Here is a 55,758-nt window from a genome sequence, read left to right as displayed (position 1 = left end):
CTCTCCTTGTACTGCCGGCCCGAGGCGTCGAGCTGCAGGTCTCCGGGGCTCTCGTGCGTGCCGGCAAACCAGGAGCCGATCATGACCTGGCTGGCACCGGCGGCAAGGGCCAGGGCGACGTCGCGCGGGTAGCGGACCCCGCCGTCGGCCCATACCCGGCCGCCGGCTTCCCGGGCCGCGGCGGAGCATTCCAGGACGGCGCTGAACTGGGGGCGGCCCACGGCCGTCATCATGCGCGTGGTGCACATGGCGCCGGGGCCCACCCCCACCTTGACGATGTCCGCCCCGGCCTCGATGAGCTCACGCGTGGCGTCGCCGGTGACGACGTTGCCGGCGACCACCGGGACGCCGGGGTTGAGACCCTTCACGGCGGCCAGGGCGTCGAACATTTTCTGCTGGTGGCCGTGTGCGGTGTCGAGGACCAGCACGTTCACGCCGGCCGCCAGCAATTCGGCGGCCCGCCCGGCCACGTCACCGTTGATTCCGACGGCGGCGGCGACCTTCAGCCTGCCGTCGTCGTCCAGGGACGGCCGGTAAAGCGTGGCGCGCAGGGCGCCCTTACGGGTGAGCACGCCGGCCAGGACGCCGTCCTGCTGGACCGGTGCGTAGTCGGTCCCGGCGGCGTCCATCGCCTCAAAGGCGCGGCGGAGGGCCTGTGCAGCATCGGCCGCCGATCCGCCGCCAAACAATCCGCCGGCGAGCGGTCCGGCGTCGAGCACCAGCGGCTGGTGGCGGATGACGGAGGCCAGCGACGCGAAACGGTCCTGGCCCTCGCAGTCGGTGGCGCGGACAACACCGGTGACCGCGCCCGAGTCGTCCACCACCACGACGGCCCCGTGCGGCCGCTTGCCCATCAGGTGGAGGGCATCAATGACGGTGTCCGTGGGCGCGAGCGTGACGGGGGTCTCGAGGACGGGATGGCGTCCCTTGATCCAGGCCGTGACGTCACGGATGACATCGAGCGGGACGTCCTGCGGCAGGACACCAAGGCCGCCGCGGCGGGCCATGGTCTCGGCCATCCGCTTCCCCGTGACCGCCGTCATGTTCGCCGCCACCAGCGGGATCGCCGAGCCGGTCCCGTCGTCGGCCGCGAGGTCGACGTCCAGGCGCGAGGTGACATCGGACCGGGACGGGACCAGGAAGAGGTCCGAGTAGGTCAGATCGGTGGTGGGCTCATTCAGGAAACGCACTGCTGCTCCTTTGCTGGCACCCGCGGCTGGCACCGTCGGCGACATACGGGTTCTCCTTTGATTCTAGGGCGGTTTCCGACGGGGCCGGCACCGCCTCCGGCACCGCGTCCGGCCCCGCGCAGGGCACCGCGTCCGGGCCGAATCCGGGCCGATTCTGCGGCTCTTCTTCTCTGCAATTCAGTGGCTGCCGGGGCGGATCATGATTTGGGTCACGCTTATTGGCGGTTTGGTAAGAATCCTCACTAGACTGGCATGGGTCTGGGTTCACTGGACGCAGAGACTGGCTCAATCGTTGTGCCGAGGCACCGTGGAAGCCAGAGGGAATCAAACTCATGGAAGAGGCGTATTTCAAGTGCCAGAGCAGCCTAGCCACCGTCTACCAGAGGAATTTGGCGGAAACGAGTGGCTCGTTGACGAACTGTATGAGCGTTACCAGCAGGACAAGAACACGGTCGACTCCAAGTGGTGGCCCCTGTTCGAATCCTTCGAAGCTAGTGACGCCTCTCCCGCCAACGGAACGTCCGGCACCGCGACAGCTGTGCATCCTGCCACCCGTGAACTTCCCGTTGTAGCGCCCGCCGCCGCTCCGGCAGCACCTGCGCCGGCAGCGCCCGCGGCCCCCGCAGCTCCCGCCGCCACGGCTGCGCCCGCACCCGCTGCGCCCGCAGCCAAGAAAGCCCCTGCCACCGTCGCCCGGGATGGCTCCAAGACTTCCGACGCCGGCCCCGGCACCGCCCCGATCCCGGCGCAGCTGCCCAAGAACCTCAAGGCCCCGACGGCACCCGAAGAAGACGTMGTCTCGGTCCTGCGCGGCCCGGCCAAGGCCATCGCCTCGAACATGGTAACCAGCCTGGAAGTCCCGACCGCCACGAGCGTCCGCGCCATCCCGGCGAAGCTCCTGATCGACAACCGCGTGGTCATCAACTCCAACTTGGCCCGAGCCCGCGGCGGCAAGGTCTCCTTCACGCACCTGATCGGCTACGCCGTCATCCGTGCCCTGTCCCAGTTCCCTTCGATGAACGTCTACTACGACGAGATTGACGGTAAGCCGGTCGCTGTCCAGCCGGCGCATGTGAACTTCGGCATCGCGATCGACATGCCCAAGCCCGACGGCACCCGCCTGCTCATGGTCCCGAACATCAAGAAGGCGGAGACCCTCAACTTCTCCGAGTTCTGGCACACCTACGAGGACCTGATCAAGCGCGCCCGCAACGGCAAGCTGACCGCGGACGACCACTCGGGCACCACCGTGTCCCTGACCAACCCCGGCGGCATCGGCACCGTCCACTCGGTGCCGCGCCTGTCCAAGGGCCAGGCCGCCATCATCGGCGTCGGCGCGCTGGACTACCCGGCCGAGTTCCAGGGTGCCAGCGAGAAGATCATCGCGCAGAACGCGATCAGCAAGGTCCTCACGCTGACCTCCACCTATGACCACCGCGTCATCCAGGGTGCCGGCAGCGGCGAGTTCCTCAAGCTCGTGCACCAGCTCCTGCTGGGCGCGCAGAACTTCTACGACGAGATCTTCGAGTCCCTGCGTATCCCCTACGAGCCCGTGCGCTGGAGCCCGGACCTGCAGGTGGACCCGGCCGACGAGATCAACAAGGTTGCCCGTATCCAGCAGCTGATCCACGCTTACCGCGTGCGCGGCCACCTCATGGCGGACACCGACCCGCTCGAGTACGTCCAGCGCAAGCACCCGGACCTCGACGTCCTGACCTACGGCCTGACCCTGTGGGACCTGGACCGCGAGTGGCCCACCGGCGGCTTCGGCGGCAGGCCGATGCTCAAGTTCCGCGACATCCTCGGCGTCCTCCGTGATGCCTACTGCCGCACCGCCGGCATCGAATACATGCACATCCAGGACCCGGCCGAGCGCAAGTGGTTCCAGGACCAGCTGGAGCACCCGTACTCGAAGCCGAGCCGCGACGAGCAGCTGCGCATCGTCTCCAAGCTCAACGCCGCCGAGGCCTTCGAGACCTTCCTGCAGACGAAGTTCGTCGGCCAGAAGCGCTTCTCGCTCGAAGGCGGCGAGTCCCTGATCCCGCTGCTGGACGCGATCATCTCCGACGCCGCCGACGACGAACTCGACGAAGTGGCGATCGGCATGGCCCACCGTGGCCGGCTCAACGTGCTGACCAACATCGCGGGCAAGACCTACGCGCAGGTCTTCCGCGAATTCGAGGGCACCCAGGACCCGCGCTCCGTGCAGGGCTCCGGCGACGTCAAGTACCACCTGGGCACCGAGGGCACCTTCACCTCGGACAACGGCAAGGAGACCAAGGTCTATCTCGCCGCCAACCCGTCCCACCTTGAGGCCGTCGACTCCGTCCTCGAAGGCATCGTCCGCGCCAAGCAGGACCGCCTGGACCAGGGCGAGGCGTTTCCCGTGCTGCCGATCATGGTGCACGGCGACGCCGCCTTCGCAGGCCAGGGCGTCGTCGCGGAAACGCTCAACCTCTCCCAGCTGCGCGGCTACCGCACCGGCGGCACCATCCACATCGTGGTCAACAACCAGGTCGGCTTCACCACCGCGCCGTCGTCCTCTCGTTCCTCTACGTACTCCACGGACGTCGCCAAGATGATCCAGGCACCGGTGTTCCACGTGAACGGCGATGACCCGGAGGCCGTGGTCCGCATTGGGCAGCTTGCCTACGAGTTCCGTCAGCGTTTCCACAAGGACGTTGTCATCGACATGGTCTGCTACCGCCGCCGCGGCCACAACGAGGGCGACGACCCCTCGATGACCCAGCCGCTGATGTACAACCTGATCGAGGCCAAGCGCTCGGTCCGCAAGCTGTACACCGAATCGCTGATCGGCCGCGGTGACATCACCGAGGAAGAAGCCGAGCAGCTGCTGCGGGACTACCAGGAACGCTTGGAACGCGTCTTCGCGGAAACCCACGCGGCCCAGACGTCCCCGATCCCGATCATCACGGCCGATTCGGCCGCGGTATCGGACCTCGAACGCCCCATGGCCCAGCAGTCCGATTCCGGCGTCAGCGCGCCGGTCTCCACCGCGATCTCCGCGGAGACCCTGGCCCGCATCGGCAAGGCACACACCGATATCCCGGACGGCTTCACCGTCCACGCCAAGCTCAAGCAGCTGCTGGAGAAGCGTGAGGCGATGTCCCGCGAAGGCGGCATCGACTGGGGCTTTGGTGAACTGGCCGCGTTCGGCTCGCTCATCATGGAAGGCGTCCCCGTCCGGCTCGCCGGCCAGGACTCGCGCCGCGGCACCTTCGTGCAGCGCCACGCCGTCTTCCACGACCGCGCCAACGGCGACGAGTGGCTGCCGCTGTCCCACCTCTCGGATGACCAGGCGAAGCTGTGGATCTATGATTCGCTGCTCTCCGAATACGCCGCCATGGGCTTCGAATACGGTTACTCGGTGGAACGCCCGGATGCTTTGGTGCTCTGGGAAGCGCAGTTCGGTGACTTCGTCAACGGCGCGCAGACCATCATCGATGAGTTCATTTCCTCGGCCGAGCAGAAATGGGGCCAGCGGTCCTCGCTGGTTCTCATGCTGCCGCACGGCTACGAGGGCCAGGGTCCGGACCACTCCTCCGCCCGCATCGAGCGTTTCCTCCAGATGTGCGCCGAAGAGAACATGATCGTGGCCAACCCCACGACGTCGGCCTCGCACTTCCACCTGCTGCGCCGCCAGGCGTACAGCAGGCCGCGCAAGCCGCTCATCATCTTCACGCCCAAGCAGCTGCTCCGCCTCAAGGCCGCCGCGTCCTCCGTGGAGGACTTCACCACCGGCTCGTTCCGCCCGGTCATTCCGGAGCACGCGCAGCTGCAGGCCGACGCCGTCGAACGCGTGCTGCTGGTCTCCGGACGCCTGTACTACGATCTGCTGTCAACCCGGCAGAAGACCGAAAACAAGACCACGGCGATCGTCCGCGTCGAGCAACTGTACCCGTTGCCGGCCGACGAGATCGCCGCCGAGCTGGCAAAGTACCCGAACGCCGAAGTGGTCTGGGCACAGGACGAACCGGCCAACCAGGGTCCGTGGCCGTTCATCGGCCTGAACCTGCCGGATGCCCTGGACCGCCGGGTCCGCCTCATCTCCCGCCCCGCCTCGGCCTCCACCGCGGCAGGGTCGATGAAGCGCCACGCGGCAGAACAGGACGCCCTGCTGAAGCAGGCATTCGCTCGTAAATAGCGGCATTGCTGCCCGGCCGGAGACTGAAACACAACACTCCGGCCGGGCGGTTCTGTTTAATGGACTATTAGTGGTCAGCTTGTTGGACAGCGTTGAAGTGAAGAGGTAGTCGTGGAAGATCGGAAGCTGCGGATCGCAGCCGTTGGGGACGAGCTGTTGGCCGGGCTTGGTGATCCGCGCGCCTTGGGCTGGCTGGGCAGGGTCCTGGCCCGCACGCCGCAGGACAGCGTCGCCCTGGAGTGCTATTCCCTGCCATGCCCGGAAGAGGGCACCGAGGGCATCGCCGCCCGCTGGCTCGAGGAAGCAGGCAGGCGCTTCGGGAACCACCACGAAAACCGCCTGGTGATCGGCCTGTCAGGACGCGACATCGAGTTCGGCCTGTCCACGGCCCGCAGCCGCCTGAACCTGGCCAACATCCTGGACTCCGCCTCCCAGAACAAGATCGAGGTCTTCGTCGTGGGCCCGCCGCCCACACTTGACCCCGCACAGAACCGCAGGCTCGGCGAACTCAACACCGCCTTCGCCGACGTCACGACGCGCCGGAAGCACCTCTATGTCGACACGTTCTCGCCGCTGCTGAACCACGAGCAGTGGCGCCAGGACCTCGCGGCCAACGGCGGCACCCCCGGTCAGGCCGGCTATGGCCTCATGGCCTGGCTCGTGCTGCACCGCGGCTGGTTCCAGTGGCTGGGCCTGGACGCCCCGGAATAGGCAGGCACCCCGGCAACCGGCCGCGCCTGGGGCCACCTTCCACGGAATTTCGCGATATATCTTGACCTGGCGGCAAGCGCGATATATCGTGACTTCATAGTCGCGATATATCGTTAGTTGTCCAACCCCTTTCGCCTTTCCGGAGGAACCATGTCAGAGAACACGTGGACCGTGACCGGCCCGCAGACCATCGACGTCGACGGCGTCCACTCCCTCAAACTCGGGATTGTCCGCGGCCGCTTCGACATCGTCACCCATGACGAGGACGTCGCCAGGATCGAGGTCTCCGAAATCGAAGGCGATCCCCTGTCGGTTTCGGTCGTCAACGGCCGCCTGGAAGTCCGCCACCAGCTGCACGGCCCGCAGGGCTGGTTCAAGAACCTGATGAGCACTGTCAACAACGGCAGCAGCAACTCGGTGGTGATCAGCATCGCCCTGCCGGCCGGCGTCGAGGTCGAGGCCGGGACGGTGAGCGGCGACGGCATGGTTTCCGGGCTCAGCGGCCACACCCGGCTCAACACCGTCTCGGGATCCGTGCTGGCCGACGGCACCTCCGGGAACCTGTCGGTCAACACGGTCAGCGGCGAGGTGATTGCCCGCAACCACCGCGGCGTCCTGACCGCCAAGAGCGTCTCCGGCGAAGTGACGGCCTCGGGGGAATTCAGCAACATCCGGGCGAACACCGTCAGCGGCGACCTGAACTTCGACCTGCACGGCTTCACCCATGACTTTGGCGCCAATTCGGTCTCCGGCGACGTCACCATCCGGCTTCCGCACGACATCGGGGTGGACATCGTTGCCAAGTCCGCCAGCGGCGCGGTGGTCATCGATGACACGAGGTACGTCCAGCCCGGCGGAACCGTGCAGACCATCGCGGGACCGGACGCCAAGCTGATGCTGGTCCGGACCAACTCGGTCTCGGGAAAGACTTCGCTCTTCCACGGCCAGCCCAGCCCGGACACCGAAACGGTCCTCTGATGCCTCCCGTCTTCGCCCACGGGGCGCTGCGGCTGTACCTGCTCGCCCTGCTCGAATCGGGCCCCAAGCACGGCTACGAGCTGATCAAGGCGCTCAGCGAGCGTTTCGGCGGCACGTACTCCCCCAGCGCCGGGACCATCTACCCGCGTCTGGGCAAGCTTGAAGAGGAAGGGCTCGTGGCCACCCGTATCGAGGGCCGTCGCACCAACTACAGCATCACCCCGGCCGGTCTCACGGAACTGAACCGCCGTCGGGACGAACTCGCCGGCGTCGAGAACGACATCTCGGCGTCGGTCCGCCGGCTTGCCGACAACCTGCGCCAGGACATCCGCGTCAACATGCGCGGCCTCCGGGCCGACCTTGCGGCGACGGCGGAGGCGGCCCGGACCTCGGCCCGCGCCGCGGGTTCTGCCGGCGGGACAGGCACTGCCGGCGGCGCGGGCAGCCCGTGGTACTCCCCGGAGGGCGAGCGGCGGCTGAAGGAGGCGGAAATGCTGGTGCAGGCGTTCCGTGACGACATGCGGGTGGAACTGCGGCGTCATGCCGGGAGCCGTCCCGTCACCGCCGTCACGCTCGAAACGGTCCGGACCGTGCTGGACCAGGCCCGGATCTCGATCCGCAATTCGTTGGACGGCTGAGATCGGGCCCAACCCGTCACGGCCCGTAGCGCGGGTTCCCCGGTTCGCGGCGGGTGCCGCGATGTGGGAGACTTGAGGGCAGCTCTTTTGAGTACCAAGATTAAGGAGGCCAGCTATGAGCAAACGTGCACGTAAACGTCGTGACCGTAAGCGTGGCGGCGCGAACCACGGTAAGCGCCCCAACGCCTAAGCAAAGCTTGGAATGACAGCTTTAAACGAATGACCCCGGAATCCGCACGGATTCCGGGGTCATTCGTTTATGCCGGTACAGGCCGGCTCAGGCTTCCACAGTCCGGATCGAGTGAATCCGGTCCAGGATGGAGTTCTTGAGGTTTTCCGGAGCCGCTTCGGTGCACGAACGCTTGACCATCACGCGGATGACACATTCGAGGTCGTACTGTTCCAGGCACTCCGGGCAACTGTCCAGGTGGTCCTTGATCTCTGCGATGTCTTCACGCGTGAGCGCACCATCCAGATATTCGTAGATACGTTGCATCCGGGCGTCATCGCAATCGCCCAGTCCCTGGCAGTCGCTCATTTCCTGTTCTCCTGTTTGTTGCTGTCGGCCGCGGCGCTTGACTCGGTGGCGGCCCTGAATCCTCGTTCGGCGGCATAGTCCGCCAGCATGTCCCGCAGCATCTTCCGGCCGCGGTGCAGCCGGGACATGACGGTCCCGATGGGGGTGTTCATGATGTCTGAAATTTCCTTGTACGCGAAACCCTCGACGTCGGCGAAGTACACGGCCAGCCGGAACTCCTCCGGAATCGACTGGAGGGCGCGCTTCACATCCGAATCGGGCAGGTGGTCGAGGGCCTCGGCCTCCGCCGAACGCAGTCCCGAGGACGTATGCGACTCGGCGCGGGCCAGCTGCCAGTCCTCGATGGTGTCCGAATTCGACTGCAGCGGCTCGCGCTGACGCTTCCGGTACAGGTTGATGTACGTGTTGGTGAGGATGCGGTACAGCCAGGCCTTCAGATTGGTTCCGGGCTTGTACTGGTGAAACGCGGAGAACGCCTTTGTATACGCCTCCTGGACCAGGTCCTCGGCGTCGGAGGGGTTCCGGGCCATCCTCATGGCCGCCGAATACAGCTGGTCCACGTACTGCATCGCGTCACGTTCAAAGCGCACCCGGCGCTCTTCCGCGGACTCGGTGGAGACATCAAGGGGCTTCCCGTCCACCTCGGTCTCCAAGGCGGCGGACGCGCCGGCATCAGGTGTCTTGGTGGGCGTGGCGTCGTTTCCGGCAACCTCGTGCATGGCCGCAACGGCCGGGTCCATGGTGCTCATTGCGTTCAAGTCTACTGTCACCTTCCGCCGGGCACCCGGAACCGCCGGAAGCGCGAGGGTCCATGATTGCCCGGAACCGGCTTCCGGTTCCGTCCTGTCTTTGACCAGAGTCAAATCTCCGCCTTCGTTGGCCTGCTGGGATCTGCCTTTCACAACCACGTCCTGCGGGCAAATATTCCGCAAAAGTGCAAGACTAGAACCGGTTCTCCCGCAGTGAAGCCGCTGTTCGTCCATCCAGGAGGAAATTCATGTCGTTTGTCCGCTTTCTCGCCCGGCCCATGCTCGCTTCCAGTTTCGTCCTCGCCGGCATGGACAAGCTCAAGAATGCGGATGACACTGCGGCCCAGCTGTCCCCCCTGTTGCGCCGTACGGCCGACGCCCTGCCGTTCCAGCCGAATGAAAAAGTCGTGGCACGCGTGATCGGCGGCACCCAGATCGGTGCCGGCGTCTGCTTCGCCCTCGGCAAGTCCGCCCGGCTGGCGGCCACCCTGCTCGCCGTCATTTCGATCCTGAACGGCTACGTCGAATGGCGCAGCGCGGACATCTCCTCGAAGGAAGCCCGCGACGCCCGCCGCAAACAGCTCCTGAAGAACGTCTCCCTCACCGGCGGCGCGCTCCTCGCCGCGGTCGATACCGCCGGCAAGCCCAGCCTGGCCTGGCGCGCCGGGCACCTGGCCGCGGATGCCAAGAAGAGCGCCGGACACCTCGCCGCCGATGCCCGCAAGACCACCAACAAGCAGCTGAAGAAGGCCGACAAGGTCGTCCGCAAGGCCGTAGACCACTCTGCCGGAGCCTAAGACGGTAATGACTGGCACCACCCCCTCAGCAGCTGCCCCGTCCCACCCTGCCAGCGTCGGTCCGCACTGGTCCGCCCCCTTCGCCGCACGGCCGGTCGATGCCACGGTCACCGTTCCGGGATCCAAGTCCCTGACCAACCGGTACCTCGTGCTCGCCGCCCTGGCGGACGGCCCGTCCCGGCTGCGGGCACCACTCCACTCCCGGGATTCCGCGCTGATGATTGAGGCCCTGCGTCAGTTGGGGGCCACCGTTACGGAGGTTCCCGGCGACGGCGCCTTCGGCCCCGACCTGGAAATCGTCCCGATCAGCATGGACGCCGCCGCTGCGGACACGGCGATCGACTGCGGCCTCGCCGGCACGGTCATGCGCTTTGTGCCTCCGGTGGCGGCGCTGCGCCGTGGTGAGTCCCGTTTCGACGGCGACCCGCACGCCCGCAAACGCCCCATGGGCACCATCATCGAGGCCCTGGCCGGCCTGGGTGTGGCAGTGACCGCGCCAGACGGCGGTCGGGCGTCGTCATTGCCGTTCACCGTCCACAGCACGGGCGAGGTGCGCGGCGGCCACCTGATCATCGATGCCAGCGCTTCGTCCCAGTTCGTCTCCGCCCTGCTGCTGGCCGGGGCACGCTTCACCGAGGGACTCCACCTCGAACATCAAAGCCGGGAGCACGCCGGCAAGCCCGTGCCGAGCCTGGACCACATCAACATGACCGTGGCCGTGCTGCGCGGCGTGGGCGTGGCGGTCGATGACTCGGTGCCGAACCACTGGGTTGTCTCCCCCGGCCCGATCCGCGCCTTCGACGTCCGGATCGAGCAGGATCTCTCAAACGCCGGCCCGTTCCTCGCGGCGGCCCTGGCCACCGGCGGCACCGTGCGGATCCCGAACTGGCCCGCGGAAACCACCCAGGTCGGTGATCTGTGGCGCGGCATCCTTACCGCCATGGGCGCCACCGTGACAGTGGACGGCGGCACCCTGACCGTCAGCGGAGGGCCGGAGATCAAGGGCGGCGACTTCGACGAGACCAGCGAGCTCGCCCCCACCGTGGCCGCACTCTGCGCCCTCGCCGCCGGCCCCTCGCGGCTCAGCGGCATCGCCCACCTCCGCGGCCACGAAACGGACCGGCTCGCCGCCCTCGTCGCCGAAATCAACCGCCTCGGCGGCGACGCCGAAGAGACCGCCGACGGCCTCATCATCCGCCCGGCCGCGCTGCACGGCGGTGTGGTGCACAGCTACGCGGACCACCGTATGGCAACCGCCGGCGCCATCCTCGGCCTTGCCGTACCGGGCGTGGAGGTCGAGGACATCGCAACCACGGCCAAGACCATGCCCGATTTCCCGCAACTCTGGGAAGCGATGCTGGCACAGGGACCCGCCGCAGATGAGGACACCGCCGGTGGCACGCAGCACTGATTCCTGGGACGAGTCCGACGTCCGGATCCGGCCGAACAAGAAGGGCACCCGCCCCCGCACCAAGGACCGGCCCAGCTACGACGACGCCGTCACCGGACGCATCATCACCGTTGACCGCGGCCGCTACACCGCCGTCGTCGGCGAAGGGACCCCGGACGAACGCAAGATCATCGCGGCCCGCGCCCGGGAGCTGCGCCGCAACCCCGTGGTTGCCGGCGATTTCGTCTCCCTGGTCGGCGACGTCACCGGCGAGCCCGACACCCTCGCGCGGCTGGTCAAGATCCAGGACCGCAAGACACTGCTGCGCCGCAGCGCCGACGACACGGACCCGATCGAACGCGCCGTCGTGGCCAACGCCGACCAGCTGGTGGTGGTGGTCGCCGCCGCCAACCCCGAGCCGCGGACCGGTTTCATCGACCGCGCACTGGTGGCCGCGTACGACGCCGGCATTGAGCCGCTGCTGCTCGTCACCAAGGCCGACGTCAAGGATCCCGCCGAACTGCTGTCCAACTACCAGCACCTCGATTTTCCCGTCATCATCTCCAAGACCGCGGACTCCGCCGCTTCCGGCATCGACGCCCGCTCCGACGACGGGCTCTCCGCCCGGCTCGACAAGGACGCGGTGTCCCAGCTGCGCGACTACCTCGACGGCAAGGTCACAGTGATGCTGGGCCATTCCGGCGTCGGCAAGTCCACCATGGTCAACGCCCTGACCGGGGCCGAGCGGGCCACGGGAGGCGTAAACGCGGTAACCGGCCGCGGCCGCCACACGTCCTCCTCGGCACTGGCGCTCAAGGTCAACGATGCCCCGGCGGGCAGCTGGATCATCGACACCCCCGGTATCCGGTCCTTCGGCCTGGCCCACGTGGACCCCGACCGGATCCTCCGTTCCTTCCCGGACCTGGAACCGGGAACCGATGACTGCGAACGCGGCTGCAAGCATGACTCCACCGCCGTCAACTGCGGCGTCGACAAATGGGTTGCGGCCGGGCACGCGGGGCCCTCGGGACCGGCCAGGCTCGCGTCCCTGCGCCGGCTGCTGGGCACGGACCCGCGGATGGAAGCACAGGAAACCAAGGAACTGGGCACCGTCTCCTAGCCGGCCCGGCCACCGGGCTGCGGCGCCGTGCCGCGGCCTCCCGCCCGGCAGCCCGGTTTGACGGTAGTTTGGAACCATGAGCCAACCCGCTTCGAGCTACAACGATGACCTGCGCCTTGCCCATGTACTGGCAGATTCGGTCGATTCCCAGACCATGAGCCGCTTCAAGGCGCTCGACCTTCGGATCGAGACGAAGCCCGACCTCACACCCGTCACCGATGCCGACAAGTCCGCGGAAGAGGCCATCCGCGGCCAGCTCTCCCGGTCACGTCCGCGGGACGCGGTCCTGGGCGAAGAATTCGGCAGCTCGGGCCACGGTTCCCGCCGGTGGATCATCGACCCGATCGACGGCACCAAGAACTTTGTCCGCGGCGTCCCGGTCTGGGCCACCCTGATCGCCCTCGTCGATGAGGGCGAACCGGTGGTCGGCGTAGTCAGCGCGCCGGCACTGGGCAAGCGCTGGTGGGCCGCCAAGGGTGCGGGCGCCTACACGGGCCGCTCGCTCGCCGCCGCCACACGGTTGAAGGTATCCAATGTCTCCAATCTCGAGGACGCCTCGCTGTCCTACTCCAGCCTTGGCGGCTGGAAGGAACGCGGGAACCTGGATGAGTTCCTGGGCCTGACCGAGGAAGTGTGGCGGACCCGCGCCTACGGTGACTTCTGGTCCTACTGCCTCGTGGCCGAGGGTGCCGTGGACATCGCCTGCGAGCCCGAGCTGAACCTCTACGACATGGCCGCCCTGGTCCCGATCGTGACCGAGGCCGGCGGCCGCTTCACCTCGCTCGAGGGCGAGGACGGACCCTTCGGCGGCAACGCCCTGGCCACCAATTCGATCCTGCACTCGGAAGTCCTCAAGCGGCTCAACCCCGGACTCGACGACCTCTTCCCGGCCCACCCCAACAACTGAACCGCGCCCGTAATAATCCGCTTCACAATCGGCGGCCGCCTTTTCCCCGGCTGCGCGGATGTCCTACGCTCGATGCAGGTCACGAGTGCCAGCGCTAAACCCCGGTTTGCTGGCCGGCAACCCTCCAGTCGCGGTGGGGTGCCCCGGGTGACGACCTGGCCGGTCCGGAACGGACCCGGCAAGCGCGGATTCCCACGGTGTGGGGTCCTGTTCGAGTGAGGTCCCATGACAACTGCCATTTTCCCCGTTGCCCCCGAATTCCATGCCGCCGGTGCAGAACAGTCTGCAGGGCAGGCTGATGGCCGCCTCGCCCTCGCGGCCCGCCCGCTGGCCGCCGTTACCGGGGCGGAAATCCAGGCGCCGCTGATCACCGGCGGCCACACCCGCTACGCCAACCTCGACTACGGCGCCTCCGCCCCGGCCCTGTCCGTGGTCTCGGCCTACCTGAACGAAATCCTGCCGTACTACGCCAGCGTGCACCGCGGCGCCGGCTACGCATCGCAGATCAGCACGTCCGTCTACGAGAACGCCCGGGACATCGTGCGGGACTTCGTCGGCGGCCGGCCGGACGATTCCGTGATCTTCACCCGCAACACCACCGATTCCCTGAACCTGCTGGCTGGCTGCCTGCCGCTGCGCGACGGACGGCCCGCGGGCGAGGTCGTCTACCTCGACATCGAGCACCACGCCAACCTCCTGCCCTGGCAGAATGTCCCGCACCGCAGCGTCGTGGCCGCCCCTACCCTCGCGGCCACGGTGGACCGCCTGCGCGACGAGCTGGCGCGCGGGGACGTCAGCCTGCTGGCCGTCACCGGCGCTTCCAACGTCACCGGGGAGATCCTGCCGATCCGGGCCCTGGCCGCGCTGGCACACGAGTACGGCGCCAGGATCGTTGTCGACGCCGCGCAGCTGGCCCCGCACCGGCGGATTGACATCGCCGCGGACGGCGTCGACTACCTCGCCTTCTCTGGGCACAAGCTGTACGCCCCGTTCGGCGCGGGCGTGCTGGTGGGGCGGACGGACTGGCTCGACGCCGGCACCCCGCACCTGGCCGGTGGCGGCGCGGTCCGCGACGCCCGGCTCGACTCCGTCAGCTGGACCACGGGACCTGCCCGGCACGAGGGCGGCTCGCCGAACGTCCTTGGCGCGGCGGCCCTCGCCCGTGCCACCCAGGTCATTGCAGCCCTGGACCCGGAGCAGTGGCAGGCCCACGAGGACGCCATCCGGTCCTTCCTCGTCGAAGGCCTCCAGGGCATCGACGGAGTAACCGTGCACCGGATCTTTGCCGATTCGCCTTCCGCTTCTTCCTCCGAAGGCGGTCAGCCGGGCACCGGCACGATCGGCGTCGTGAACTTTTCCGTGGAAGGCTTCGACGCCGGGCTGGTGGCCGCCTACCTGTCGGCTGAACACGGCATTGGCCTGCGCGACGGCCGCTTCTGCGCCCACCCGCTGCTCAAGCGGCTCGGCCTGCCCTCCGGCTCCCTGCGGGCCAGCTTCGGGCTGGGCTCGCGGCTGGAGGATGCCGAACGCCTGCTGGCCGGCCTGCAGCAGCTGCGGCAGAACGGACTCGGCTGGGACTACGTGGTGGACGCCGGCCGCTGGGTGCCGGCCAACGATACCCGCAGCTACCCCCACTGGGCGCCGAACACCCCGGGCACCGCCGGCGCTGCGCCCTGCACCCTCGACTAGCGCAGGATCAGGGCCCGGCGCGGGTGCGGTAAATTCGAAAGGTATCTGAAACAAGCAGGACCTTCCGAAGGAGATCGCACGTGGCAAGCGCCGGCCCCAGGCTGCACAGTGAAGCTAGGCTGCACAGTGGACCTAAGCTGCACAGCGGGCGGCGCCAGGAACTCGGACAAAGCTTCCAGGACGGCGGGGAACACTATGAACGTGTCCGCCCCGGCTATCCGCAGGAGTCGGCCGGCTGGCTGGTCCCGGCGGGGGCCAAGGACGCCGCGGACATTGGCGCCGGTACCGGGAAGTTCACTGCGCTCCTGGCAAAACGCGGACTGGGCACGGTGGCTGTGGACCCCTCGGCCGACATGCTCGAGCAGTTGCGCCGGACCCTGCCGGACGTCATCGCCATCGAGGGCAGCGCCGAGGACACCGGTCTCGAGCCGGAGTCCTTCGACCTCGTCACGGTCGCCCAGGCGTGGCACTGGTGCGACCCTGGCCTGGCCAGCACCGAGATTGCCCGGATCCTCCGGCCGCACGGAGTGCTGGGCCTGATCTGGAACCAGCTGGACACCAGCGTGCCCTGGGTGCACCGCCTCTCCCGGATCATGCACGCCGGGGACGTCCTCAAACCACACTTCCGCCCCGCCGTGGGCCCCGAGTTCACCGGGCTGGAGAGCCACGTGACGCGGTGGGAGGATTCCGTCACCACGGAGGACATCCAGGAGCTGACCAAGTCCCGCAGCTACTACCTCGCGGCATCGGAATCCACCCGGGCCAAGGTCATGGCCAACCTCGCCTGGTACCTGCACGAGCACCTGGGGCACACCCCAGGCGACGTGCTCCGGCTGCCTTACCTCACCCAGACGTGGCGGGCCTTCCGGGCCTGATGCACGCTCCCCCCGGATTCCCGGATTGCACGCAGGGCCGCGCCGGGCTTATTGTTTCGGTATGCCTAATAATTACTTGTAGGCGCATGGAACTTTGACACCGGCTGCTTTCCGGCCGGCGCCGATCATCGGGTCGACGCGGACGCGCCAATCACAGGAGCTGCAGTGCTGGAGGTAAAAGGACACGGGCAACCGGCGCAGGACGCCGCCCCCACCTACAAACACCCGGGTGCCCGCAGGGCGCTGATCGGCCTGTTGGGGCCAGCGTTCGTGGCATCGATCGCCTACGTGGACCCCGGAAACGTGGCCGCCAACCTGACCGCCGGCGCGCAGTACGGCTACCTGCTGGTGTGGGTCCTCGTGGCCGCCAACGTCATGGCCGTCCTCGTCCAGTACCAGTCCGCCAAGCTCGGGATCGTCACGGGCAAGAGCCTTCCGGAGATCCTCGGTGAACGGCTCAAGCCGTTCTGGCGCCGCGCCTTCTGGGTGCAGGCCGAAGTCGTCGCCGCCGCCACCGACCTCGCTGAGGTGGTGGGCGGCGCTATCGCCCTGTACCTGCTTTTCGGCCTCCCGCTCCCCCTTGGCGCCTTGATTGTCGGCGCCGTTTCCATGCTCCTGCTCGCCGTCCAGGCCCGGCAGAAGCAGCGGCCGTTCGAATTCATCATCATGTTCCTGCTCGGCATCATCACTATCGGCTTCCTGGCCGGGCTGTTCATCAGCCCGCCAGATCCGGGGGCCGCCCTGGCCGGGCTCATGCCCGGCTTCCAGGGCCCGGACACCGTCCTGTTGGCCGCCAGCATGCTCGGGGCCACCGTCATGCCGCACGCCATCTACGTCCACTCGGCCCTGTCCCGGGACCGGCACCGGCCGGACGAAAACCTGCACGTTCCCCCGGCGGCCATCGCGCGCCTGGTCCGGGCCACCCGGTTCGACGTCGTGGCCGCACTCGCGATCGCCGGACTGGTCAACATCGGCATGCTGCTCCTGGCCGCCTCCACCCTCGGCGGCGAAGAAGGCACGGACACGATCGAGGGCGCGCACGCCGCCATCACCGCCAACCTCGGCCCGATCGTCGGCGTGGTCTTCGCGGTCGGGCTGCTCGCCTCCGGTCTGGCATCGACCTCGGTGGGCTGCTATGCCGGCGGCACCATCATGCAGGGCCTGCTCAAGATCCGGATTCCCGTCATGGCCCGGCGCGTCGTGACCCTCATTCCCGCCGTCGTGCTGCTGGCGGTGGGCTTCGACCCCACCTGGGCACTGGTCCTGAGCCAGGTCGTCCTAAGCTTCGGGATTCCTTTTGTCCTGGTCCCGCTGGTGGTGCTGACCAGCAACAAGGCCCTCATGGGCCGGTTTGCCGACGGCCCTGCCCTCCGAATCGCAGCCATCATCAGCGTGGTCCTCGTCGTGGCACTCAACCTGGTCCTGCTGTGGCTCACTTTCTCCGGAGGCAGCTGACGGTAGGCTTAGGTCTGTGAAGACCAGTACGCCCTCCTCCTCGATCGAGGACTACGTCAAGGTCATCTATTCGTTCACCGAGTGGCAGCGCAAGCCCATCACCTCCACGCAGCTGGCGCAGCGCCTGGGCGTCGCCAACTCCTCGGTTTCGGAAATGGTCCGCAAACTCAAGGACCAGGGCCTCGTAGACCACAAGCCTTACAGCGCCGTCACGCTCACCAGCGATGGAGTCCAGCTCGCCCTGTCCATGGTCCGGCGGCACCGGCTGATCGAGACTTTCCTCGTCCGCGAGCTGGGATACCGCTGGGACGAGGTCCACGACGAAGCCGAACTCCTGGAACACGCCGTCTCGGACACGTTCATTGAACGCATGGCGGCCAAGCTGGGAAACCCCACCCGGGACCCGCACGGCGATCCCATCCCGGCAGCGGACGGCTCGGTGCTGATGCCCGCCGCCCACCGCCTGAGCGAACTCGACGACGGCCACACCGGCCGGATCACCCGGATCAGCGACGAGAACCCGGAGCTCCTGCGCTATCTCGCCGCCGAGGACATCGACCTCGACGCCGAAGTGGAGGTGGTGGGCCGGCGTCCCTTCGGCGGCCCCATGGTAGTGCGGATCGGTTCCGCCGTGGCACCGCGCGAATTCGATTTCGCCGACGAGGTCGCCTCGGCCCTCTGGGTCCACAGCGAGGCCGCGCACGCCGGCTGCAGCGTCACGGAGAGCTGAGTGAAGGGTGCGCTGGACGAGCGCCGGGCCGTGCCGCGCCCCGGCGTGCCGGGCTGGAAGGCCTGGTCCGCCGTCGCCGTCGGCGGGCTGATCGGAACCGAGCTGCGTTTCGGCGCCGGCCTGGTGTTTCCCGATGGCGCCGGCGCGGTGCCGTGGACCACATTGGCGATCAATGTGTCCGGGAGTTTCATCCTGGCCACCCTGACCACTCTCTGGATCGCGCGGCCGCAGACGGCCTTCTGGCTGCGGGCCGGCATCGGCCCCGGCCTCCTGGGGTCCTTCACCACCTTTTCGGCGCTGGTGATCGCCATTGACCAGCAGATCCGCGGCGGCTTCCACGCCACGTGGCTGGCTTACCTCGGACTCTCGCTCGTCCTGGGCCTGGGGGCGGCGGCCGCTGGATGGAAAACCGGCAAGGCGATTGCCGACCTCCGCGGAGGTGCCCAATGATGACCGCGCTCGTGGTCGGGGTATGCGGGGTGGCGGGAGCACTCCTGCGGTTCGCCGTCGACTCCTGGTTTGCGCACCATCAGGGCTCGCGTCCGCACTGGCCGTGGGCGACGTTCACGGTCAACGTCGCCGGGTCCTTCATCATCGGTTGGTCCGTCGGCCTGACCGGCCATCTGGAGCTGGGCGCCGACTGGCACGCCGCGATCGCAACCGGTCTCGCCGGCGGCCTGACCACCTTCAGCTCATGGACCACCGCGACGGTCCGCCTGGTCAGCGAAGAGCGGTACCGGGCGGCGGCGCTCAATATCGGCGCGAACCTTCTCGCGGGGCTCGCGGCCGCGGCGCTTGGACTGGCCCTCGCCGGCTGAAAGCCTCAGGCCGCCGGCGGTGTGTCGAGCCTAACACCGGGGCGCCCTGGTGGCTTCGGGCCGCCGCCGTTCCCGTATCGTTGAAGGATGGTTACCCGACGTGAAGCAGCCCAGATCCTCGACATCCCCCTGGAAATGGCGCACCGTCACGGCATCCCGCCCCGGCTGTCCGAGGCCGAGCTCGGCGAGCTGCTGGACAACCCGCCGGCGTGGCTGGTCCAGTCCAAGGCAAACCGCACCGGTAAGCGGCCCGTCTGGGTCCAGCTCACCTGCGCCGTCTGCGGATTCTCCGAAGCGGCCCGGCCTAAAAAATGGTGGCCGGACTTCACCTATGTCTGCTGCGCGCACCACGAGGAACGCGACATCCCGGTGCTCGGGCCCGGGCTCGTGCGCAGCGTGTACGACGGGGTCGGCAGCCGTTTCGCAGGGATCGTGGACGCCGCGGTTCCGGAGGCGTAGCCTTAAAAGTCGGGGCTACTCCTGGCCCCTGCCGTGAGGGAGAGCACCATGCCTGACAAGACGCCGCACCAGAGCGTGTCGAAGAAGTCGGTTAAAACCATCAAGGAAAAACGGGCAGAGAAAAAGGCGAAACACATCGTTGATGCCCACACCGACCCGGTGGCACACATCAAGAAGCGCTGAAAAATCGAGAGGCCGGAAGCCGTTGCTTCCGGCCTCTCGTTGTGTGGCCCTGCCACGTGCCGGAGGGACGGGGGCTCACCCGAAATGGATGATGTGACAATCTCCCGTTGGCGCTTTAGTGGGTCTTGGGATCCAACCGAGAGGTCCGATTCCGGGCCCGTGTCCGCGGGCCAGTTCCAACCGTTGAGCGGGTGCGGCCCGCCATCGGAATCATTCGACGCGGGTGGTGACGGCCCGGCGGGCACCGCCCACACTAAGACCAGTGCGCCAGACAGCGTGCTCGACACAGACCGGAGGAATACCAGTGACAACCACACCGGAGACTGAGGCCCACGGGCCGGTCGACTTCGTACTCCTGGAGTTCCCCGTATCGGGGCTAACGGGCCGGGCGAGTGAGGAACTCGTTAAGCTCGTCGAGCAGGGCGTGATCCGCCTCTTCGATCTCCTCGTCGTCATGAAGAATGACGACGGATCTGTCGAGGTGCTCGAACTGACCGACCCAGGCGGTCCCGCGGCGGGGTTCTCCTACTTCGAGGGAGCCCGGACCGGGCTCTTGGGCGACGATGACATCGCCGAGGCATCGGCCGCGCTGCTCCCCGGGACGGTGGCCGCGCTGATCGTCTACGAGAACACCTGGGCCGCCCCGTTCGTGGCGGCTGTTCGGGACAGCGGGGGCGAACTCATCGCGAGCACGCGGATCCCTGCGCCGGACGTGATGGAAGCACTTGATGCCCTTGACGCCGCCGCACCTCCGGTAGCCGACGCCTGAGACCTGACGCAGAACAAGAGATGTGAGAGGAGAAGAATTATGGGACTTCTTAGGGGTGTGGCGCGGACGGCAGTCGTTGCCGGGACGGCCAGTGCAGTCAGCGGCCGGGTCCAGCGCCGCCAGGCCAACAAGTTTGCCGAGAAGGACGCCGCGACCGCGGCCAAGCAACAGGAGGCCTACGATGCGCAGATGGCCCAGCAGGAACCACCGCCGCAGGCCTACCAGCAAGCGCCGCCCCCTCCCCCGCCCCCCAGCGGCGGCATCTCGAACGAAGCCCTCGAGCAGCTCAAGCAGCTCGGGGCGCTGAAGGAGCAGGGGATCCTCACGGAAGAGGAGTTTGTGGCCCAGAAGGCGAAGGTCCTCGGCACCTGACGCTGGTGTATCGCGTACGGGAAGGGAAGTGCCTGCCGGCGCTTCCCTTCCCCCTTAACGCACAAAACTCCCCGCCGACCGAAGCCAGCGGGGAGTCTTGTGAACCCAATACGGGGCGGAGCGCCGTTGCCGGGCCCCTATGTGGAGATGGGGGGAATTGAAAACCCGTCCGACCACCTTTTCTCACATCAGTTGCATCCAAGTTCCGCTAGATTCCGCTGAACTTTTCCAAGTCCAATCTAGGTTGCTCACTGTTTGTTGGCGATTGCCAACAATAAAGAGCCCCACTTTCGATGTGAAAGTGGGGCTCTTCTGCTTTGCGCGCCCTCTTACGCCGCCCGCCGAAGTGCGGCCTCCCTGAGGGCGTCCAGCGGGGACAACGTCAGCAGCCACTTCCTGACCTACGGCCTCCGGATGTACCAAGCTGACATCGCCAACCAGACGGCGGTTTGGCTGGCTAAGGACCATCGAATTGTTTTCGGAACGGACCTGGGCTCTGCTGCCGGGACCTGGGTGACGATCACGGCAGCGGGCCTGTTCGACATCCGCAACGCGAACATCGCACAGAACGGCACCCAAGTGGTCAAGGGCCGGAAAACCGGCTGGGGCACCGCCACCGGAACCGTAGACCGGACAGCGTTCGCCGCCTACACCGCGCCGACCTACACCGCCGTACCGACCATGGCGGACATGCAAGCACTCGCGAACCAGGTGCAGTCGAACTCACGGCACCTCGCCGCACTCATCCAAGACCTTCACGGATCAACCAACGGCCACGGCCTGATCGGAGCGTAACCATGCCCTAGCCTGAAGAAATCGCAGTCACCGCCCAGCAGTTCCTCTCGAGGGCGCAACTGGCGGGCAATGAAGTACCCGCCTACATTGCGGTCATGGACTGGCTGGAGACGTTCACTGCGGAGCAGCCCAAAGAATAGAGTGTGGGAGAATCGGCGTAGACCAAAATGAGGGGAAAAATGCTGCAAGGCTACGTCGATTCAATCTCACCAGACCAGCTCACACTCAAGGGATGGGTGCAGCTCGGGGCCAAAGGCCAGGATCCGCTACTCCAGCTAGACCGGAACGGAACACTCGTCGGGGAGGTCGTCTTCGGCCCGGAACGCGCCGATGTGCGGAATGCCAAGTGCATCGCCAACAAGTCGTTCACGCTCACACTGGACGCGCCGCTCGACAATAAGGGCGCCGTCCTTGGCACGCATCGGGTGACAGCCTTCGCAGACAGCAAAAGCAGTGACATTCCGATGGGCGCCCGGGCGCACCTGGGACTCATGGCTGACTTTGTCAGGGAGTCGGCCGCGATCACACCGGGCGCACGCGAAGCGATGATCGAGGCCCTGGACGTTAAGGACCTGTCTTTGTCGACGCACATCCTCGAAGTGCAGCGGGACGGCGAAGCGGGCAATCTCTCCTATTTGGGCTTTCCGGTGGGGCTCCGCTCCAACAACGACACGGCGCAGATCGGCAAAGACGGGCACCTGTTCCTGACCGGCGGGAACAACGCCCTCCGAGACCAGTACGTCCCTCCCAAGGACCCGGCCGGGCGGGAGGCGCTGGAGGAGACGGCACACCAGTGGGTATCCGGTTTCCAAGTCAACAGTTGGCTCCTCAATGACATGGGCATCCCGTTCGTGCAGGCGATTATTCCGGAGAAACTGACAGCACTCCGACACCTTGCACCTATCCCCATTACCGGGCCGACGCCGCTGTTCGCCAGGATCAACCAGCTGATGTCCAGGGAGCCCTACTACCGGAACCTGCTGGAGACATTCGACGCATGGGACGGCGAGATCAGCGGATGGCAGCGGCACGACACCCATTGCTCCCCCGCCGGGTCGCTCGCCATCGCCCGGGTCATCCTGGAAGCACTGCCCGGCTGCGACGCATCCGTACTTGATGGCGTGCAGCTGACCGGCGAGACGTACTTCAACGGTGACCTCGCGGACAAGTTCTTCGACATCCCACTCTGGGACCGGCACTGCACCCCGGCGCCCGGCACCCTCGGCGATCCGGCGGTTGAACTGGCTTACCACCACTCACCCGGCAACGATGTCGGTTCCCACGCCGTCTGGATGAACAAGAACGCCCCGATCAAGAAGAGGGTGGTTGTGTTCGGCAACTCGTTCTTCGGCTGGGACGTGGAGAATCCGGCCCGACTGAGCTGGTGGTTCGCCCGCCTGTTCAGCGAGTACCACCTCAAGTGGGGTAACACGGTGGATATGAACTACGTGAGCCAGACTCGGCCTGACTATGTCGTCTCGCAAACCATCGAGCAGTTCCTCCCGCGGCCACCGGCGGTCCCTACAGCCTGATCTCCCAATAAAAAAGCACCCCTCACAGGGTGCTTTTTTGTTGCCAAATAGGGGCGGCCAAGAAAGCGCCAGCCCTCTAGCCGGGGCTGATTCCGCGGCTCCAGCCCCGGCTGCCGGCTGGTTCATCCGCGCCGTGCTCGGGTCCGCTAAGGCGCCTACGTATCCGGCAAAGCACGCGGTCTGACTCGCAAATGCCGCCGCCCTCACCTTTCGCGGTGCGGGCGGGGGCATTTTTCGCGTCGTCACTCTCATACCAGAGGTGAACGGACCGATGTCACAGTTGCAACACGGATTCTAAACCGCAGCTTCCGACTCCAACTCAGCCGCCCGATCAGCGGGCTTGCCGTCCACAACGTCAAAGGCGTTCCGAAAAAGGTCCGTCCACGACTCAAAATCGAAACCCAACGCGTCGGCGTAGTTGGCCAGGCGGGAGATATATCCAGTAATCAGGCCACTGTCTCCGATCGGCTCGATCACTCCGACGCTGGACGGGTCTTTGGCCTTTTGGACCCAGAGGAGATTTATCCGGTCGCTTCCGGCCTTCTCTTTGAGGAGATCATGAAATTCTTCTACCTCTTCGAGGGATAGCCCATGGTTTCTTTTGATGACAAACAACACCGATGGGTCGCGTAGCCTCTTCGAGAACTTGTCCGCCATGTATGCGGCCTTGGACTGTTCGCGCTCTTGGATTTCATTCATCTCGTCGGGTGGCGTCGTGAACACCATCGCGCCGAGTTCACCCTCTGCCCGCATGTCGCTGTGATAGGCGATGCCGTTGGCGGTATCCATGACCATGGATGTCGTGTGCGGTTTCAGGTTCTGCAGTTCGTAGACGTTCGCAAAATCCTCTGAGATCACCTGTCGCACGGCCGTGAAAGGACACAGCGTCCAGCGGAAGAATCCGCCGTCTTCGTTCCCTGCTTTTCTGAGAACTCCCCCAATTTCGCAGTTATCACCCAGGCTCTCAACGCGAGCCAGTTGCGACGCAGTTAACATGTTTCCTCCAAGGTCAAAAAGGCTAGGATAGCAGTAGACCCACAGGATGGCCCCGTCTCAGTCGTGGGAGAGGCCATTCGTGCGTCTGGCTACGATGGGGCCAGGCATCGTTTACCCTCGACGGGGAAACCTACGAGTACCTTCGGCCGGGCCCTAGGCACCCACCGGATAAGATTCGCTCATGGGAGTACCGGGACTACCCGAAGATCATGGCCAGCGTCCCGCTGCCCCGCGGCGCCACGATGGACGTCTACGCCGTCGCCGAAGGCTGGAATCCCTCCTACATCCTCGTGTCCTGGGCCGACGACAGCGACCACGCACACTGGGCATGGATACCAGCCGGCAACGTCCGCCGCGTCACCGACTCCGAATGGGACATCGAAGAATACCGACGCTGCCCCGAGAACCTGCGCGCGATCCGGTGGGGTGGCAGACTTCCGGGATTCCTGCCCGCGTAGATCCTGCTGGCGCCATTCCGGCTGGTAGTCCGGGTGATCCGTGTAGGGCTTGGCGATGATAAACGGGAACTTTTCCATGTAGTCATGGTCCCCTGCCGGTTCGTAGTCCCAGTCGATGCGGTTGAAGTGCGCGATGATTTTTTGCTTTACGGCGCACTCGAGCAGGATCCGCGTGGCGATGATATTCGCCCAGCTCTCGGGATAAGGCTCATGCTCCAAAGAATCCAAGGAATCCAAGGACTCGGCCTCGTCCTCGGATAACCGTGCTTCCAGAGCGGAACGACTCTCACTGCTCACCCGCAGGGTCCTTGGCCGCCGCGCGCGCCATACTGGGCGCCCTGCCGGGATGCGGCGAAGGCTTCCTACCGGACGTCCGCTTAACGCACACCGCTTTACACGCCAGGCACTTCGCAATGTCCGCGCCTGCCGCCCAAGGTTTTCCCATGCTGCTCTGCCTAGCATCTCTCTTGTCACCCAAGACCAGTGCGGCTAGGAGGCTCAGATGGATCGTTCTGTAGCACCGATCCTCCTCACGGCGACCCGGCCCCCTGGTATGCACTCGCGTCGTGGACACCAGTGTGGTTCTAACTGGCGGCGCCCAACGACAGTGATTCGATCCCTCATGCAGTTGCCCGCAGCCGGCAGGCACCGGGCTTGTCGCCGCCGACCGCGTGGACCAGTGATCCTGGTGCGGCGGCCCCTTGGATTTTCTCTCTCGTCCGCTTTTCTGGTAGTGCTCCTGGTTATCGTGGCGGAAGTGGTCTCGGCTCCGCGCAATTCCTCGGGTGCTGCCGGGTCACACCTGCACGCGGGAGCAGCTACGTACGACCCCTCGGGTGCTGCCGGATTGCATTTGCACAGCGCGGCCCTCCCGGCCGCCGCGGTGGAGGCGGCTACGGCTCCCTTGCCACGCACCGGGTGGACGGCCTCGGCCAGCGATGAAGAGGTTGCCAGCACGAATCGCCGCGCCGCCAATGTGCTAGACGGCAATGCTGCCACGATCTGGCACAGTAGGTGGTCCCCGGCGCCGGGGGCTCCGCTGCCGCACAGCATCACGATCGACACCAAGGCGACACGCAGCATCTCCGGGTTCAGCTATCTGCCGCGTTCCGACCTCCCGTACGGGCGGGTCGGCGGCTTCGAGATCCGGGTGAGTACCAACGGCACCACCTGGAGTGCCCCGGTGGCTCACGGGACGTGGCCGGACACCGTTGCGGAAAAGACGGTGACTTTCCTTGCGGTCAGCGCCCGCTACGTCCGGCTGACCGCAACTACTGAGGCGGGCAACCGTGGTCCGTGGAGCAGCGCTGCGGAGATCAACCTGCTCGCCGGGCAAACCATGCCCCCTACGCCGTCGCTTGGCTCCTGGGGTCCGACGATCAGCTTCCCCCTTGTTCCGGTCTCCGCGGCACTGTTGCCCGGCAACCGGCTGCTGACCTGGTCCGCCTATTCCGCCACCTCTTACGACGGCAGGGGCTATACCCAGACGTCGATCATGGACCTCTCCACCGGCGTGGTGAGCCCGCTCCAGGTGGTCAACACCGGTCATGGCATGTTCTGCTCCGGGACCTCCGTGCTGGCGGACGGGAGGATCATGATCAGCGGTGGCAGCAACAGCGCGAAAACTACGCTTTACGACCCTTCGACAAACGTCTGGAGCTCGGGGCCGGACATGAACATCCCGCGTGGCTACCAGAGCAACTTGACCATCTCCACCGGCGAGGTTTTCACCCTCGGCGGGTCGTGGTCAGGCGGTGTCGGTAACAAGGACGGCGAGGTGTGGTCCGCCGCCGGCGGCTGGCGGCGGCTGCCCAATGTGTTGTCCGACAACATCCTCACCGACGACCCCAGGGGCGAATACGTTGGCGACAACCACCCCTGGTTGTTTGCTGCGCCCGGTGGCCGGGTGTTCCACGCCGGGCCGAGCCGGCAGATGAACTGGATCTCCACCACCGGCAACGGCAGCATCACCTCGGCCGGTCTGCGGTCAGATAGCCCGGACGCGATGAACGGCGACGCCGTGATGTACGACGTCGGGAAGATTCTGACCGTCGGCGGGGCCACCGCCTACACCGCAGCCCCCGGCACAGCACGGGCATACACGATTGACATCAACAACGGTGTGAAGGTGACCCGCGCTGCAGACTTGGCGTTCGCACGGTCGTTTGCGAACGGCGTTGCGCTGCCAGATGGCCAGGTGTTCGTCGTCGGCGGTCAGGCCACCGCCGCATCGTTTACCGACACCAGCGCCCGGATGGCCCCGGAAATCTGGAACCCGGCAACCGGAAAGTGGACCACGCTGGCTTCAATGGCCATCCCACGGACGTACCACAGCGTCGCCCTGCTGCTCCCTGATGGCAAGGTCTTCGCCGGCGGTGGCGGACTGTGCGGCAGCTGCACGACAAACCATCTGGACGGGGAGATCTTCACGCCGCCCTACCTGCTGAACCCCGACGGTAGCGCGCGTAGCCGGCCGACGATTGTCACCGCACCGGCCGCCGCCGCGGCCGGCAGTACGATTAATGTGACCACCGGAGCGCCGATCACGAAGTTCGCTCTGATGCGTATGAGCACTGTGACTCACACCGTGAACACCGACCAGCGGCGGATCCCCGTGACAGCAACCTCGGTGTCGGGCAACACAGCGTCGCTGAGGCTGCCAGCGGACCGTGGTGTGCTGGTACCGGGCACCTACATGCTCTTCGCGATGGACAGCAAAGGGGTGCCCAGCGTTGCCTCGACGATCAAGGTCAGTTGATGACGACGACCGTCCGCATCAACCGATTGGCTGATGCCGCAGGTCAACGCGCTGTTTGGGCGGGCTGAGCCGGCAGGTTGATGCCGTTGCGGGTTCTACAGGCGACCGTGTGGATCGGGTGACCTTTCGATTTAAGTCGACCGACCTACAGCCCTTCGAGCGCCCTCGCCGCTACCTCGGCCCCTGTGAAGTGAGCGTCTGGCAGAAGGTGCGAGTACAGGCCGATGGTCATCTGGATGCTAATATGCCCCATTCGGCGGGACAGGTCGTAGATCGGCATGCCGCCGTGAAGCATGAGCGCGGCGTGCAAGTGCCTAAGCTGGTGGATGGTCACGTGCTTACCCAGGAGCACCTTATCTGCGCGCTCCTTGTCCGATGCCCGTGCCACCCGAACGGAGTCCGGTGGGGCAAATGACTTACCGTCCTTAATCGAGCGCATCAGCCGCTGCCGCGTCCGATGCCTTCGCTAGGCGCGCGTAGACGCGCAGCGTGGTCTGCGGGTCCTCGTGCCCGAGCCGCGCCTGCACGACGTGAACCGGGACGCCAGCGTCGAGCAGGTGGGTGGTGTGCGCGTGGCGGATCTCGTGGATCCATGGCTTGCGGTCCAGCTCCTTGCCGACGAGCTGGCCCATCAGCGGCTGCCAGACTTCCTTGTGGAAGCGGGAGTTGCGGATGTAGTCGCCGTCTGGGCGCTGGAAAACGAAGTCGTCCAGTTCGACCTCCTTCAAACGTTCGGCGATCGCGGCGGACAGCGCAGCGTTGCAGGTCACGGTGCCGTTGGCCTTCTTGGTCTTGGGCGGTCCGATCTCCTCGCCTTTGCCCTTCGTCTTCCAAGCCCGGCTGACACGCACCGCGGCGCGGCCGTCGCGGATCGTAATGTCGCGCCGGCGGAGTGCAGTGGCCTCCGAGTAGCGAAGGCCCGTGCCGCCGAGGAATTGGATGAACAGGGAGTAGTGCGCGTCGATGCGCTCGGCGAGCATGACGAGGTCTTCGGGTGACAGGTAGACGGCTTCCCGGGCTTCGTTGAGGTCGGCCTCGGCGACTCCCTTGGCTGGGTTGCGCGTCATCGTCCCGGCGTCCATGGCGGTGACGAACGCGGCGGAGAGCAGCGCGTGGATGTTCTGCTTGGACTTGCGGGAGAGCGGGGCTCCTTTGGTCTGGTTGGCGCCGATCTTGACCGTGAGTTGATCCAGCCAGTCGATGACAGCGGCCTTCCTGACATTGTCCACTGGAGTCTTTCCGAGGTCGCTGTCGGCAATGTGCGCGGCAGCCATGTTGCGGTACTTTGCGATCGTCCCAGGCTGGGGCTTCCGCAGCAGATCGATATGCCGGACCACGACTTCGTAGACTGTCGGCGCCGTGGAGTCCTTGCGGACCTTGGCCTTTGCCGCGAGCTTGTAGGTATTTCCGTTGGCATCAAGGAACGCCTTCAGCTCGAGCGCCTTGTTGAGCACTTCCCCGGGCCCGTAGTCCTTGTCGAAGAATGTGCGCGTCTTGAGGCCCGTCTCTGGGTCCCGCCAGGTGATCGTGTGCGAGGACCCGCCCTTCGAGAGATCGCGGTTACGGATGCTAGCCACAGTGCACCGCCTGCATGGCCCTATGCGCGGCATTGCTTGCCCTCTGTGCTGCCTTGAGCTGCGCGCGGTACCCGGTCGCGCCGACAGTCTTATCCGGGTGGTCGATCAGGTAGGACAGCCAGCCGCGGGCGGCCTCGTACCGCTCCCCCGCTAGTTTGATCAGTCCCGTTCTGTCCTCTGTCGCTTATATGCGTGTCCCCCATCGGGGCCGTTTCTCGCCAACAAGATCGGGCTTCTCGCCAACAGGCAAAAAGATAGCCCCTAGATCACAAGCATCTAGGGGCTATCTTATGTGGAGATGGGGGGAATTGAACCCCCGTCCGATGTCGTGTTGTCAGGGCTTCTCCGGGCGCAGTTTGCGTTGGATTTTCTCGGCCCCAGCCATGCTGCAAACAGCTGGCTGATCCGGGCCCAGTCATCTAAGAGTCCCGTTTACCCCGATGACGGAGGTAAACAGCAGTGGCTATCTAAATGACGCCAGGATCCGGGGCAATAGCAACCTCGGGCTGACGGACTGTCTTACTGCTTAGGCAGCGAGAGCGAAGTCAGTGCGTTTTGATTCGGCACTTATTGGTTTGCAGACAGCGTTTACGAGATAATTCTGCATCCTCGGCCCGCTTCACCTGTCGCGACTAACATCGTCGAAACCGATCATCCCCGTATTTTTTTATCAAACCCGGACCGGATACTTTCGAATCCTTCCCGGACTACTAATCATAACGCACCGCCTCCGGGAAACATTCCCGGGGGCGGTGACAGCCTGCGGCGCGCTAGCGGCGGTTGCGTTCGCGCATGACGCGCTGGGCCTCGCGCTTGTCCTGCTGTTCGCGCAGCGTCTGGCGCTTGTCGTATTCCTTCTTGCCGCGGGCGACGCCGATTTCGACCTTCGCGCGGCCGTCCACGAAGTACAGCTGCAGCGGCACGATCGTGAAACCCGACTCGCGGATCTTGTGCGATATCTTCGTGAGCTCTTCGCGGTGCAGCAGCAGCTTGCGGCGGCGGCGTGCGGCGTGGTTCGTCCAGCTCCCCTGGTGGTACTCGGGGATGTGGATGCCCTCCATCCACAGCTCGTCGTTGTAGAACGTGCAGAAGCCGTCCACCATCGAGGCATGGCCCTCGCGCAGGGACTTCACTTCCGTGCCCATCAGCGCGATGCCGGCTTCATAGGTGTCAAGGACGTGGTAGTCGTGCCGGGCCTTGCGGTTGGTGGCCACTACCTTACGGCCACTTTCTTTGGGCACGGTAGGACTCCTCGGTTTGTTGGTGGTTCACTCCGGCCAAGTGGTGCGGAGTCTTTCCAGTTTACGGCAGGGCGCCCGCCTCAGCGGATGGCCCGGGCCGGACTACAGCAGGTTCATCGGGTCCACGGCCCGGCCGTTGAGCCAGGTCTCGAAGTGCGAGTGGCAGCCGGTGGAGTTGCCGGTGGTTCCCGAATAGGCGATCAGCTGTCCCTGCTGAACGTGCTGGCCGACCGAAACCGTCACGGAAGTGTTGTGGTAATAGATCGTGGTCAGCGAGTTGCCTTGGACCACCCCGTGGGAGATCTTCACGTTGTTGCCGCCGCCGTCGTTGGCCCAGCCGGCCGAGAAGACGGTGCCGGCGGCCGCGGCGTAGACGGGCGTGCCGCAGGCGGCACCGAAGTCGATGCCGGTGTGCATGTAGCCGCCCTGGCCGTAGAAGTCGATGGTGCCCGGCGGCGTCGCACGCCAGCCAAACCCGGAGGTGATCGGCACACCATTGAAGGGGTGCCGCAGTCCGAAGGCCGACGGGGGCCCTGGCGGGGCAGGGACGTACGGCGGCTTGGCCTGTCCCTGTGCGCGGGCTGCGGCCGCAGCGGCCTCGGCAATGCGCCGCTGCTCGGCTTCCCATGCCTCACGCAGTTTCCGGTCTCGTTCGACAATTTCAGCCGCGACGGCGTCCTGCTGGGCCTTGACCTTGGCGAGCTGAGTCTGGATCCCTGGCTTGGCGGCCTGGAGTTCGGCGTCGAGCCGGGTGGTGTCGGCGATCAGCTTGTCCACGGCTGCCTTCTTGGCTGCGGCCTCGTCMCGGGCGGCCTTTTCCCGGGCCAGCGCGGCGTCGGCTTTGGCCTTGAGGTCGGTGATTTCAGCCTCGACGGCGGCCAGCCGGGCCTGCGCGTTGACGTTCGTGGCGCTCTGCTGGGTGAGCTTGTCCATCGCGGAGTTCTGGCTGCGCAGGGCCTGGTCCGCGAGGTCGATGGTGTCCGTCAGGCTGCTGCCCTGGTTGGAGCCGAAGAACAAGGACAGGTTGGACGGGACGCCGCCGGACTTGTAGGCCTGCGTGGCGATCTGTCCGATCAGTTTCCGGGTGTCCGCGATCTTCTGCTTGTCCGCTTCCAGCTGCTGCGTGATTTTTGCCTTGTTCTGCTGTGCCAGGTCCACGCGGGCCGCGAGGGCCTGCACTTCCTGGACCGCGCCGGCCACCCGGCCCTGGGCGTCCGTGAGGGCCTGCTGGGCGCCGGGGAGCTGGCCCTGGTACAGGACCAGGTCCGCCGCGGCTTGGGCGATCCGGCCGTCCACGAATTCGAGGGAGTGCTGGACCCGTGCGGCCTCGTCGCGCAGCGCGGCCTGCTGGTCCTCGAGGTCGTCGGCGAATGCCGCCGGACTCGAGGCCCCCATGGTCCCGGCCAGGACCAGCGCCAGGGTGGCGCTGATCATCCGGCTGCGGCGCCCCACCAGGCGGAGCCGGAGGGATTGCCGGAGGGGGCGGCGGGCCATCGGTGTCATAAGCATTCCCTTTTCGTTGCGCAAAGCTAGACCCGCAAGTACCGGCGGAGGGTCAGCAGGGAGGAAATTCCGGCCAGGACAACGCCCAGGCCAATCAGGGCAGGTACCAGGATCAGGGTCTGGCCGGGCGAGATGAACGCGGTGTCCGGATACTGCTTGGACAGGACGCCTTCGAGGAAGAAGCGGGCCACGGCCCACAGGGTGCCGGAGGCCAGGGCCGCACCGATCACCGCGGCGATCACGCCTTCGAGGATGAACGGGAGCTGGATGACCATCTTGGACGCGCCCACCAGGCGCATGATGCCTGTTTCCCGGCGGCGGCTGAACGCGGAGAGCCGGATGGTGGTTGCGATCAGCAGGATGGCGCAGATAATCATGACGCCGGCAATGCTCACGGCTACTAGGGACGCGGCGTTCATGGCCGAGAACAGCCGCTCCAGCAGCTGCCGCTGGTCGATCACGGTCTCCACGCCGGCCTGGGAGGAGAAGGTCTCGCTGATGATCTCGTACTTCTCCGGGTCCTTCATGTTGATCCGGAAGGACGCCGGCAGCTGGTCCGGAGTAACGGAGTCAACGATCGGGGAATTGGAGAACTGTTCCTTGAAGTGCTTGTAGGCGTCGTCCTTGGACTCGTACTGGAAGTCGTTGACGTACTGCGCCACCGCGGGAGACTGCAGCAGCGTGCGCAGGTTGTCCTCCTGCTCCGGCGTCGCGGGCCCGGTGGCGCAGCCGGGCGCCGTCGAACCGTCACTGCAGAGGAAGATGGCTACCTGGACTTTGTCGTACCAGTAGCCCTTCATCTGGTTGATCTGCAGCTGCAGCATGCCGGCGGCACCGACGAAGGTCAGCGACACGAAAGTCACCAGGATCACGGAGATCACCATGGACAGGTTGCGGCGCAGACCGCTGCCGATCTCGCCCAGGACGAATGCAAGCCTCACGCCTGGCCCTCCCCTGCGGTGCGGAGTTCGGCGCGGGCTTCGGCGCGTGACCCGGCCCGGGGCAGGAGAACTTGCGGCTGTTCGTCCCGTCCGCTGGCGTCGCGCAGGCGCCGCGACTGGCCCACGACGGGAATCATGGAGGTGTAGAGGGCCTTGGCCTCGTCGCGGATCACGACCCCGTTCTTCAGTTCCACCACCCGTTTGCGCATTTCGTTGACGATGTCGTCGTCGTGCGTGGCCATCACCACGGTGGTGCCGTTCTGGTTGATCTTGTCCAGCACGCCCATGATGCCCATCGAGGTGGTGGGGTCCAGGTTTCCGGTCGGCTCGTCGGCCAGCAGGATGCCGGGGCGGTTCACGACGGCGCGGGCGATCGCCACGCGCTGCTGCTCGCCGCCGGAGAGCTCGTGCGGGAGACGGTTTTCCTTGCCTTCCAGGCCGACGGTCTTCAGGACCTCGGGGACGGTGTCGCGGATGACGCTGCGGCTCTTGCCGATGACCTGCATGGCGAAGGCGACGTTGGCGAAGACGGTCTTCTGCGGCAGCAGGCGGAAGTCCTGGAAGACGACGCCGATTCCGCGGCGCAGGCGCGGTACCCGCCAGCTGGAGATGTTCGCGACGTTCTGGCCGGCGACGTAGACGGCGCCGGAGGAGGCGCGGTCCTCTTTGAGGACCAGGCGCAGGAAGGTCGACTTGCCGGAGCCGGAAGCTCCGACGAGGAAGGCGAATTCGCCACGGTCGATCTCAAGGTTGATCGAATCCAGCGCCGGCCGCGCCTTCTGGTCATAGACCTTGGTGACATTTTCGAAACGGATCATGGCCCTTAGTACCCTGCAGGACGAGGCCGCGGGGGCCCGGTTCTGCTGCCGGCGCAAGGGCTTTCGTTTGGGGGAAGTAGAGCTCCGGCCCCTCGACTATACGCACGGGTAACGGCGGATCGGCCGGAACGGCGGGGTGTGTCGCGCGATTGTCAGGGACCTCCCAGTGGCGGCTCCCAGCCGGGCTCCGGGCCTACTTCTCGGCGTTGCGGTTGTCCGTCCGCCAGCGGATCCCGGCGTCGATGAAGTCGTCGATTTCGCCGTCGAACACGGCCGAGGTGTTGCCGACCTCATGCTCGGTGCGGAGGTCCTTGACCATCTGGTACGGGTTCAGGACGTAGGAGCGCATCTGGTCGCCCCATGAGGCTTTGACGTCGCCGGCGAACGCCTTCTTCTCGGCGTCCTCCTGTTCCTTCTTCAGCAACAGGAGCCGGGACTGCAGCACCCGCAGGGCGGCGGCGCGGTTCTGCAGCTGCGATTTCTCGTTCTGCATGGACACGACGGTGCCGGTGGGGATGTGGGTCAGGCGCACGGCGGAGTCGGTGGTGTTGACCGACTGGCCGCCGGGGCCGGAGGAGCGGAAGACGTCCACGCGGATTTCGTTGTCCGGGATGTCGATGGAGTCCGTCTGCTCGATCAGCGGGATCACTTCCACGGCCGCGAAGGAGGTCTGGCGGCGGCCCTGGTTGTCGAAGGGGCTGATCCGGACCAGGCGGTGGGTGCCGGCCTCGACGCTGAGCGTGCCGAAGGCGTACGGCGCCTTGACCTCGAACGTGGCGGACTTCAGCCCGGCTTCTTCGGCGTAGGAGGTGTCCATGATGGTGGTCGGGTAGCCGTGGCGTTCGGCCCAGCGCAGGTACATGCGCAGCAGCATTTCGGCGAAGTCCGCCGCGTCCACCCCGCCGGCGCCGGCGCGGATGGTCACCACTGCTTCGCGCTCGTCGAACTCGCCGGAGAGCAGGGTGACGACTTCGAGGTCGGCCAGCGCCTTGCGGACTGATTCGAGTTCCGCGGCGGCCTCGCCCATGGAGTCGGCGTCGTCCTCGTCCTGGCCGAGTTCCACGAGGACCTCGAGGTCGTCGATCCTGGCCACGAGCTTGTTGAGCCGTTCGAGCTCGGTCTGCTTGTGCGAGAGCTTCGAGGTGATGACCTGGGCGGCGGCGGGGTCGTCCCACAGATTGGGTTCACCGGCCCGCTCGCTGAGCTCGGCGATGTCTTCCTTGAGCGCCTCGACGTTCGAGACGTTCTCGATGGACGTGTAGGTGGCCCGCAGCGCGCGGATTTCAGCGGGAAAATCAATGTTTGCCATGGTTTTTTAAGCCTACGCTATGTGTCCTAGCACCCTTGCCCTATAGCCGGTTGACCTATCACTTTGGGTTGCCTGAAGGCCTAGTTGGCAGCATCTAGTGATAGGGCAACCGGAGTGGTGGGCCAGCAGCTCAGCGGCTGAGGCGCGAGCGCGCCGTCGACGTCGCCTCGATCCGGATGCCGTCCGGCACCAAAAAGTTCACCACCGGCGGATGGACGGCTGCGCTCAGCACCACGACGGCGGTAGCACCGTCCGGGCTGCCGGTGGAGGGCGCCACGCTCAGTGCGCTGAAGCGGTCGAACGCTCCGTTGCGGCCCAGATAGTCGACGGCGGCGCTGCGCACCCTCGCCCCGCTGAGGACGGCGGACGGTGTACCGCCGGCGTTGCCCAGCTGGCCGAGCGTGAAACTGTCCGCAGCGGCCACCGAGGCGCCGTCCGCGACGGAGAGCAGTTTCTTGTGTTCGAGGTAGACGCTGGAGGCCGCCATCACGACGGTGGCGACCAGCAGGGCGATCAGCATGAAGCCGATGCTCAGCACCAGCACCTGCCCCTCCTGCCGGCGGGCCCGGGGCCCGACTCTCACCGGAACCTGCCCACCAGCTGGGTTGCCGACGCACTGAGGTGGCTCGCGTTCAGATGCAGTGCGTCGCTGAACGGCACATACGGCAGGGGCACTGAGAGGTGGACGGTGACTGTCACCGCCGAGCCGGGAGCCAGGCAGTCGGCAGGCTCGCAGCGGGTGTCGACGCTGGCGTTTTCCGCCGGCTGGCCGTAGTCGGCGAGCGCCAGCAGCACGGCTTGCTCGGCGGCGGCCCGTCCGCTCGCGGCGTCCGGCTGGGCAACGTAGACCTTGGCGGCCTGGTCAGCGGCGCCGACGACCGCGAACGACCCGCCCTGGATCTGAGCCACTGTGATGATGAAGTACACCAGCGGCACCATCAGCAGCGCGGACAGGAAGACGAACTCGACCACGGCGCTCCCCTCTTCCGCCGAGGCGCCCGGCTCCGGCCATTCAACGCTGGATGGCCGCATGGCCCTTCACCTCCAAGAGCGCCCGGGGACCGATGAAGCCGATGACCGGCAGGGGTGCCCGGACGGTCACCTCCAATGTACGGATGCCCTGGAACGTCGATTCGCTCGTGGCCACGTCCCGGGCGAAATCCGGGTTGAGCGCCGCGGTGATCAGCTGGACAGTCCGGTCCTTGGCGTCCCCGTCGTTGCGGTCGGCCAGCGTGCCGTATCTGGCGCCCGAGGCGGCGGCGTCGATGAGCGTATTCCGGACGTGAAGTACCAGGGTGAGCTGGACGATCGCGAGGAAGAGCAAGGTGAGCGTGGCACCGATCAGCACGAAGTCCACCACGGCGGCGCCGCGCTGAACATCCTTGCGGTGCTGCCGGTTATTGCCGTGGCGTCCGGTCCCCCCGCCCTGGGCTGCCATTGCCTACTGTCCGACCTTGTCCATGGCCTGGTTGAAGAGTCCCTCCAGCGCAGGCCCGGCGAGGGCGAGCAGGGCGGCCACGAGGACAGCCGACATAAGGGTGATCATGACCCAGCCGGGGACGTCGCCGCGCTGGGGATGGGCGACTCCCGCGTCAGAGTGGTCCCCCGCCCGCGGTCGCGACGGAGCAGACCACCAGGTCAACATGCTGAGCGCGCAGGCTGCCAATGCCGTCCGGTTTCCGAAGTTCTTCACCGTGTCCTCTTTCCTGGTTTTGGTTTTTTGGTTTTTCTGTTTTTCTGGAGTCCTGTTTTTGGATCTGATGGTTCGTGATGTGTCGCCGGCGGATCGTGCTGCACGCCAGGCTGGCCGGCGAGCTGCAGGGCGTTCTTCGTATCCTGTTCCCTCCTCGTATGACTTTTCTTGAGTCCTGCCCGTGCCGGCCGGGTGGGCCGCCGCCGGCTGTTGGTCGCCGTCGTGCGCCAGGCGCCTAGAGTCCGAGACTGATGGCGGCCAGACCGGGGAAGACGGCGAAGATGACCGTGAGCGGAAGGACGCCAAAGACAAGCGGCACCACGCACGTGCACAGTAGTGGTTACTTCCAGACATGGAAAAGCCCCGGCAGGCTACCAACCTCCGGGGCGTGACAATCAAGGTTCAGTTGATTGTTAGCCCAGCATACCGGCTGGCCCTGACATTTCACATGGCTGTAGAGCGTCACAGCGCGTTCCAGCCCTCCTAGCGCCAAACCAGAGGGGCGCGGTTACATCTCCACCGAACGCCTAGAACCGCCTAGGCGAGACTCCCGTTAGCTCCGGGCGTCCAGGCCACACCAAAGACACGTCCCGAAACGGGCCGGGTCCACTCGTTGTGGGCGAATGACGCAGAGCGGAGACGGGGGCGGCGGGCTTTTTTGGGGAAGGGGTTACCCACCAAGAAGTAACACTCCCCTAGGGAGGCCTCTATCAGTGAAGCTAAACCAACCAACAAAGCGACGGGCAACAGCATGGTCTCCGTCCTCGCACAACTAACCATGGGGTAACAAGCAATGAGCACAATGACAGACACCCGCACGACTCCCCGCATGGTGAACGTTGGGGAAAGGCCCGTCATCAACCACTACAACCGCCACGAAGACATCACGCGGTCAATCATCACGGGCGAGAGCATCCCGGCCATGTGTGGCTTCGTGGGCCCGGTCCAGGGGCGGGGCAATGGGTCCGTAGCCCAGAAGACACGGGGCGCCTTTATCGTCTGCGAGCCCTGCAAGCGTGCCTTCGAGGCGTTGGGCGCGGCCTGACCGCACGCAGAAAACCCCCGCCAGTCATCACAACTGGCGGGGGTTTCTCTGTGCGTGGTGGTTAGCGGACGATGTACGTCCTGCTGACCTTGAAGATCGTTGGGTCATCCTTGGTGTTGTGGACACGGACGACCCACTTTGTCCCTTTGGGCCCCCATGCTGCGTGGTTGTCGTCCCAACCGCCGGCGACGTAGTGGCCGTTCTGGTACCAGCGGTACCTCAGGTTTGCACCCTTGGGCCAGCCGTACTTGTTTGCGCGCAGAACGGTTCCACCCGACACATACACAGTTGACTTTCCGACCGTGCAGGACTGGCCTGGCGGGCAGACTGCGGCGCTGGCCGGGGCCGCCGCGGTGAGCGTTCCGGCTCCCAGGGCAACGGAAAGGGCAGCAGCGGCTGCTGCTTTACGGAAGATCGATCGTTTCAATGCTGGCACGGTTCCCCGCACCTCCTGTCGGTGGTTGGCAGATAGTTTTTGGCTGCTGAACGCTTCCGACATACACCGTCTAAGGCGCCCCCAAGCCATGAGTATAACCACACGGGTCACACTGGCATCAAGGGCGTATTGCTTACGCCGGCAGGAATCCAGGCAACCTGTCCGCCCATCGGATCCCGCGCAAGTGTTCGGGGCAGCGCCGGTGGATCAGTGGCACGAGCAAGTGCAGCGAGCAACGGGCTCCAGGAACTCATAGTCGGGCTCCAGCTCCTCGAAATGCGAGCGGCTAGGAACCGCCAGCATCTCATCGAGCATCGCTCCCACCGCTTCCACGTCTATCTTCACCACGGAACGGACACTAGCCCGGAGGTCGGACATCTTCATGTAACGGGTGTTCCGTGCCTTAGTTGCTTAGGCTTATTGATGTGCCCGGGCGCCAAATGATCGACTCGGAACGTTCAAAGGGAGACTTATGTCTGTTTCATATGTGGATGCGCAGGGTAAAAAAGGCCAGTTCACGGACAAAGAGGGCGAGCGCTTTGCCTACCATGTTGTGGAGGGCTCGGGCGTGCTCCTTGTAATGAAGAAGGAGGGCAGCGACCTTTGGCAGGTGTTGAAGGAACTGTCACCAATCGGTTGGCGCGAAGTTCAGGGTACCCGGTTCAACCAGTTCCCAACCACCAACCCGGGGCCGGATGGCAGGGTTTACTTTGCGCCCGCCGATAAGTCGAAGACTAATAATCCTGGATAGGCTGGGCGCGTTAGACAGGTCGATAGGCAGCCTGCAATTCGATATTGAGACTATTGCCCAACGTTCCGACGGCGAGCCGAGCAGGAATCCCGGGAACCGGTTCCCCCCTCCCGGATCCCGCGCAAGTGCTACAGGCGGCTAAGTGCCTAGGAATTGCCCCGGCGCCTGCTATAGGTCCGGGGCTTTTCCGTGCCGTCAGGGAGCGACCATTCAGGCAGTAATCCAGGCACACGGTTGCCCCAGCGGATGCCGCGGAGGTTCTCCGGGCAGCGCCTGCACTCCTCAATATCCCAGTCAGAATCGCTCACGCGCTCCACATTGCCGGCGGGATCCAAGCCCAATGCGAGTGCCGCCCGTCGTCAGCCCAGCTCACAAGGATGTGCGAGGGGTTCCAGCGTTCCGCGACCGCGTAGACGGCAACCGTGCCGCCGTCAGCCAGGGGAAGGCTGGCCAGCACCTTCGGGTACTTGCCGTACTCCCACGACTTAGCATCCTCTGGCGAGTGCCCCGGATCAGGTTTCAGATACTCGAAAGTCTCCCCGTCGAGGGTGAACGATGCCATGGTCCGATCCTAGGCGTCGGGCAAGGAAAGTCGCAGGTCGGGCGCGTACGCTGCCGTCGTGGCACAGCAGCCCGCTTAGGGGCACGCCACAGCGTTATCCCTCCCTCGGGGACGACGAGTAGCACCCCAGAGGCCGGCTCCATGAAGACCCCTCGACGCGTGGAGCCGGTCTGGGAGCCTCGTCCCGGGAAAGCAGAACACCCCCGCGCCTGGCCTGGGGGAGGACAGCAGCTCGGGGGTGCTCTGGTTTCCCGCCGCCATTGGGGGTTGCGGCGGAACGGCCTAAACATAGGCCTATGGAGATTGCAAGTCAAAGCCGTGCCGGAGAAAGTTGCGGTGCCTACGATGAGCGGACGGATGTGGCCCGGAGCAATCAGCATTGGGGGGGGTGGGCCAACTACTCCGGACGCACGAAAGCGCCCCGCCCAATGAAGGGTGGGGCGCTTTCGCTTATTCGCGGTGTTCGAGCGTGTCAGGCTGCACCAGGAACGACCAACGGGGGTTCCTCATGCGGCACCCTGCAAGTCGCAAGCGGGCAGCGGGCATGACCGAGTTAACCGAAGTGTCTCGTTTGAGGTTTTCGCGGAATCACTTCCCACTCCAAGCCACTGACACTTTGTGCTGCGGTGGATGGCCTCACGTTTCTCGCTTGCCGAGCCACGACAACGGAGCTGGGGCCACATATAACTTCATTACCTGCTACCTCTGCCACATACGGGCTACTGGCGCCAGGAAGAAGCAGATCGAGCTGCTCCTCCACGCTAAGAGCCTGCATCCGCCACAATTGGTTTACTGTCTCCTCAACCTTCTTGAACCCTGTAGTGGGGCGAAGTACTGTCAAGACTCGTTTGGGGGATTTGTCTGGCAATGCCGGTTCCCAAGTGATGATCCATGCGCGGCGTCCCGCTGTTCTTGTCATATATGGATCCTTCCACGCGCATTCCAGTCGGGCGTCCGTTAAGTCGTTATTTGTTGTGTTTCCCGAAATCATCCGGTCTGAAACTGCCGTCTAGGACAGCCTCCCAAACAGACGGACCCTCACCCCAGCCATACGTCAGGCCTGCTATCCGCACTCGGTAACACTCCCCGCCCTTGAACCAAGCCCGGACAGTGCCGCGCGGCGACTCTAACAGTTGCTGCGTCACCTTGTTTGGGTCCGTGGAAATCTCCACAATCGGGGCGATAGCATCCCTCCGCGCCAGGCGTCGGCTAGTCATGCCGGATCACCCAGCCGAGTGCCAGCATGCCAGCCGGGGTTAAACCTAGCTGGCCTCCAAGGTGCCTCATTTCCTGCGCCTGCCAGGCACTAGCGGATCCCTCATAAACTGCCCTGGCGTGACAGACATAGGCGGCCACGGCAGGCACAAAACTGTCGTCAAATTCATTGGCTTGTGGTGATTTCCAGATGTTTCGCCACAACTTCTTGTCTTCCGGTGACCAATTCCCCGACTTTGGAAGCTGCGGAACGGGCAAATCGCAACCCTCCGCGGGTAGCTCGACGAGTCCGGAACGTGCGCCAGGACTGCGATGCCGCGAGTTCGGTTTGATCGGATTAGCTTTAGGACCGGGCACAGCCGGCCTCCTTTCGGTTGGGTCTAACTGCTGGTGAAACCTCCTGCTGACCTCACCGACGGTTTTTCTAAGGGGAGGGCTTCGAGATTCCCCCCTGGCGTGCCTGAGGGGTGCTGTGTGTCAGTCGTATTGGTGTGCTGCTTTGCCGGCGGCGCTGAGGTTGCAGCGTGCACAGCTTGCGCCGAGGTAGCCTGCGCGGTCGTCTGTGTGATCCAGATGCCAGGGCGCGCCGGGTTTGATGTACTCGCCGCAGCGTGCGCACTTGACTGTGCCTGTTGCGACTGCGGGTGCTAGTGCTTTGCGGGCGTTGATGTGTGCGGTTCCGTACCCTCGTTGTGTTGAGGTGCCGCGGGCCTTGTCTGCTTCGCGTGCGTGCGCTGTGCACAGTGATCCCGCGGTGATGGTCGGGCATCCCGGCTTGGCGCATATCTTCTTGGCTCGTGCCATGAGCTTCGCTTCTCTCGTGTTTGCCATTCGGAAAGTTTTGAACCCTCCGCGGACTTTTTTCATCTACCCGGCGGGTTTTTCAGGAGGCCATGCCGAGCCCCGGTCCCCTGGGTGGCCTGTCTGCCTTCGCTTCTGGGCCATAGACTGCTTGCGGTAGTCGCCATCAACAGCAGGGGGAATGTCGTGAACTACATCGGAAGCGCTAATGAAAAGGCTGTTTCGGCGCGTGAACTAAATCGAACACACGTTGGTCTGACAGTGAGTTTCCAGGGCAACGAGACAACAGCGGTGTTTGGGCGTATTGCTGGCATTGGCCGTACCGACGCGAGCGTTCATATTGCACTGGCCGGAGTTGTTGGCGGCGGGGGCCTTCAGTCGTCCTATCAGCTTGGTCTTGACCAGCACGTGTATTTGCAGCCTGACATGCTGACTAGCACTGAGGCTGCGATCAAGGAGTTCGCTGTCAGGGTTCAAGAGAGCTTTAAGGGAACCAAGACTGACGATAAGTAGTCACGGGTGGTGACGCCCGCGCCGTGATGGTTACGGGCGTCACCTGCCTGTGGTTGGTTAGGCGTTGGCTTTGTCCATCGCCTTGCGGATGGCTACTTCGCTGTGGGTGTCTGCGAGGCGTGCGGCTCGTGCTGCTGCGTCGGCCTGTTCCGTTGCTCGCTGTGCGGTGGTCTTTGCCGTGTTGACCATGCTCTGCGCTTCGGCTGCGGTGTTGAGTCGCAAGGCGAAACCTTCGTGGGTGAGGTGGTGGAGAGCGTCACCTGTGGAGTGCCACAGCGCTTCGGCGAGCTGGATCCTGCCAAGGTCGGCGACGGGTGCGATGTAGTGCAGGTAGCCGGGGGTGTTGTCGCGTTCGGCGTCGGCGATGACGACGCGGGCGTTGCGTACCTGGGTCATTGTATTGCGTGCTGTGGTGAGGTCTTCCCATGCCTGAGCTGCTGCGGGTCCTGCGGCGAGGACTGTTCCGGCGTTGGCGTCGGGTGCGAAGTGCAGGCCTGCTTCTGTGATGGTTTTGGCTGCGGCGTCGAAGGGCTTGCGGAGGGCTTTTACGAGGCTATCGGCGTTGGTGCGGATGCCGGTGAAGAATGCCCGGTTGACGGCGTCTTGGGTGGCGTGTGCGGCGCTGGGGATGCGTTCGGCGGCGAGCATGGCGACGGCGGTTTCGCGGAGTTTGTCAGCGATGTTGTGAATGGTGGTGGATCCGTCGAGGATGCTGGCGTTGAGGTCGGCGCCGGCTGTTTCGTGGGTGGCGTTGAGGATGGCGTGAGCGAGGGCTGCGGCGTCCTGGGATTCTTTGGGCAGTTCGATGCCGAGGTTTCCGAAGACGCGGGTGATGTTGCGGATTTCGTGGAACATGGTCGTTAGTTTCCTTCGATGTTGGTGATGACGTTGGCGCCGAGGGCGGCTGCGATGGTGTTGGTTAATGCGTCGCTGTTCAGCGCATGCGGTTCGTTTGCGACTGCGGGTTCTCGGGTGGTGATGCAGGGGCCGTCGCCGCGGTTCAGTTCGCAGATGATTACGCGTTTCACGTCGGCACATTTACAGGGGGTCATACTGCGGGCCTTTCTATGGCGTCGATGAGTTCATTTGAGAGCCTGGTGGCGTCGTCTGGCGTAAGGACGCCGAGGCAGTGCCGGTCGCGGAAGACCACGACTGCGGGTTCTTCTTTGCCGTCTGGCGTTTCGAAAATCCCGGCTTTGGCGTACGTCCTCTGTGAGCCTTGGACGTTCATTTCGTGCCGGTTTGCGTAGCTGCGGAATGGGCTGTCGTTGAACATTGGGGGTTCCTTAGACGGTGGTGGAGCGGGACAGCCGCCCGTTTGCGTCGGCGTAGTTCATGGCGGGCTCTTTGCCGCTGGGGGTGATGGTCGTTCCGTTGCGGTTGGCTTCCGCGAGGCGCTGCCAGAAGGCGGCGCGTTCTGCCTGGTGTAGGGCGCGTTCACGCCAGAGGGAAACTTGCGCCGGCCACTCCCATGCATCGGTGACCGCGGCTGTGTAGGGGTCATAGGCCATTGGTTCGGTTCCTGTTCTGTCGCTGTCGGTCAGCACGGGCGCTGGCCCTGTTGCCGACGGGATCCTTGTGGAGCCCTCGGCCCGTGTGGGTTTCCGGGCTGTTGGTGAGTGCTTGCAGCCTTTGATTCATCCGTAGGCACATTTCCCTCAAGTACCGGATTTCGCTTTCGTAGCTTTCGGGAGTGCGGGTCACTGCGCGTCTCTCTCGTAGATGGCGAGTCGGGCCTCTGCCTCTAGCGCCCTGTCCCGCCATTTGCGGAACAGTTCGTGCTCTTCGAGGGCCTTCGCCTTGTAGATTTCGCAGAGGTTGAGCAGGTCATCCCGTGAGAGCTTCATGCGGCCTCCCTCATGTCGTAGACGGATAGGCGCGTGTTTGCCGCGTCGAGTGAGACATTGAGCGCGATTACCGCTGCTTCGAGCCGACGGACCTTCTTGTCCAGTTTGTTGATGACGCCCTGGCGGGTGCCTGCTAGCTTGCGCCAATCGGCGGCGGAATAAAGATCAGTCATTTCTAGTCCTTTTGGGTGCACTGACCCGACCACCCCTCCTTACGGGAGGGGGGTGGATCGTGGGCGGTCTGCGCGTGGGCGCCGTGGGCGGTGCCGTGGGGCGAAATGTCGCGGTAGTCCGGGGGTGCGTGGGTGCATATCGGGTGCGTGGAGGGTCCACGCTTTTAGCGGGCCGTGAGTGCTGCGTGGGCGCTAGGCTGCTGCTGTTAGCGGGGCCGGGAGATGATAGACCTTGGATGGGTTGCCGCCGTTTGTGGCCGGAGCTTCAACGGATCCAATAACGCCCGACTTGTCCAGTGCGTTGAGCTTTCGCCGGGCCTTCTCGATCTCATTAGCGGTAGGTTTCTCCTTCTCGAAGAGTGCCGCCGCATAGTCCCTGACTGTGATTCCCTGCCCCCGTGAGGCTTGGATCATGGCGAGAGGGTCCGCTGCGTTCCAGACCGAAGAAATGCCAGCGGCGTGGTCGTGCATCACCTTGAACGGGCCTACCGTGTCCGCCGGTTGCTTCAGGTGTCGGAAGTCAACGATGGTGTCTCCCGGCTTGCCTGACAGCAGAATGACCGAACCCGCCCCGCCTGTCAGCCATGTGGAGCCGTACACGTCTGAGAGCGTGTTGGGTGCCCCGCCGTCAGCGCCACGCTTTACCTGGTGATGAAGCTCTATGACCTCTACGCCGGCTGCAAGGGCCTTCTGTCGGGCATTGTTGTATCCAGCTCCCACGGCGTCCTCTGAGAGGCCTATGGCGGCGTCCTTGAGACTGTCAACGAAGATCCTGTTAGACTTCGCTTCGAGTGCGAGATCCCTTAGAAGGTCCGGGTTTCTGGCAATGTCTGCGGGCGGCGGGCCTTTCCAGATGGTTAGGCGGGCGTTTACTTCGTCCTTCTGGCCCCTGGTGAAGTGCCGGCGCAACGACCGGGCGATTTGCTGGGGCCGGTCCATTGCGAGGTATAGGACTCGTTCGCACGGCGTTACGGGTAGCCCTAGGACAGTGCCGCCGAAGATGCTGCCTGCCACGAGCTGGCCGGTGAGCGTTGTCTTGCCGACACCAGAGGGGCCGCAGATCATGAGGGCTTCACCTTCAGCACCCAGAACGTCCTGCCCAGCACCCCACCACGCGGGAGTGTGGTCTGGAATGTCGAACATGAAGTCGCCGCCGCGGGTGAAGGAGTGCAGAGCTGCCGTGTCATCCGGGGCCGTCACGCGACTGCCGCGTTAGTGGTTGGACGCAAGAGCACGGCGATGCGGTCTAGCACCTCGTCAGACAGCGGTGGCGCATCACTGACGACTCGCGCGATATACGCTGCGCGTGCTGCTTGACTGGCCTTAGTGTTTGCGGATACTTTTGGTACATCGTCAGTTCCGGATGAGCACGGAATTGCGGTAGCGTGAGCCAATATTAATCCTCCAGGATTTATGCCCCATGAGCGGGGCACTGAACTTTGGTTGGCTTGCGCGACAGAAGCTGTGACTCCGTAGGAAGAGTCATAGCTTCTTTTTTTGCCGCTTGGCCTACTCAAAGAATAGGCATACGGTGGCCCGCTTTCCTAGACCGCGGATTTCCCGACAGGTAGCGGAAAGCAGCCATCAAACGCGGGTTATATTCACCTCATTAAGCCCCAAATTGTTTCAGGCCTTACGGGGTCTTATTGCATTTCCCTGCCCGCTTTATGGCCCTTCGGAATGGCCGTTGCGTTTAAACGCAATGGAGTACGGCCTCGCTTGGGGTGGTTAGCAGGTGACCAGGTGCAATAAAAGTTGGCAGCGTTGAAACACTCAGAAGGCCTTGCAGGGATTCAAACCGTCCCGTAAACGGTGAGTGGACTGCTACTAAAATGTGTCGAACGTCACATGAAAATTTGGTTGGCATCACGGTTTGAACCATGGTTGGCCAGGGGGAAGGCTACTTCCACGTGAGGCTCACGTGCTCCGGGTTGAACCTGACACCCTTGCCGGCGGGCAGCAAGGTCACTTCCATGAGCGAACGGATAACTTGCTTCTTCCAGGCCAGCGGCAGGGCCTGCCACGCCTCCGAAACGTCCGTCGCTCCGACTACCCCTGCCAACGGATTTACGACCTCAGCCGCGCCAATAGAGGCTTCGGCGGCGATCAACTCCCTACTGATCTTGGCGGACTGCTCCCTGACCGCAGTCGGTGACAACAGACCGTCAGCGAGTAGCGCGGCTAAAGCGTCACGCCGACCTCGCAAATCAGTAGCCGTAGTCCGCAATTCCGCCAACTTGTCAGAGTCCACAAACAGCTTTGACGCATCAGGGCGGGAAAGCCTGGCAACCATGACGTCCGTAATCAGATCGTCTACCGGCTCCATCCGCCGTTGCAGGCAATATCCGCCCAAACACCGGTACACCATGATTGAGCGCCCCTTTGCTTTGTAGGGCGCGGCATACAGAGGCTTCCCACACTTGTGGCACATAGCGATACCGGATAGCAGATACTTTGCATTGAGGTCATCCGGCGCGGTGCGGCGCCGCGGATCCATCAAAAGGACTTCAAGCCGCCCATAGGTTTCCTGGTCAAGTATCGGGCCCCACTCGCCCTCCCCCATGTCCTCACCGTTGTAAATTCGCTTTCCCGCGTATCGAGGATTCAGCATCAGCCGGCGCACCTGAGTAACTCCCCATTTCCCGCCGGCTGTGGTCAGAGCCCGAGCGGCATTCCAGTCCCGCACAACACTGGAAAGGGTGGCGCCAGCGAGAATCGCGTCAGCGCCAGAGCGAATCAGCGCGGCCTCATCTTCCACCGTGAAAACGACGCCCTCTGGGGTGCGGTCATAACCGAACGGGCGGCGACTCCAAAAGGCCCTACCAGCTTCGGCCCGCTGCCTGTTCGCGGCCTTCTGACGGTTGCCTTTGTGTTTGACCTCCATCGAGGCTATGGCGGTTAGGATCTGAGCCACCGCAACGCCGGTAGGGTCCCCAAGGTCCAGAGAAACACCGTGAACGCAGGCGATGTTGACGCGGTGTGTCTGCCCGGCTTCAATGACGCGGGTCAGGTCCCGCATGTTGCGCGTGAGCCTGTCCAGGTGCCAGACCACAAGCCGGGTAATGGTCCCATCTTCCATGGCTCTTACGAGGCGCTCGAATTCTGGACGGAGCTTGCCTGAGCTGGCGCTTATCGAGTTGTCAGCGAAGATTTGCGGCGTGTCCCAGCCTTTGGCGTCCGCATATTTGCGGCAGGATGACTCCTGGCGCTGTACTGCGGCTTCACTCCCGCTCTTGTCTTCGGACTGTCGAAGATATATCGCCGTTGCGCCCATTCGGTCAGCGTAGCAAAGAAACACTAAGAGTTGACAGCGGGCACCATCATGCCGATTTCCTTCTTACCGGCGGACTCCATGAGCTCCCTCTTGGCTGTGTCCCGGACATCCTGTGCCTGCGCCCGGAGGACGTCGGCGAGGGGTGTTCCACGTTCGACGGCCACGATCATCCCGTCCACGAAACGGAGCAGCGGCCCTTGATCGGACCTGGACGAGAACTCGTGGAGGGCTTCCACGAGGGGCTTGCCGGACCGGGTCTCGGCGAGGACACGGCCGAATTCCTGCGAGAGCTCACCCCGCGCGCTGCGGCAGACCCTGTCCAGGGCACCGGTGGCACTTTCGCCGGCGCTGACAGCCAGGGCCATGAGTTCGGCGATGCTCGGAAACTCCGCCATCATCCGTGCCTCCCGTTTCTTGATGTGCGCGCCCAACAGGTAGTCCCGGAGCAGGAATCCGCCGACGGTGCTCCCCACGACGGCCACGACGGCGACGAACGGGCTGAAGCGGCCGACCGAGCCGGCGAGCGCCACAACTCCTATGGCCAGGACGAAGCCGCCCGCCGCCCACAGGAGCTGTTCAGCCCGGAAATCCACGGCTGTTTTGGCGCTGCCGGCGCGGGCAAGCCTGCGGTTCAATGCTGTTGCGCCAAGGTTGATCCGGCCCAGGGACCTGGCACCGTCCCGGATCGCGGGGCGGAGGATCCGTTCCAGCGGCCCAAACGGCGTGACATTCCGCGGGGCGGTGCGCAGAAGCCGGGATTCCAGGTTGTGGGTTCTCAATTGCGGTTCGATACGTTCGACGAAAGTCGTTGGGCGCATGAAGGGCAACCGGACGAGGAACAGCCAGAGTCCGGCCCCGAGCACGGCCCCGCACACCAGGGCGCCGGCCATCAGTCCGGTCATCGGAGGACCCGCTGTTCTTCCGGCAGCGCCCCGATGCGCAGCATGATGGCGTAGGACAGCAGGGAGACGGCAAGGCCGCCCAAGAGGACGGCAGCGCCGACCGGGGTGTTGTACGCCATCACGGCCTCAGGACGGCTGGCCAGCAACACCAGGACAATCCAGGGCGCAGCGACGGCCAGGCGTGCGGCGTTGACGGTCCAGGATTGCCTTGCCTCCAGTTCACTCCGGGTCCTGGCACTCTCCCGCAGGAACTCAGCGAGGGTGCCCAGCAGCCTCCCGAGGTCCGAGCCGCCCACCTCCCGGGTGAGCCGGAGGGCCTCGACAATCCGGTCCGCCACGGGATCGGCCAGCCGGTCCTTGAGCCGGGTGAGTGAGGGATCGAATTGGCCTCCCGACCGGTAGTCGGAGCCAAAGTCCACAAACACGTGGCGAAGCTCCACGGGGCCCTTGTCGCCCAGCTGGATAAGAGCCTCCGGCAATGACAGGCCGGCCCTGATGGCTGAGCGCAAATGATCAACGACGTCGGGCCAGAGCTGGCGGAGGACAGCCGTGCGCTTTCTGGCACGCCACCGGACCATCGCCATCGGCAGCCAGCCGCCAAACAGGCCAAAGCATCCCGAAATCGGCCAAGACCCGGTAACTGCGAAGAAGGCGAGCGTTGTGAATGCCCCGAGCCCAAGGCACGAGGCGAGCAGCCCTGCCGCGCTGACCTTTTCGATGCCCGCCGACCGCAGGAGGTCCTCAAGCCGGCTGGTCCGGGGCTTGCGCCGCACGCTCTCAGGCTTCTCCCACGCGGACCACCAGATCAGCAGTAGGCCGGCACCCCCCAGCATCCCCACCAGCGGCGCCATCACCGCTGCTCCAGCAGCGCCGCGACGTCGTATCCGGAGCGGGCAAACTTTTCCGCGGCGGGCATGGAGTTGGCCTTGGGCAGAAGCTGTCCGTCCGACATCGTGAACACCATGGAAGACTCGATGATCCCGTCTTCCACCCGCCGGCCCAGGGACAGGATCTCGGTGACCTGCCGGCGCCCGCTGCCGTGCCTGCTGCAATGGACCACGAGATCGATGCAGGACGCGACAGTGGGAACTACGAACGCACTCGAGATGTTGTCGCCGGCGAGCAATGGCAGGGTACAGATTTTTGTCACGGCGTCGTGGGCGGAGTTCGCATGTACGGTGCACATCCCCGGAAGGCCGGAATTCAAAGCGATAAGCATGTCCAGGCTCTCGGCTTCCCGGACCTCCCCGACCACCAGCCGGTCCGGCCGCATGCGCAGGGCCTCCTTGACCAGGCGGCGCAGCGGAATCTCCCCCTGCCCCTCCAGGTTCGGCTGACGGCACTGAAGACCGACGACGTCGCGGAGCGGCAACTGCAGCTCGAAGATTTCCTCCACCGTAATGACCCGTTCGCGGGTGCCGATGCTGGCGGCGAGGCAATTGAGCATGGTGGTTTTGCCCGCCTGGGTGGCGCCCGAGACCAGGATGTTGAGGCCGCTGGCGACGGCCGCACCGAGGAACCTGCCCGCCTGCGGGGTCAGCGTTCCCAGCTCCACCAGGTGCTCGAGCCGGCTGGCTTTGACCACGAACTTGCGGATATTGATGGCCCAGTGACGCCGGGTGACGTCCGGGATCACGACGTGCAGCCTGGAGCCGTCCGGGAGCGCCGCATCCACGAACGGGGAGGACATGTCCAGGCGCCGGCCCGAGCTCTTCAGCATCCGTTCCACAAGGTCCCGGACCTGCTGGTCCGTCAGCGAAACGGAGGTCAGCTCCGATTCGCCGTTGCGCGCCACGTAGATTTCATTCGGCGCGTTGAGCCAGATTTCCTCGATGCCCGGGTCGTCCAGGAGTGGCTGGAGTGCACCGAAGCCCGCCACTGCGTCGAAGACAAATCTCCGGGCCGACTCCAGCGGGCCCAGCGGGGGCAGCGGCGCCAGGAGGGCCCGTTCGTCGTAGTCGCTGACCGCCGCCTCGACCAGGCGCCGGACTTCCCCGGACTCCCGCAGGGGGTCAAGGCCCCGCCGGCGGATCAGTTCACGGACCTCGTCCTCAACAATGCGTACAGCCTCCACGCGGACCCCCATATGACTGCCGCCCCTGTGTGCCGGGGCGATGGGGTTAAAACTAGGGGCGGGCAACCGGCCCGACAAGGGGTGCCGGGCGCCCATGTGGATAACCGGCAGGTTTCAACATGACAACTTTCACTTTGGCAACACTTGAATCACTGGTCTCGGATGTCGGCCGGTGTTAGGGTGAGCGCGTTAAGTCAGACATTCTCTCAGCCCGGCCAGCTCTCCTCGTAGCCCCTCGGGCGCGAGACCGTGTGGCGCGGCTCCCACAGCGTGCCATTGCCCCGGAGCGGAACATGAAGCGCACCCCACATCCCCCCACCAGCCACCGATGCCGACGGGCCGGGGCCATTCTCCTCGCCGCCACCCTGCTGGCCATCACCGGCGTTCCGGCGCCGGCAACCGCCGTCGAGCCGCCAGCCACGCCGTCGGCGTCTGCCACCGCGTCCGCCACGCCGTCTGCCACCCCGACGCCGACGGTCACCAGCACCGTTCCGGCGCCATCCGCAACGGCCCCATCTACGGCCCCGGCCGCCCCTGCCCCGGCCCCCTCACCGTCACCGACGGCAACGCAGGCAGCGGCACAGTCCGCAGCGGCGCCGGGCGGCGTCAAGGACCGGGCGGCCATGGCCGCGGCGGTCGGCCCCGGTGGTGCCGAGATGGGCCAGCGCTCCGCCCGGGTCAGCGCTCCGTCGCCACTGTTGAAGGCGACCACCCAGTCCGCCGCCATCGAGTCGCTCACCACGCAGGGCACGTGGTCGCCGTCGTACGGGGTCAAAGGCCTGGACGTCAGCGGCCACCAGACCAGCGTGAACTGGCAGAGCCAGTGGAACATGGGGGCCCGCTTCGCCTACGTCAAAGCCAGTGAAGGCAACTACTTCACCAACGATTCCTTCGGCGCCCAGTACGGCGGCGCCCGCAGCGTCGGCATGATCCGGGGCGCCTACCACTTCGCGATCCCGAACTGGTCCTCAGGAGCGGACCAGGCACGCTTCTTCGTCCAGAACGGCGGCGGCTGGAGTGCCGACGGCCGGACCATGCCCCCGGTCCTCGACTTCGAATTCAACCCCTACGCCGGCCGCACCATCAACGGCTTCTACTTCGGCAACACCTGCTACGGCATGTCCCCCTCGCAGCTGACGTCCTGGGTGCGCGACTTCGGGAACACCATGCGGGCGCTCACGGGCCGCCTTCCCGTCATCTACACCAACACGTCGTGGTGGAACCAGTGCACGGCCAACGCGGCGGGCTTCGGCGACTACCCGCTGTGGGTCGCGTCCTACCCGCTCTCCGCCACAGACAACGCCGGGCCCGTCCCCTCCAGCTGGAGCGTTTTCAGCATGTGGCAATACAGCAGCACGGGGCCGTTCGCGGGCGACTCCAATATCTGGAACGGCGACTATGCCTCACTCCAGCGCTTCGCCGGGACGCCGCTGCCCACCGGCTCCTTCGACGACCTCTCCGTGACCCGCGACGGCGCCGCGGTCTCCCTGCGCGCCCGGGGCTGGTCGGCAGACCTGGCCAGGACGTCGTCCTCGATCCAGACGCACATTTACGTCACTGATCCGTCCGGGACCACCAAGGGCTACGCCTGGCAGGCCAACAAGTCCCGGCCGGATGTTGACCAGGCACTCGGTTACGGTTTGTTGCACGGCTTCGACGGCACGGTCCGGATCACGGCTTCGGGCACCTACAAGGTCTGCGCCTACGCCATCGGGTCCTTCGGCAACACACTCCTGGACTGCAAGTCACTCCGGGCCACCGGGGTGGAGGCACCGACGGGGTCCTTCGACAGCTTCGGCCAGGTCCGCACGGCCGACAAGGTCACGCTGCGGCTCAAGGGCTGGGCAGCCGACCTCGCCAACCCCTCGGTCTCCAGCTATGCGGACGCCTACGTCACCGACCCGGCTGGGAAAACCACCGGATACCGGATGACGGCCAACGTCGCCCGGAAGGATGTCGCGGACGCGACCGGTCTGGGGCTGGCCCACGGCTTCGACTACCAGGTCAAAGCCACCGTTCCGGGGTCGTACCGTGCGTGCGTCTACGGGATCGGGCGAAACGCCAACGTGCTGCTGTCCTGCAAGACCACAAATGTTGAGGCAAACCCGGCACCGTTCGGCTCCTACGATTCGGTGTCCCTCACCCAGGCGCCCAACGCCGCGAACTTCCAGGTGAGCGGATGGGCACTGGATCCGGTGCAGCCAGGGAAGAGCGTGCCCGTGCACGTCTACGTCCAGTCGCCCAACGGGACCAATCCCGGCTACGCCTTCACCGCAAACCGCCCGCGGCCGGACGTCAATGCCGCGCTGCACACGGTTGGTGACCACGGTTTCCAGGTCTCCGTTCCGCTGACCCGTGCCGGGAAGTACACCGTGTGCGCCTATGCCATCGGCATCGCCCCGGTCACGGCCGGCAATACGCTGCTGGGCTGCAAGTCCATCAGCGCAAGCCCAACCCCGGCCACCATGGGTTACCTGGATGCGGCCTCAATCCAGGTCGCCAGCGGCAAAGCCTCCATCAGGGCCTCGGGCTGGACCTTGGATCCGTTCTTTGCGGCCTCATCGATCCCGGACCACGTCTACGTGACCTCGCCTGACGGCATCCGGAAGGGGTACGCCTTCATGGCCGACCAGAAGCGCCCGGACGTCAACCGGGCCCTCGACACGGTCGGAAATCACGGCTTCACGTCATCGGTCCCCATCACCCAGCGCGGCCAGTACCGGGTGTGCGCTTACGGCGTCGCGGTCTCGATGCTGAGCCTGAACAACTCCCTGCTGGGGTGCCAAACGCTCACCTATTAGCCACCCTGGTATTAGCCGCCCTGGCCGACGCCGCACAACGCAGACCGGCCCCCGCAGGKGSGGGGGCCGGTCTGCGTTGTGGTGCCCGGGGCTGACCGTTAAAGACCGCTAAATCAGGAACCGAGGTAGTCGCTCAGCCGCTCAGCTGCGGAGGGAACGGTGAACCCGGTCGCCTTGATCTTGTCCAGCGTGAGGGCGCTGTTCAGCGGCCGCGGCGAGACGGCCTTGCCCTTGAAGTACTCCTCGGTGCTCACACCGGTCACGGCCTCCCGCGGTTTGCCGGAGAGTTCGTAGACGTCCGCGGCGATATCCGCCCAGGACTGCTGCTCGCCGTCGTTGCTGAGGTTGTAGACGCCGTACTCGGCGCCTGATTCCAGCAGGTGCCGGATGCCGGCGGCGATGTCTTCGGTGAAGCTCAGCCGCCCGATCTGGTCGTCAACCACTGACGGTTCGATGTCGCGCTCGGCCAGCGAGGCCATGGTACGGACAAAGTTGTTGCCCTCACCGATCACCCAGCTGGTGCGCACAATGTAGTGCCGGGGCACCACACTGACGACGGCGTCGCCCGCGGCTTTGGTCTGGCCGTAGACGCCCAGCGGCGCCACCGGTTCGGATTCGTCGTGCGTGGCGCGCGTGCCGTCGAAGACATAGTCCGAGGACACGTGCACCAGGGTGAGGTCGTGTTCGACGGCGGTGCGGGCCAGCCGCGCCACGGCCGTGACGTTGACCGCCCAGGCAGCCGCCCGGCCCTCGGCCGACTCGGCGGCATCCACCGCGGTGTAGGCCGCGGCGTTGATGATCGTGGAGTAGTTCTTCCAGTTCCGTCCGGCGAAGGCATCCTCGCTGCCGAGGTCAAACTCGTCCCGGCCGGCAAACTCAACGGACGGGTCGCCGTCGTACTGCCGGCGCAGCGCTTTTCCGAGCTGGCCGTTGGCGCCGACCACGAGGACCTTCTTCGGCGGCATCGGTGTGACGTCCGCCAGGCGCGGGTGCGCCTTGTCCTTGTCCGAGAGCTCGGCCTGGTCCAACGGCACCGGCCAGCTGATGGCCGCGGTTTCGTCGGCGAGGTTCAGGAACGTGTACTGGCCCTGGGCGTCAGCGGACCAGTGGTCGTTGACGAGGTAGGTGTAGGCGGTGTTGTCCTCCAGCGTCTGGAAGGCGTTCCCCACCCCGCGGGGAATGAAGATGGCCTGGCTGGGGTCCAGCTCGGCGGTGAACACGGCGCCGAAGGTCGGGCCTTCGCGCAGGTCCACCCAGGCGCCGAAAATCCTGCCGGTGGCCACGGAGATGAACTTGTCCCACGGCTCGGCATGGATGCCGCGGGTGGTGCCGGCGGATTCGTTGAACGAGATGTTGTTCTGCACCGGACGGAAGTCGGGCAGGCCAAGCGCCACCATCTTTTCCCGCTGCCAGTTCTCCTTGAACCAGCCCCGGTTGTCACCGTGGACGGGAAGGTCGTAGAGGACGACGCCGGGGATCGGGGTTTCGTGCGCTGTGAGCTTTTTCGAGAACTCGATCGACATAATCTACTGGCCTTGTTCCTTGTACTTCGCTTCCGTGGCGGCCTTCTGGGGCCGCCACCAGTCCTCGTTGTTCCGGTACCAGGCGATGGTGTCCTCGATGCCCGCCTCGAAGTTGGAGAACTGCGGCTCCCAGCCGAGTTCCTCGCGCAGCTTGGAGGAGTCGATGGCGTACCGCATGTCGTGGCCGGGCCGGTCCACCACGTGCTCGTACGCGTCCGGCGCCTGGCCCATGTGCTTGAGGATCAGTTCGACGACGTCCTTGTTGTTCTTCTCGCCGTCGGCGCCGATCAGGTAGGTCTCCCCGATCCGGCCCTTGGCGATGATCGCCAGGACAGCGGACGAGTGGTCGTTGGCGTGGATCCAGTCGCGGACGTTCTCGCCTTTGCCGTACAGCTTGGGACGGATGCCGTCGATCACGTTGGTGATCTGGCGCGGGATGAACTTCTCCACATGCTGGTACGGGCCGTAGTTGTTGGAGCAGTTGCTGATGGTCGCCTGCAGACCGAACGACCGCACCCAGGCGCGGACCAGCAGATCCGAGCCCGCCTTGGTGGAGGAATACGGGCTGGAGGGGTTGTAGGGCGTGCTCTCGGTGAACCGCTCCGGGTCATCGAGCTCGAGATCGCCGTAGACCTCGTCGGTGGAGATGTGGTGGAAACGCTTGTTGTGCTTCCGCGCGGCCTCGATCAGGGTGTAGGTCCCGATGATGTTGGTGTCCAGGAACGGGCGCGGATCATGCAGCGAGTTGTCGTTGTGGGATTCCGCGGCGTAGTGCACCACGACGTCGGACCCGGCAACCAGGCGCTCCACCACAGCGGCGTCGCAGATGTCGCCCTGCACCAGCGTGAAGCGGTCCGCCGGCAGGCCCGCCAGCGACTCCACATTGCCTGCGTAGGTGAGCTTGTCGAGGACCGTGACCTGATGGTCGGTGTTCTGCAATACGTAGTGGACGAAATTGGAGCCGATGAATCCGGCGCCGCCGGTGACGAGGAGTTTCTGCATGAGGCCAGCTTACCGAAAGGCCGTTGCCGGCTCAGACCCGCCGGCGGGTCCTGCGGAGGGCTTCGACCATGAGCCGGACCAGCATCACGCGGGCCGCGACGATCTTGGGCAGCGACCGCAGGCCGGCAGGCGTCTGGTTCGATTCGTGGATCCGGCGGTAAATGGTCGACTCGTCTAGGTGGGTTATCGATCCGGCGACATTGCCGCAGATGGCCAGCCAGAGATCGTGTGATTCCCGGACGTAAGCGGGAATCGGTGTGAAGTAGCGGGCAGCCTCCCGGCGGAAGGCCATGCCACAGCCGTAGTACGCCCGGTACCCGATCAGGATGGCAAACAAGTTTGCCATGTGCCGCCGCGAGTCCGCGGACTTCAGCCGCGGAATCCAGGGCCGGATCCCGCCGCCCAACATGTCGAAATTGCTGGCGACCACCAAAGAACCGGACAAGGCAGCGAGCATCAGCTCCAGCCGTCCTGGAATCCAGACGTCGTCCTGGTCGGACAGGAACACGTACTCCCCCCGGCTCAGCCGGATCGCTTCCTCGAAGCTGCGCACGTACCCCCGGTTGACAGGCGAGCGGACGAGACGGATCCGCGGATCTTCGATGCCCTCCACGATCGCGGCAGTCTCGTCGGGGGACGCATCATCGACCACGACGATCTCATCATCGGGACCCAACTCGGCGAG

General features: G+C 65.2%; 59 protein-coding genes, 1 other RNA gene, 1 pseudogene and 1 riboswitch (2 of these 62 only partly in view). Of the genes and pseudogenes, 27 read left to right on the top strand and 34 right to left on the bottom strand.

Annotated elements, in window-relative coordinates:
* Positions 1 to 1,190: the 5' portion of a GuaB1 family IMP dehydrogenase-related protein gene (locus AC1DXI_RS03725; protein ID WP_476937485.1), read on the bottom strand. Its footprint begins 289 nt before the window's first position; the window shows 1,190 of its 1,479 coding nt (coding positions 1-1,190); the start codon lies at positions 1,188 to 1,190; the stop codon falls past the left edge of the window.
* Between the two features lie 352 nt (positions 1,191 to 1,542).
* Here AC1DXI_RS03725 and AC1DXI_RS03720 point away from each other — a divergent pair, with 352 nt between their 5' ends.
* From AC1DXI_RS03720 to AC1DXI_RS03700, 5 genes are all read left to right on the top strand, one after another.
* Entirely contained in the window at positions 1,543 to 5,355 is a 3,813-nt protein-coding gene (locus tag AC1DXI_RS03720; RefSeq protein ID WP_476937484.1) for a multifunctional oxoglutarate decarboxylase/oxoglutarate dehydrogenase thiamine pyrophosphate-binding subunit/dihydrolipoyllysine-residue succinyltransferase subunit, read from the top strand.
* Between the two features lie 111 nt (positions 5,356 to 5,466).
* Positions 5,467 to 6,066, top strand: coding sequence for a GDSL-type esterase/lipase family protein (locus AC1DXI_RS03715; protein WP_026538458.1), 600 nt, complete (start codon positions 5,467 to 5,469; stop codon positions 6,064 to 6,066).
* A gap of 150 nt (positions 6,067 to 6,216) precedes the next feature.
* Positions 6,217 to 7,044: a DUF4097 family beta strand repeat-containing protein gene (locus AC1DXI_RS03710; protein ID WP_476937483.1), complete on the top strand. Its 828-nt coding sequence runs from the start codon at positions 6,217 to 6,219 to the stop codon at positions 7,042 to 7,044.
* Positions 7,044 to 7,682, top strand: a complete 639-nt coding sequence (locus AC1DXI_RS03705) for a PadR family transcriptional regulator (RefSeq protein ID WP_476937482.1) — start codon at positions 7,044 to 7,046, stop codon at positions 7,680 to 7,682. Before AC1DXI_RS03710 ends, AC1DXI_RS03705 begins: the two co-directional genes overlap by 1 nt.
* Positions 7,683 to 7,797: 115 nt before the next feature.
* Entirely contained in the window at positions 7,798 to 7,872 is a 75-nt protein-coding gene (locus tag AC1DXI_RS03700) for a 50S ribosomal protein bL37 (RefSeq protein WP_104061284.1), read from the top strand.
* An 87-nt stretch (positions 7,873 to 7,959) separates the two neighbouring features.
* Here AC1DXI_RS03700 and rsrA read toward each other — a convergent pair whose 3' ends face one another.
* Together rsrA and AC1DXI_RS03690 are read right to left on the bottom strand one after the other, a co-directional pair.
* On the bottom strand, positions 7,960 to 8,220 hold the full coding sequence (gene rsrA / locus AC1DXI_RS03695) for a mycothiol system anti-sigma-R factor (RefSeq protein ID WP_090581281.1): 261 nt from the start codon (positions 8,218 to 8,220) through the stop codon (positions 7,960 to 7,962).
* On the bottom strand, positions 8,217 to 8,969 hold the full coding sequence (locus AC1DXI_RS03690; protein WP_018775286.1) for a sigma-70 family RNA polymerase sigma factor: 753 nt from the start codon (positions 8,967 to 8,969) through the stop codon (positions 8,217 to 8,219). Before AC1DXI_RS03690 ends, rsrA begins: the two co-directional genes overlap by 4 nt.
* 248 nt (positions 8,970 to 9,217) lie before the next feature.
* On the opposite strand from AC1DXI_RS03690, the gene AC1DXI_RS03685 reads away from it, so the two are divergent.
* The 16 genes from AC1DXI_RS03685 (at position 9,218) to AC1DXI_RS03610 (ending at position 22,860) form a co-directional block, all read left to right on the top strand.
* Positions 9,218 to 9,766 (top strand): DoxX family protein, encoded by a 549-nt coding sequence (locus AC1DXI_RS03685; protein ID WP_476937481.1) that lies wholly within the window; start codon positions 9,218 to 9,220, stop codon positions 9,764 to 9,766.
* A 7-nt stretch (positions 9,767 to 9,773) separates the two neighbouring features.
* A complete protein-coding gene (gene aroA, locus AC1DXI_RS03680) occupies positions 9,774 to 11,177 on the top strand; it encodes a 3-phosphoshikimate 1-carboxyvinyltransferase (RefSeq protein ID WP_476937480.1) in 1,404 nt (467 codons plus the stop codon).
* A complete protein-coding gene (rsgA, locus tag AC1DXI_RS03675; protein WP_018775283.1) occupies positions 11,161 to 12,276 on the top strand; it encodes a ribosome small subunit-dependent GTPase A in 1,116 nt (371 codons plus the stop codon). The genes aroA and rsgA overlap by 17 nt, the downstream gene beginning before the upstream one ends.
* A 76-nt stretch (positions 12,277 to 12,352) precedes the next feature.
* Positions 12,353 to 13,183, top strand: coding sequence for a histidinol-phosphatase (gene hisN / locus AC1DXI_RS03670; RefSeq protein ID WP_370123078.1), 831 nt, complete (start codon positions 12,353 to 12,355; stop codon positions 13,181 to 13,183).
* A gap of 77 nt (positions 13,184 to 13,260) precedes the next feature.
* A riboswitch (SAM riboswitch) is annotated at positions 13,261 to 13,374 on the top strand.
* 34 nt (positions 13,375 to 13,408) lie between these two features.
* Positions 13,409 to 14,872 carry an aminotransferase class V-fold PLP-dependent enzyme gene (locus AC1DXI_RS03665; RefSeq protein WP_476937479.1) on the top strand — a complete coding sequence of 488 codons (1,464 nt, stop codon included), beginning with the start codon at positions 13,409 to 13,411 and terminating at the stop codon, positions 14,870 to 14,872.
* Between the two features lie 80 nt (positions 14,873 to 14,952).
* Entirely contained in the window at positions 14,953 to 15,747 is a 795-nt protein-coding gene (locus AC1DXI_RS03660) for a class I SAM-dependent methyltransferase (RefSeq protein ID WP_476937478.1), read from the top strand.
* Positions 15,748 to 15,912: 165 nt separating this feature from the next.
* A complete protein-coding gene (locus tag AC1DXI_RS03655; protein ID WP_476937477.1) occupies positions 15,913 to 17,202 on the top strand; it encodes an Nramp family divalent metal transporter in 1,290 nt (429 codons plus the stop codon).
* A 16-nt stretch (positions 17,203 to 17,218) separates the two neighbouring features.
* On the top strand, positions 17,219 to 17,932 hold the full coding sequence (locus AC1DXI_RS03650; RefSeq protein ID WP_476937476.1) for a metal-dependent transcriptional regulator: 714 nt from the start codon (positions 17,219 to 17,221) through the stop codon (positions 17,930 to 17,932).
* Positions 17,933 to 18,382 carry a fluoride efflux transporter FluC gene (locus AC1DXI_RS03645; RefSeq protein WP_476937475.1) on the top strand — a complete coding sequence of 150 codons (450 nt, stop codon included), beginning with the start codon at positions 17,933 to 17,935 and terminating at the stop codon, positions 18,380 to 18,382.
* Positions 18,382 to 18,750, top strand: coding sequence for a fluoride efflux transporter FluC (locus tag AC1DXI_RS03640; protein ID WP_476937499.1), 369 nt, complete (start codon positions 18,382 to 18,384; stop codon positions 18,748 to 18,750). Before AC1DXI_RS03645 ends, AC1DXI_RS03640 begins: the two co-directional genes overlap by 1 nt.
* Positions 18,751 to 18,837: 87 nt before the next feature.
* Positions 18,838 to 19,209, top strand: coding sequence for a hypothetical protein (locus AC1DXI_RS03635; RefSeq protein WP_018775275.1), 372 nt, complete (start codon positions 18,838 to 18,840; stop codon positions 19,207 to 19,209).
* A gap of 48 nt (positions 19,210 to 19,257) precedes the next feature.
* Positions 19,258 to 19,392: a hypothetical protein gene (locus AC1DXI_RS03630; RefSeq protein WP_018775274.1), complete on the top strand. Its 135-nt coding sequence runs from the start codon at positions 19,258 to 19,260 to the stop codon at positions 19,390 to 19,392.
* Positions 19,393 to 19,696: 304 nt separating this feature from the next.
* Positions 19,697 to 20,161 carry a DUF6325 family protein gene (locus AC1DXI_RS03625; RefSeq protein WP_223916098.1) on the top strand — a complete coding sequence of 155 codons (465 nt, stop codon included), beginning with the start codon at positions 19,697 to 19,699 and terminating at the stop codon, positions 20,159 to 20,161.
* A gap of 39 nt (positions 20,162 to 20,200) precedes the next feature.
* Positions 20,201 to 20,533 carry an SHOCT domain-containing protein gene (locus AC1DXI_RS03620; protein WP_476937474.1) on the top strand — a complete coding sequence of 111 codons (333 nt, stop codon included), beginning with the start codon at positions 20,201 to 20,203 and terminating at the stop codon, positions 20,531 to 20,533.
* Positions 20,534 to 20,947: 414 nt separating this feature from the next.
* Positions 20,948 to 21,328, top strand: coding sequence for a hypothetical protein (locus AC1DXI_RS03615; protein WP_476937473.1), 381 nt, complete (start codon positions 20,948 to 20,950; stop codon positions 21,326 to 21,328).
* A gap of 179 nt (positions 21,329 to 21,507) precedes the next feature.
* Positions 21,508 to 22,860, top strand: a complete 1,353-nt coding sequence (locus AC1DXI_RS03610; protein ID WP_476937472.1) for an alginate O-acetyltransferase AlgX-related protein — start codon at positions 21,508 to 21,510, stop codon at positions 22,858 to 22,860.
* A 294-nt stretch (positions 22,861 to 23,154) separates the two neighbouring features.
* Here the strand turns inward: AC1DXI_RS03610 and AC1DXI_RS03605 are convergent, their stop codons facing one another.
* Positions 23,155 to 23,856 carry a hypothetical protein gene (locus AC1DXI_RS03605; RefSeq protein WP_476937471.1) on the bottom strand — a complete coding sequence of 234 codons (702 nt, stop codon included), beginning with the start codon at positions 23,854 to 23,856 and terminating at the stop codon, positions 23,155 to 23,157.
* 209 nt (positions 23,857 to 24,065) lie between these two features.
* Between AC1DXI_RS03605 and AC1DXI_RS03600 the strand changes: the two genes are divergently transcribed.
* Positions 24,066 to 24,314 (top strand): hypothetical protein, encoded by a 249-nt coding sequence (locus tag AC1DXI_RS03600; RefSeq protein ID WP_476937501.1) that lies wholly within the window; start codon positions 24,066 to 24,068, stop codon positions 24,312 to 24,314.
* A gap of 21 nt (positions 24,315 to 24,335) precedes the next feature.
* Here AC1DXI_RS03600 and AC1DXI_RS03595 read toward each other — a convergent pair.
* Positions 24,336 to 24,776, bottom strand: a pseudogene (locus tag AC1DXI_RS03595) (DUF6221 family protein); the annotation flags it as partial.
* Between the two features lie 442 nt (positions 24,777 to 25,218).
* On the opposite strand from AC1DXI_RS03595, the gene AC1DXI_RS03590 reads away from it, so the two are divergent.
* The gene (locus AC1DXI_RS03590) at positions 25,219 to 27,072 is read left to right on the top strand and encodes a galactose oxidase-like domain-containing protein (RefSeq protein WP_476937470.1); all 1,854 of its coding nucleotides are present in this window, start codon (positions 25,219 to 25,221) and stop codon (positions 27,070 to 27,072) included.
* 145 nt (positions 27,073 to 27,217) lie between these two features.
* Here AC1DXI_RS03590 and AC1DXI_RS03585 read toward each other — a convergent pair whose 3' ends face one another.
* From AC1DXI_RS03585 to AC1DXI_RS03530, 12 genes are all read right to left on the bottom strand, one after another.
* On the bottom strand, positions 27,218 to 27,511 hold the full coding sequence (locus AC1DXI_RS03585; protein WP_476937469.1) for a tyrosine-type recombinase/integrase: 294 nt from the start codon (positions 27,509 to 27,511) through the stop codon (positions 27,218 to 27,220).
* Positions 27,498 to 28,649 (bottom strand): tyrosine-type recombinase/integrase, encoded by a 1,152-nt coding sequence (locus AC1DXI_RS03580; RefSeq protein ID WP_476937468.1) that lies wholly within the window; start codon positions 28,647 to 28,649, stop codon positions 27,498 to 27,500. Before AC1DXI_RS03580 ends, AC1DXI_RS03585 begins: the two co-directional genes overlap by 14 nt.
* Positions 28,650 to 28,939: 290 nt before the next feature.
* Positions 28,940 to 29,308: a transfer-messenger RNA gene (gene ssrA, locus AC1DXI_RS03575) on the bottom strand.
* A 111-nt stretch (positions 29,309 to 29,419) separates the two neighbouring features.
* Positions 29,420 to 29,890, bottom strand: coding sequence for an SsrA-binding protein SmpB (smpB, locus tag AC1DXI_RS03570; protein ID WP_026266743.1), 471 nt, complete (start codon positions 29,888 to 29,890; stop codon positions 29,420 to 29,422).
* 102 nt (positions 29,891 to 29,992) lie between these two features.
* Positions 29,993 to 31,393 carry a peptidoglycan DD-metalloendopeptidase family protein gene (locus AC1DXI_RS03565; RefSeq protein WP_476937498.1) on the bottom strand — a complete coding sequence of 467 codons (1,401 nt, stop codon included), beginning with the start codon at positions 31,391 to 31,393 and terminating at the stop codon, positions 29,993 to 29,995.
* A 26-nt stretch (positions 31,394 to 31,419) separates the two neighbouring features.
* Positions 31,420 to 32,334, bottom strand: coding sequence for a permease-like cell division protein FtsX (gene ftsX, locus AC1DXI_RS03560; RefSeq protein ID WP_476937467.1), 915 nt, complete (start codon positions 32,332 to 32,334; stop codon positions 31,420 to 31,422).
* A complete protein-coding gene (gene ftsE / locus AC1DXI_RS03555) occupies positions 32,331 to 33,152 on the bottom strand; it encodes a cell division ATP-binding protein FtsE (RefSeq protein WP_476937466.1) in 822 nt (273 codons plus the stop codon). Before ftsE ends, ftsX begins: the two co-directional genes overlap by 4 nt.
* Positions 33,153 to 33,345: 193 nt before the next feature.
* Positions 33,346 to 34,461, bottom strand: coding sequence for a peptide chain release factor 2 (gene prfB / locus AC1DXI_RS03550; protein ID WP_028276033.1), 1,116 nt, complete (start codon positions 34,459 to 34,461; stop codon positions 33,346 to 33,348).
* Between the two features lie 130 nt (positions 34,462 to 34,591).
* The gene (locus tag AC1DXI_RS03545) at positions 34,592 to 35,005 is read right to left on the bottom strand and encodes a pilus assembly protein TadG-related protein (RefSeq protein ID WP_476937465.1); all 414 of its coding nucleotides are present in this window, start codon (positions 35,003 to 35,005) and stop codon (positions 34,592 to 34,594) included.
* 35 nt (positions 35,006 to 35,040) lie between these two features.
* Positions 35,041 to 35,493: a hypothetical protein gene (locus AC1DXI_RS03540; protein ID WP_476937464.1), complete on the bottom strand. Its 453-nt coding sequence runs from the start codon at positions 35,491 to 35,493 to the stop codon at positions 35,041 to 35,043.
* Positions 35,474 to 35,899: a TadE family protein gene (locus tag AC1DXI_RS03535; protein WP_476937463.1), complete on the bottom strand. Its 426-nt coding sequence runs from the start codon at positions 35,897 to 35,899 to the stop codon at positions 35,474 to 35,476. Before AC1DXI_RS03535 ends, AC1DXI_RS03540 begins: the two co-directional genes overlap by 20 nt.
* A gap of 3 nt (positions 35,900 to 35,902) precedes the next feature.
* Entirely contained in the window at positions 35,903 to 36,154 is a 252-nt protein-coding gene (locus AC1DXI_RS03530; RefSeq protein WP_476937462.1) for a hypothetical protein, read from the bottom strand.
* Between the two features lie 793 nt (positions 36,155 to 36,947).
* Between AC1DXI_RS03530 and AC1DXI_RS03525 the strand changes: the two genes are divergently transcribed.
* Entirely contained in the window at positions 36,948 to 37,199 is a 252-nt protein-coding gene (locus AC1DXI_RS03525; RefSeq protein WP_476937461.1) for a DUF3039 domain-containing protein, read from the top strand.
* A gap of 61 nt (positions 37,200 to 37,260) precedes the next feature.
* On the opposite strand, the gene AC1DXI_RS03520 is transcribed toward AC1DXI_RS03525, so the two are convergent.
* Positions 37,261 to 37,635: a hypothetical protein gene (locus AC1DXI_RS03520; protein WP_476937460.1), complete on the bottom strand. Its 375-nt coding sequence runs from the start codon at positions 37,633 to 37,635 to the stop codon at positions 37,261 to 37,263.
* 472 nt (positions 37,636 to 38,107) lie between these two features.
* Between AC1DXI_RS03520 and AC1DXI_RS03515 the strand changes: the two genes are divergently transcribed.
* On the top strand, positions 38,108 to 38,386 hold the full coding sequence (locus tag AC1DXI_RS03515) for a hypothetical protein (protein ID WP_476937459.1): 279 nt from the start codon (positions 38,108 to 38,110) through the stop codon (positions 38,384 to 38,386).
* Positions 38,387 to 38,690: 304 nt separating this feature from the next.
* Here AC1DXI_RS03515 and AC1DXI_RS03510 read toward each other — a convergent pair whose 3' ends face one another.
* Both AC1DXI_RS03510 and AC1DXI_RS03505 read right to left on the bottom strand, forming a co-directional pair.
* Complete coding sequence (locus AC1DXI_RS03510; RefSeq protein WP_476937458.1) at positions 38,691 to 38,948, bottom strand: hypothetical protein; 258 nt, start codon at positions 38,946 to 38,948, stop codon at positions 38,691 to 38,693.
* A gap of 1,209 nt (positions 38,949 to 40,157) precedes the next feature.
* Complete coding sequence (locus tag AC1DXI_RS03505) at positions 40,158 to 40,520, bottom strand: phage terminase small subunit (RefSeq protein WP_476937457.1); 363 nt, start codon at positions 40,518 to 40,520, stop codon at positions 40,158 to 40,160.
* 630 nt (positions 40,521 to 41,150) lie between these two features.
* Between AC1DXI_RS03505 and AC1DXI_RS03500 the strand changes: the two genes are divergently transcribed.
* Positions 41,151 to 41,477 carry a hypothetical protein gene (locus AC1DXI_RS03500; protein ID WP_476937456.1) on the top strand — a complete coding sequence of 109 codons (327 nt, stop codon included), beginning with the start codon at positions 41,151 to 41,153 and terminating at the stop codon, positions 41,475 to 41,477.
* Positions 41,478 to 41,534: 57 nt separating this feature from the next.
* On the opposite strand, the gene AC1DXI_RS03495 is transcribed toward AC1DXI_RS03500, so the two are convergent.
* The 11 genes from AC1DXI_RS03495 to AC1DXI_RS03445 all read right to left on the bottom strand — a co-directional run bounded on the left by AC1DXI_RS03495 (position 41,535) and on the right by AC1DXI_RS03445 (position 49,747).
* A complete protein-coding gene (locus AC1DXI_RS03495; RefSeq protein ID WP_476937455.1) occupies positions 41,535 to 42,332 on the bottom strand; it encodes a hypothetical protein in 798 nt (265 codons plus the stop codon).
* Between the two features lie 5 nt (positions 42,333 to 42,337).
* Entirely contained in the window at positions 42,338 to 42,505 is a 168-nt protein-coding gene (locus tag AC1DXI_RS03490) for a hypothetical protein (protein ID WP_476937454.1), read from the bottom strand.
* A gap of 20 nt (positions 42,506 to 42,525) precedes the next feature.
* Positions 42,526 to 42,753, bottom strand: coding sequence for a hypothetical protein (locus AC1DXI_RS03485; RefSeq protein WP_476937453.1), 228 nt, complete (start codon positions 42,751 to 42,753; stop codon positions 42,526 to 42,528).
* 10 nt (positions 42,754 to 42,763) lie between these two features.
* Positions 42,764 to 42,988: a hypothetical protein gene (locus AC1DXI_RS03480; RefSeq protein ID WP_476937452.1), complete on the bottom strand. Its 225-nt coding sequence runs from the start codon at positions 42,986 to 42,988 to the stop codon at positions 42,764 to 42,766.
* A gap of 189 nt (positions 42,989 to 43,177) precedes the next feature.
* The gene (locus AC1DXI_RS03475; protein WP_476937451.1) at positions 43,178 to 43,324 is read right to left on the bottom strand and encodes a hypothetical protein; all 147 of its coding nucleotides are present in this window, start codon (positions 43,322 to 43,324) and stop codon (positions 43,178 to 43,180) included.
* Positions 43,321 to 43,497, bottom strand: a complete 177-nt coding sequence (locus tag AC1DXI_RS03470) for a hypothetical protein (protein ID WP_476937450.1) — start codon at positions 43,495 to 43,497, stop codon at positions 43,321 to 43,323. The genes AC1DXI_RS03475 and AC1DXI_RS03470 overlap by 4 nt, the downstream gene beginning before the upstream one ends.
* Before the next feature lie 192 nt (positions 43,498 to 43,689).
* Entirely contained in the window at positions 43,690 to 44,697 is a 1,008-nt protein-coding gene (locus AC1DXI_RS03465) for an AAA family ATPase (protein ID WP_476937449.1), read from the bottom strand.
* Positions 44,698 to 45,397: 700 nt separating this feature from the next.
* Positions 45,398 to 46,771: a recombinase family protein gene (locus AC1DXI_RS03460; RefSeq protein ID WP_476937448.1), complete on the bottom strand. Its 1,374-nt coding sequence runs from the start codon at positions 46,769 to 46,771 to the stop codon at positions 45,398 to 45,400.
* Positions 46,772 to 46,794: 23 nt separating this feature from the next.
* On the bottom strand, positions 46,795 to 47,673 hold the full coding sequence (locus AC1DXI_RS03455; RefSeq protein ID WP_476937447.1) for a type II secretion system F family protein: 879 nt from the start codon (positions 47,671 to 47,673) through the stop codon (positions 46,795 to 46,797).
* Positions 47,670 to 48,524: a type II secretion system F family protein gene (locus AC1DXI_RS03450; RefSeq protein WP_476937497.1), complete on the bottom strand. Its 855-nt coding sequence runs from the start codon at positions 48,522 to 48,524 to the stop codon at positions 47,670 to 47,672. Before AC1DXI_RS03450 ends, AC1DXI_RS03455 begins: the two co-directional genes overlap by 4 nt.
* Positions 48,524 to 49,747, bottom strand: coding sequence for a CpaF family protein (locus AC1DXI_RS03445; protein WP_476937446.1), 1,224 nt, complete (start codon positions 49,745 to 49,747; stop codon positions 48,524 to 48,526). The genes AC1DXI_RS03450 and AC1DXI_RS03445 overlap by 1 nt, the downstream gene beginning before the upstream one ends.
* Positions 49,748 to 50,040: 293 nt before the next feature.
* On the opposite strand from AC1DXI_RS03445, the gene AC1DXI_RS03440 reads away from it, so the two are divergent.
* Positions 50,041 to 52,548, top strand: coding sequence for a lysozyme (locus AC1DXI_RS03440; protein WP_476937445.1), 2,508 nt, complete (start codon positions 50,041 to 50,043; stop codon positions 52,546 to 52,548).
* 113 nt (positions 52,549 to 52,661) lie between these two features.
* Here AC1DXI_RS03440 and AC1DXI_RS03435 read toward each other — a convergent pair whose 3' ends face one another.
* The 3 genes in view from AC1DXI_RS03435 to AC1DXI_RS03425 are tightly spaced (at most 31 nt apart) and all read right to left on the bottom strand, a layout consistent with a single transcriptional unit that may run on beyond the window.
* Positions 52,662 to 54,071 (bottom strand): sugar nucleotide-binding protein, encoded by a 1,410-nt coding sequence (locus AC1DXI_RS03435; protein WP_476937444.1) that lies wholly within the window; start codon positions 54,069 to 54,071, stop codon positions 52,662 to 52,664.
* Between the two features lie 3 nt (positions 54,072 to 54,074).
* Positions 54,075 to 55,073: a dTDP-glucose 4,6-dehydratase gene (rfbB, locus tag AC1DXI_RS03430; protein ID WP_476937443.1), complete on the bottom strand. Its 999-nt coding sequence runs from the start codon at positions 55,071 to 55,073 to the stop codon at positions 54,075 to 54,077.
* Positions 55,074 to 55,104: 31 nt separating this feature from the next.
* Positions 55,105 to 55,758, bottom strand: partial view of a glycosyltransferase family 2 protein gene (locus AC1DXI_RS03425; protein ID WP_476937442.1) — the 3' portion only. It continues 102 nt past the right edge of the window; 654 of the gene's 756 nt are visible here — the last part of the coding sequence; its start codon lies off the right edge, out of view; its stop codon occupies positions 55,105 to 55,107.

It is taken from the genome of Arthrobacter sp. P1_H7, assembly GCF_056405215.1.
Note: the sequence above shows the minus strand (reverse complement) of the source record. Positions and strands in the feature narration are given on the sequence as shown.

Bases quoted from the DNA above. Each gene is read 5' to 3' on its own strand.
- aroA (WP_476937480.1), top strand. From the start codon at position 9,774: ATGACTGGCACCACCCCCTCAGCAGCTGCCCCGTCCCACCCTGCCAGC.
- AC1DXI_RS03485 (WP_476937453.1), bottom strand. From the start codon at position 42,753: ATGTTCAACGACAGCCCATTCCGCAGCTACGCAAACCGGCACGAAATG.
- AC1DXI_RS03470 (WP_476937450.1), bottom strand. From the start codon at position 43,497: ATGACTGATCTTTATTCCGCCGCCGATTGGCGCAAGCTAGCAGGCACC.
- ftsE (WP_476937466.1), bottom strand. From the start codon at position 33,152: ATGATCCGTTTCGAAAATGTCACCAAGGTCTATGACCAGAAGGCGCGG.
- AC1DXI_RS03450 (WP_476937497.1), bottom strand. From the start codon at position 48,524: ATGGCGCCGCTGGTGGGGATGCTGGGGGGTGCCGGCCTACTGCTGATC.
- hisN (WP_370123078.1), top strand. From the start codon at position 12,353: ATGAGCCAACCCGCTTCGAGCTACAACGATGACCTGCGCCTTGCCCAT.
- AC1DXI_RS03480 (WP_476937452.1), bottom strand. From the start codon at position 42,988: ATGGCCTATGACCCCTACACAGCCGCGGTCACCGATGCATGGGAGTGG.
- AC1DXI_RS03665 (WP_476937479.1), top strand. From the start codon at position 13,409: ATGACAACTGCCATTTTCCCCGTTGCCCCCGAATTCCATGCCGCCGGT.
- AC1DXI_RS03630 (WP_018775274.1), top strand. From the start codon at position 19,258: ATGCCTGACAAGACGCCGCACCAGAGCGTGTCGAAGAAGTCGGTTAAA.
- rfbB (WP_476937443.1), bottom strand. From the start codon at position 55,073: ATGCAGAAACTCCTCGTCACCGGCGGCGCCGGATTCATCGGCTCCAAT.
- prfB (WP_028276033.1), bottom strand. From the start codon at position 34,461: ATGGCAAACATTGATTTTCCCGCTGAAATCCGCGCGCTGCGGGCCACC.
- AC1DXI_RS03610 (WP_476937472.1), top strand. From the start codon at position 21,508: ATGCTGCAAGGCTACGTCGATTCAATCTCACCAGACCAGCTCACACTC.
- AC1DXI_RS03440 (WP_476937445.1), top strand. From the start codon at position 50,041: ATGAAGCGCACCCCACATCCCCCCACCAGCCACCGATGCCGACGGGCC.
- AC1DXI_RS03435 (WP_476937444.1), bottom strand. From the start codon at position 54,071: ATGTCGATCGAGTTCTCGAAAAAGCTCACAGCGCACGAAACCCCGATC.
- AC1DXI_RS03640 (WP_476937499.1), top strand. From the start codon at position 18,382: ATGACCGCGCTCGTGGTCGGGGTATGCGGGGTGGCGGGAGCACTCCTG.
- AC1DXI_RS03685 (WP_476937481.1), top strand. From the start codon at position 9,218: ATGTCGTTTGTCCGCTTTCTCGCCCGGCCCATGCTCGCTTCCAGTTTC.
- AC1DXI_RS03475 (WP_476937451.1), bottom strand. From the start codon at position 43,324: ATGAAGCTCTCACGGGATGACCTGCTCAACCTCTGCGAAATCTACAAG.
- AC1DXI_RS03600 (WP_476937501.1), top strand. From the start codon at position 24,066: ATGGCCAGCGTCCCGCTGCCCCGCGGCGCCACGATGGACGTCTACGCC.
- AC1DXI_RS03585 (WP_476937469.1), bottom strand. From the start codon at position 27,511: ATGCGCTCGATTAAGGACGGTAAGTCATTTGCCCCACCGGACTCCGTT.
- AC1DXI_RS03495 (WP_476937455.1), bottom strand. From the start codon at position 42,332: ATGTTCCACGAAATCCGCAACATCACCCGCGTCTTCGGAAACCTCGGC.
- AC1DXI_RS03460 (WP_476937448.1), bottom strand. From the start codon at position 46,771: ATGGGCGCAACGGCGATATATCTTCGACAGTCCGAAGACAAGAGCGGG.
- AC1DXI_RS03540 (WP_476937464.1), bottom strand. From the start codon at position 35,493: ATGCGGCCATCCAGCGTTGAATGGCCGGAGCCGGGCGCCTCGGCGGAA.
- AC1DXI_RS03690 (WP_018775286.1), bottom strand. From the start codon at position 8,969: ATGAGCACCATGGACCCGGCCGTTGCGGCCATGCACGAGGTTGCCGGA.
- AC1DXI_RS03525 (WP_476937461.1), top strand. From the start codon at position 36,948: ATGAGCACAATGACAGACACCCGCACGACTCCCCGCATGGTGAACGTT.
- AC1DXI_RS03620 (WP_476937474.1), top strand. From the start codon at position 20,201: ATGGGACTTCTTAGGGGTGTGGCGCGGACGGCAGTCGTTGCCGGGACG.
- AC1DXI_RS03455 (WP_476937447.1), bottom strand. From the start codon at position 47,673: ATGACCGGACTGATGGCCGGCGCCCTGGTGTGCGGGGCCGTGCTCGGG.
- AC1DXI_RS03605 (WP_476937471.1), bottom strand. From the start codon at position 23,856: ATGTTAACTGCGTCGCAACTGGCTCGCGTTGAGAGCCTGGGTGATAAC.
- AC1DXI_RS03615 (WP_476937473.1), top strand. From the start codon at position 20,948: ATGTACCAAGCTGACATCGCCAACCAGACGGCGGTTTGGCTGGCTAAG.
- rsrA (WP_090581281.1), bottom strand. From the start codon at position 8,220: ATGAGCGACTGCCAGGGACTGGGCGATTGCGATGACGCCCGGATGCAA.
- AC1DXI_RS03635 (WP_018775275.1), top strand. From the start codon at position 18,838: ATGGTTACCCGACGTGAAGCAGCCCAGATCCTCGACATCCCCCTGGAA.
- AC1DXI_RS03710 (WP_476937483.1), top strand. From the start codon at position 6,217: ATGTCAGAGAACACGTGGACCGTGACCGGCCCGCAGACCATCGACGTC.
- AC1DXI_RS03705 (WP_476937482.1), top strand. From the start codon at position 7,044: ATGCCTCCCGTCTTCGCCCACGGGGCGCTGCGGCTGTACCTGCTCGCC.
- AC1DXI_RS03515 (WP_476937459.1), top strand. From the start codon at position 38,108: ATGTCTGTTTCATATGTGGATGCGCAGGGTAAAAAAGGCCAGTTCACG.
- AC1DXI_RS03535 (WP_476937463.1), bottom strand. From the start codon at position 35,899: ATGGCAGCCCAGGGCGGGGGGACCGGACGCCACGGCAATAACCGGCAG.
- AC1DXI_RS03510 (WP_476937458.1), bottom strand. From the start codon at position 38,948: ATGGCATCGTTCACCCTCGACGGGGAGACTTTCGAGTATCTGAAACCT.